This window comes from Paenibacillus sp. D51F, assembly GCF_053345695.1.
The window spans coordinates 1-56547 of record NZ_JBKFAO010000014.1; the positions used below are offsets into that span (position 1 = coordinate 1).

Consider the following 56547-nt stretch of genomic DNA (forward strand, 5'->3'; position numbering starts at 1 on the left):
GGCGGCGGCAAGCGCCAAGGCTCCGGCGGCGAGCGCCGCGGACCGCGCCGCGATGCCGCCGCGCCGGCTGCGCCAAGCGAGCGCCGCGAGCAGGCTTCGAGCGGCGATCGGCGTCCGCCGCGCCGCGAGCCCGCCGCTGAAGGCGGAGGCGAACGCCGCGAGCAGAGCGGCGGAGAGAGCCGGCGGGAGCGGCGCGGCCAAGCTGCGGCGGAACGCCCGCGCGAAGCTGCCGCCGCTCCTGAAGCTCGCAGCGAACGGCGCGAGCATCAGTCGGGGGGCAAGCGGCGCTCCGGCAGGAGCGGCGGTTATCCCCGCCGCGACGGCGACTCGGCGAGTGCAGGTCAAGGAGCGGGCGCAGAGCAGAAGTCCGGCGCAAGCAAGAAGCGTCCGTCTCAGCCTCCGATTCCGCCTCCGACCAGCTAAGCGTCAAAAAAAGGATGTTCCCTGCAAGCCGGCTATGCCGTGCTTCGGGAACATCCTTTTTTATCGTTGCATGCTCGTCCGGTTTCAGTTGTCGCTGAAGTCGATGAACGCATCGCGCACGCGGTTCCAGAAAGGGAATGGACGGTAGCGGGCGAAGCTGATCTTGGCAGGAGCGACGCTGCAGCGGATGGAGCGGATATCGGCCCTCTCGATGCTCAGATGATCGATCGTAAGCAGCAGCCTTTGGTCCTTTTTGGAGACGATGTCGCAGTGGTGATGCTCGGGCAGGATGACCGAGGTGCCGAGCGTCCGGTAGACGCGGTTGTTGATCGATGCGATCTCCGCGAGCTGCAGGGAAGGAATGGAAGGGTGGATGACAGCTCCGTTGAGGCTCTTGTTGTAAGCGGTGCTGCCCGACGGCGTCGAGATGACCATGCCGTCGCCGCGGAAGGTCTCGAAGGGCTCGTCGTTGATGTTGACCTGCACGACGAGAGTGCCGTCGACGCCCTTGAGCGTGAATTCGTTCAAGGCCAAATATCCGGTTGCTCCCTCCGGGGTATCCAGTTCGATCTGGGCAATGGGATAACGGACGATGCGCGGCTTCTGCTCGGCCATCATCTCGACCAGCTGCTCGATCTCATCGGCCTTCCAGTCGGCATAGAAGCCGAGATGGCCGGTATGGACGCCGACGAAGGCAATGTCGTCGATCCGGTCCAAATAAGTATGGAAAGCATGGAGCAGGGTGCCATCCCCGCCAATGGAAACGACGGTATCCGGCTTCTTGTCGTTGCGAACGAAGCCTCGTGACGCAGCCAGCAGATGGAAACGCTCCGTCAATTCATTGGAATACCGGTCGCCTCTGCTGAGTACCACATAATTGATCAAGAAATGGCGCTCCTTCCGAAACAAACAGGATAACCTGATGATAGCGGAAAACCGGCGTGAAAACAATGTCGAACGCACTTCAGCCCGGTCCGAGCCAGCCCCATAGCAGATAGACCAGCGCCGCCGCGATAAGGCTGTGTGAGAGCCTTGCGAGCAGGAAGGGACGGTAGCGCAAGCCGGTATGGCTGAGCAGGCTGGCGATTTGGGCATGGACGGACAATCCGGCCCAGCTCAGCACCCATGCGGCGGCCGCTGCCTGATGAATGAGCGGCACTCCGGCTTCGGCAGAAGACTTGGCGCCGAGAGTGACCTCGAACAGCCCGCTTACGAAAGGAGCGGCCATATCGCCGGACAAGCCGAATAAAACAAACAATGCCGCGACGGAATGCTCCAGTTCCCCAAGCACCGAGGCTTGGCGCAGCAGCTCCATCAACACGGAGAACACGACGACGAGGCCTCCGACGACGATCATGAGCCTGAGGCCGGAAGCGATGGAATCCTTGAGCAGAACGCTGAAAGAGCGTCCGTCGAGCAGCCTTGCTTCGTGCATCGCCTTCAAGGCCGCGCTTAGGCCGCGCTGCGGCTTTCCCTTACCGGTATGTCCAGCGCGGGGGGCTATCTCCGGTTCCCTGGTACCGTGGAAACGCATGAGCACGCCGACGATGAGGCTGCCGCCATAATGGGCGGCTGCAAGAATGGGGGCAAGGGCCGACTGGTGGAAGAAGCCGACCGACACGGCTCCGAGCAGGAAAATGGGATCCGAGGTCGTCGTGATGGCGACGAGCCGTTCTCCTTCCACTCGAGTAAGGAGCTGTTGGTCCCGCAGCTGGGAGGTGAGCCTGGCTCCGACCGGATACCCCGACAAATAGCCCATCGCGAGCACGAAGCCGCCGCTGCCGGGAATCCGAAAAAGCGGGCGCATGAACGGATCCATCAGCTTGCCCATGAAATGGACGATTCCTATGCCGAGCATCAGCTCCGAGATGACGAAAAAAGGAAAGAGCGCAGGAAAAAGAACTTCCCACCAGATGGCTAGTCCTCTCAAAGAAGAATGGAGGACCGGTCCGGGAAAAACGGCCATCAGCGCTGCGAGCAGCGCCGCGCAGAAGGCGGTCACGGTACTGGGATGAAGCAGCATTCTTGCCATGTAACGATCCGCTCCTCCTTGTAAAGCCAGGTTAACCTTAAGATATGAGCAGCGATGGACAAACAGAAGCCGAATCGCGGGCAGCTCGAAGGGACCGGGTAGAAGTCAGAAAAATCAAAATGATGAAAAAAATCAATAGAAAACGCTTGCAAAAAGGGGTGGCATTTACGGGGCGATATGGTACAATAGCATTACCTTTACGATGCTTGGAGTGATGGACATGAGTATTGTCGCCGGCATTCTGGTCTGTGCTTTTGTGTATGTGATTCGCGAGTCCCTTATGGCTCCCGGTGAAGAAGAATACGATAGCTGAAGAATCCTACTTATAACCACATTCCAAATGCCCGCGGAAGCGGGCGTTTTTTTGTATGTAAAGGCTTTCGTAGTGAAGGAAGAAATCAAGACTAAAGAACTAATAAGGGAGGCAATCATTGCCGATGAATAGATATAACAGCCTATACGAAATGATGGGCGGTCATGAGACCGTAGTAAGAATGGTGGAGGCCTTTTATCCCAGGGTTCAAAAGGACGAGCTGCTGTCTCCGCTGTTTCAGCGGGACATCGAGCCGGTTATGGAAAAGCAAATCCAATTTCTAACCCAGTTTTTCGGCGGACCTTCCTTGTTCTCCGACCAGCACGGCCATCCGATGATGCGCGCCCGCCATCTTCCTTTCGCGATTACGAAGGAACATGCCGCTGCTTGGCTTGCCTGCATGAGCGGGGCTCTGGAGGAGATCGGAATGCCTGAGGATTTGAAGTCCCATGTGCTTGAACGGTTGTCAGGACCTGCCCATCATTTCGTCAATACCGCTTCGGACGGAGGCGACGAAAGCTAAGGAGATGATCCCCACATGGAGCCGCTATATCAGACCGCCGCACTGTGCCCTTGCTGCGGCAACGGATTCGAGACACCCCGAGTCCGCCCGAGCTTCAAGCGGGCCGTAGCTGTCGACACCGATTTCTGTTCTCATTTCAAGGGAATTCACGCCGATTATTATGTCGTCCGGGTTTGCCCGCAATGCGGCTTTTCGACGACGGAGAACAGCTTGAGCATCCTTAACGATGAACAGAAGGAGAATTATTATTTCCTCTATGGACGGATGTGGCAGCCCCGCAGCTACAGCGGAACGCGCACGCATGCCCAGGCTCTGGACTGCTACAAGCTGGCCCTGCTCAGTGCCGTAGCTGTGCAGGACAAGGACCGTCTGATCGCCGGGCTCCTTCATCATATCGCCTGGCTGTACCGGGATGATGGCGACAGCGGCGAGGAGCTGCGGTTTCTCCGGCATGCGATGGATTGTTACCGGCGGGTGTACGAAACCGAGAAAGTAGACAATGACGCCAAGCTCATGTACCTGATCGGAGAGCTGCACAGGCGTCTCGGCGAACGGAAGGAAGCGGTGTGGTGGTTCTCGAGAGTGGTGAACGACAAGCGGATTGTGGACGCCGCCATGATCAAGGCATGCCGCAGCCAGTGGCAGCTGGTGCGCGAAGGAAACGAGGATGCGCCTGAATGGATGATGGGGGGCATTCCGGAAGTCAGCGGAGGGTATGAGGCGCAGGCTATCAGCTGAGCTTTGAATCATGGTTCCATAGCATCAGGGCGTTCGCCCGTCATCATGACGGATGCGCCCTTTTTTCATTGCAAGCGGAAAATGCCTTCCGACTCTTTTGCTTGACGATAGGAGCAGGGCTTGAATAGCAAAAAGATGTCCCTCCAGCAGCAAGGCTGATAGGGACATCCAGATCATGATTATTGAAGGCGGCGAAGATCGGTGTCGGTGAGCAAGTAATCCTTGTCGGCATCGACCAGCGTGACCCGGCTATGGCAGCATGGAAAAACGAGCAGCCTTTTGGCTCCGGAAGACACGCTTTTCAGATCGGCAGGCTTCAAGGGAAGCAGGACATGATCTGTCCCGCAGAAGGGACAGGAAACATAGACGTCCTTCATAATTACGTCGTAAGGCAAAGCCTTTTCAAACGGGATCATGGGTATCGCCTTGCTGCGGATCGGGTGCAGACTCCGCCTCGTTCGCGGTATCCGGCGTGTTTTTGGCAAGCTCGGCCATCTTCTGAAGCAGAATATGGCGGGGCATATGCATGAGATGCTCAAGCGGGATATTAAGCTCTTTGGCCAGCCGAACCGCGGTTTCGGCTGACAGCTGCAGGGGTCTGGACATGGCGGTGCCTCCTCAGGCCGGTTCCGTCTCCGCAGAACAGGGTAGCGCGTCGGAGCGGATTGGCGATATAATTCAGTTATACAACGGGAACGCCGGCGGCGCAAACCGATCGTTTCTGCCGGATAGCCCATGGCGGGCAGCTGCCTGCCGAAAGGAGACCGTCCATGGAAACCAATACATACCCGCTGACATGGGATTTGGATGTCTTTTTCAAAGGGGGAGCTGCTTCCCCGGAGCTGGAGGAAGTTCTCAAGGGCGTGAAGGCCGACATTGCGCGCATCAGCCAGACGATGCTGGCGTCTTCCGGTTCGGAAGGAGTTCCGGGAGCCAGGCCGGAACAGCTGGAAGAATGGACGGAGACCCTTCAATCCATCCAAGTCCGCTTGCATGAAGCCGCTTCCTTCGTCGGGTGCCTGATGGCGGAAAACGTGAGCAATACAGCGGCGACAGCGCTTAACGGCCGTATTCAATCCCTGGAAGCGGAATACTCCATCGCTCTTACCCGCTTCGATGATCTCATCAGTCGCACGCCCGACTCCATCTGGGACGGCTGGGTGCATAATTCCCCGGTCCGCTTCTATCTCAACGAGCGGCGCCAGAACGCCAAGGAAAAGCTGAGTCCGGAGCTGGAAGCGCTGGCGGCCGACCTTGCCGTTGACGGCTATCATGGCTGGGGCAATCTGTACAGCCGCATCGTCTCCCGTGCGAAGTTCCGCGCCAAGGAAAAGGATGGTCAAGAGAAGGAGCTGTCCGCAGGCCAGATGTTCAACCGCCTGTTCGAGGCGGACCGCGCTGTGCGGGCCGAGTCCTTCGCCGAGTGGGAGCGCGAATGGGCGGAGCATGCACAGCTTTGCGCCGATGCGCTGAACCATATTTCCGGATTCAGGCTGAAGCTGTATGACCGCCGCGGCTGGAGCGACGTCCTCAAGGAGCCGCTCAAGGTCAACCGGATGACGCAGTCGACGCTGGATGCCATGTGGGGAGCGATCAATGAAGGCAAGCAGGATCTGGTGCGCTACTTCGAGCGCAAGGCCAAGCTGCTCGGACTTGAGAAGCTGGCCTGGCATGACATCACGGCGCCGATCGGCGGGGCTTCCAAGCATATTCCGTACGAGGAAGGCTGCGACCTGATCCGCGAGCAGTTCGCCAAGTTCGACCCGGCTCTGGCCGAGTTCGCCGACAAGGCGTTCCGCGAAGGCTGGATCGAGGCGGAAGACCGCCCCGGCAAGCGTCCTGGCGGCTTCTGCACCTCGTTCCCCGCGACGGGACAGACCCGTATTTTCATGACCTACTCCGGGACGGAGGACAATGTGTCTACGCTTGCCCATGAGCTCGGACACGCCTACCATCAATACGTGATGGAGGGGCTGCCGGCGTTTTCTCAGAACTATGCGATGAACGTGGCCGAGACGGCTTCGACCTTCGCCGAGATGATCGTGGCGGAATCCCAGCTCGAGCAAGCGAAGACCAAGGAAGAAAAGCTGTCGCTGCTGGAGCTGAAAATCCAGAACGGCGTGTCGTTCTACATGAACATCCATGCCCGGCTGCTGTTCGAGGTCCGCTTCTATGAAGAGCGCCGCAACGGCGAAGTATCCGTCGAGCGCCTGAACGAGCTGATGGTCGAAGCCCAGCGAGAAGCGTTCAGCGGCGTGCTTGACGAGGCGCATCCTCATTTTTGGGCAGCGAAGCTTCATTTCTACATCACGGATGTTCCTTTCTACAATTTCCCGTACACCTTCGGCTATCTGTTCAGCGCGGGCCTGTACGCCAAAGCCAGGGAGGAAGGCCCGTCCTTCGCTTCCCGCTACGTCGACCTTCTCCGCGATACGGGCAGCATGACCGTAGAGGAGCTGGCGCTCAAGCATCTGGGAGTGAACCTGCAGCAGGCCGGATTCTGGCAAAGCGCGGTCGCGCTGACCCGTGAAGACATCCGCCAGTTCATGGAACTGACGGAAGAATAATTCGAACCCCTTTCCTCCATTCCCGTCGGGATGGAGGAAAGGGGTTTTCGTTTCAACGCCGCAGCTGCTTTTTGCGTTGTATCTGCTGATGAGCAAGCAATCCGCTCTCCATGAAGATTCCATAAAGCCCCTTGAATCGCCGCAGGCGCCGGGAGTATGCTTGACCCGGGCGAAAGCTTTCCGGGCTTCAAGCGGATGTTGGAAGAATCCCTGAAAAATGTTGAACCCGACGGCTCAGATCTTGGAATAAGCTGCCGGTGTCGGCGAGCATGTTAAAGGTCAGGGCTTTGAACATTCCGGCTGCGCTTGCCGGCGGCAAAGCCGTTGGATTCCTGGTTTGTCTTTTAGGCCGAACGGGTAAAAAAACGGATGGACATCTGAACAGGAGGCAGGAGAAGCATGAAATTCTTTTTGGATACCGCCAATGTCGAGGAAATCAAACGGATCGCCAAGCTGGGTCTTGTAGACGGAGTGACCACGAATCCGACTCTGGTTGCCAAGGAAGGCCGCATATTCAAGGAAGTCGTGCAGGAAATCTGCAGCATCGTATCCGGTCCGGTCAGCGCCGAGGTCACGGGCTCCACGAGCGATGAAATGCTTAAGGAAGCGCTGGAAATCGCCGAATGGGCGCCGAACGTCGTCATCAAGGTCCCTCTGACGGAAGACGGCCTGTTCACGACCCATGCACTTTCCCAAAAGGGAATCAAAACCAACGTGACGCTCGTATTCTCTGCCGCTCAAGGGCTCATGGCTGCCAAGGCGGGAGCGACGTTCATCAGTCCGTTCGTCGGCAGGCTGGATGATATCGGCATGACCGGCATGGATCTTGTAAGGGATTTGACGACGATCATCAACAATTACAACTTCCAGACCGAGATCATCGTGGCCAGCGTGCGCAATCTGGAGCATGTGAAGCAGGCTGCGGTCGCTGGAGCGCATATTGCTACGATTCCGGGTTCCCTGCTGCCATCGCTGTGGAAGCATCCATTGACGGATATCGGCATCGAGAGATTTACGGCTGACTGGAACAAGATGCAGGCCAGCCTCACCGCCAAAGGCTGACGAGAAAGAAGATTGACGGGATTTTCATCGCCGTGATATAGTGAATTCAACTAAATTTTGGTCATGCGGAAGCACCGCGAACGATCAGGGTATCCCCTGTTGCGTTTGCGGTGCTTTTTTGCGTCTCCATGAAGGAGGACTCCATGGGAAAGCTTGATCTTATTCTGGCTGCCGACGGCGAATACGCCAGGCGCCTAAGCGAATTTATGCGGGATATGCCCGGCGGCGGCAGATGGCGCGTGACGGCTTGCACGACGCCGGATAGTCTTCGCGGTTATTTGAAGGGAGGGTATCCGGTTGATTTGGTTCTTGTCGAGCCCGGATTCGTCAGCGAAGCCGAGAAAGCATGCCCGGCATCCAAGCTGGCCGTTCTTGTCAGAAGGCAGGGCGAGGGAGGCGGACATCCGGAGCTGCTTCAGTTCAGGCCGCTTCCGGAGCTGATCGCGTCTATGGAAGCGATGCATGCGGGGACAGACGCGCTCAGCGCATCGGCAGACGGAAGAGCGTTTGTAGCAGCCGTCTACGACCCGGCAGGAGGGCAGGGCAAGACCGTGCTGTCCGTAGAGCTGGCCAGGCAAGCGGCGGAACAGGGCAAGCGAGTGCTGTACCTCAACTTCGAGGTATGGGACGCTTCGGAGGTTTTTCTGGGCGCGGGCTCCAGCGCCCCCGAAATGGAAGGAGGAGTCGGCAGGCTGCTTTACTGCCTCAAGGCGGGCAAGCAGGATGCGGCCCGGCAGCTTGCGCAAATCCGAACGTTCAGCAGCGCGATGAAATGCGACTATTTCCCGCCGTCTCCGGGACCGGAGGAACGGCTGGCCATGACCGGCGAGGACGCTGTCCTGCTGCTCGATTTCCTTGCCGGCGGCGGGTTCTATGATTTCATCGTGGCGGATATGGACAGCCGCCTGGACGAGGCAGCTGCTTCGATCTGGCAGCGCAGCGGCCGCATCGCATGGCTTGTCCGCTCATCGGAATCCTCGATGGCGAAAACTCGCGCGGCGCTGGACTATGCAGCGAGGACGTACCCGGAACGGCTCAGGATGGAAGAGCGGAAATTATTGTTCGTGCAATCCATGGCAAGGCAAGAGCCGCCGGGAGAGGCGGAGCTGACGAGCGTCCGAGAGCCCGCCGCCAGGAAACCGCAGCTTGAATATGCAGCTTCTATTCCCGTCATGGCTCACTACCGCGAGGGCGGGTCTGTAAGTCCCGCGTATGCCAAGACGGTGCGACAGCTTCTGCAGCGGATGCTTCCGGAGCTTGTTGGATGAACCGCTCCGAGGCTGGCGCACGATACTGGACAGACAGCACTGGTATTGTCCGGGAAGAAGACTTGCAGCAGGAAATCGCCTCGCTGCGCTCCAAGGTCCGCTCCCTGGTCGATATGAGCGGAGAGATCAGCGACTCGGGATTGACGGCAGCCGTAGAGGCGACTGTGGCCGAATGGCCGGGAAGCGCCAGACTGACTTCTTCCGACAGGCTGGTGCTGGTCAAGCGGCTCTATTATTCCTTCCGGGGATTGGATGTGCTTCAGCCGCTGCTGGATGACGACTCGGTTACGGAGATCATGATCAACGGGCATGAGTCTATTTTTGCGGAGCGGTCCGGCAAGCTGGAATGCCTGCCTCTCTCCTTCGAGAGCCGCGAGCGGCTGGAGGATCTCATCCAATCCATCGTGGCCGCTGTGAACCGTGTCGTCAACGAATCCTCCCCGATCGTAGATGCGCGCCTGCCCGATGGATCGAGAGTTCATATCGTGCTGCCGCCGATAGCCTTGCAGGGGCCGGTTCTGACGATACGGAAGTTTCCCAAGAAGCCTTTGCTCATGGACGATTTGATCGCGGCCGGTTGTCTGGACGAGGAAACGGCAGCATTTCTGGCGCAGCTGGTCCGAGCGGGCTTCAACCTGTTCATCAGCGGCGGTACCGGTACGGGCAAAACGACATTTCTGAACGCCTTGTCCAGGTTCATCCCGCCCGATGAGCGGCTCATCACGATCGAGGATTCGGCGGAGCTTCAATTGAAGGCGCCGAACCTGGTGTCGCTGGAGACGCGGAATGCCAATACCGAGGGGAAGGGGGAGATTCCGATGAGACAGCTGATCCGAGCTTCCCTGCGAATGCGTCCGGATCGTATCATCGTCGGGGAAGTGAGAGGAGCCGAAGCGCTCGACATGCTCGCTGCCATGAATACCGGGCACTCGGGAAGCATGGGTACCGGCCATAGCAACAGCGCCAAGGATATGCTCAGCCGGCTCGAGACGATGGTATTGAGCGGTGCGGCAGAGCTGCCGCTCGCGGCTATCCGGCAGCAGCTCGCTTCCGCGCTGGATATCATCGTTCATTTGTCCCGGATGCGCGATCATTCCCGCAAAGTGCAGGAAGTCGTACAGGTGACCGGGATGAAGGACGGAGACATACAGCTGGAAACCTTGTTCCGGTATGAGGATGGAGCAGGGGGAGGGCTCCGACGGCTCCCCACACCGCTGGCCCGCATGGACAAATGGGTTCGTTACGGTCTCGATCCAACAGAAGCGAGGGGAGTCAGGAGTTGAGCAGCCGCTTGAAAATAATTGATCCCGTCAAGGCGGGGCTGCTGGCAGCGAGGCTCGGCTGGGAGCCGGCAAGATCCGGATCTGCCTACCGCATCCGGCTGCCGGATTATTCGGTCTTTTCCTTGACCCGCAAGCAATTCGCCGCTTCCGCGGTAGCGGGCGCCGCGGCTGCATTCGCCGCCATTTATTTGTTCTATCTGTCCATGCCGGCAGCAGCCGCCTTTTCGATCGCTGGGCTTCTGGTCCCGCGGAAATACAGGGACTATTTGCGGCGCAGACGCCAAGCCAAGCTTAGGCTGCAGTTCAAGGAGATGCTTTTTTCGCTGTCATCCTCTCTAGCGGCGGGAAGGTCGGTAGAGAACGCTTTTTTCGCCTCGCTTGACGATCTGCGTCTCATGTACCCGGAGTCGCGCTCCGATCTCATGCTCGAGCTGGAAGCGATCCGGCATCGCTGCGTCAATGGCGACCCGCTGGAGGCGGGGCTTGCCGAGTTTGCCTCGCGGTCGGGAGTGGAGGAAATACAGCAGTTCGCCGACGTTTTCATTACATGCAAGAGGACAGGCGGCAACCTGATCGAGATCATCCGGCGCACCTCCCAAACGATCGGGGAGAAGATCGAAATCAATCAGGAGATTGATGTCATGATTTCCCGCAAGCGCTTCGAAGCCAAGATCATGACAGGCGTTCCCTTCGCTTTCATGGCTTTTCTGCACGGTTCGGCGCCGGACTATATGGCTCCCCTTTACGCGGCACCTGCAGGGTATGTCGTCATTACAGCCGCTTTGCTGATGCTGGCGGCATGCGGGTGGCTGATGATGAGGATCATGGCTATCCGACTGTAAAGGGGGGAAGAGATTTCATGTGGACATTATGGATAGCTGGATTGATGGCCTCCGCATGGCTGACCGCCGCATGGCGGCATGCGGCTGCCAGCGGCATGCCGTTGCTTGCTGTCCTGCTCCGATGGGACAAGCAGGCACTCGCCGCTTGCTTCGGAGCTCCGGCCTTGATCCAGGCCGTGGAAGAGGCCAGACTGATGCCGCGCATCGAGGAGCATGTAGCCGGCTTGCATGCGTCCATGATCATCCTGAAAGGAGAAGCATGGACTCCGGACCATACCCGGCAATATCTGGCTCTGGCATGCGTACATGGATGCGGGGCCGCTCTGGCCGGCTTGCTGCTCGCTGCTGCCGCCGGAGAGCAGGCTGTCGCCTGGCTGGGGTTCGCATGCGGAGTGCTGATCCCGGCCTCGAAGGTCAGGGAAATCCGGGAATCCATCAACAAGCGAAAACAAGCATTGCTGCTTGCCTTGCCTGACCTGCTGGTCAAGCTCATGCTGCTCGTCGGAGCCGGAGAAACGATGCAGAAAGCATTGGCAAGATGCGCAGCCTTCGAGTCAGGAGGAGGCCTGGAGAGGCTGCTGCATGCAGAGCTTGGACGCGCCGTTCATGCCATGGGCAACGGGTTGTCCTTCGCTGCCGCCATGGAAGCGTTCAGCCGCCGCTGCGCCGTTCAGGAAGTGTCGGTGTTCACGACGGTGCTTCTGCTCAACTATCGTCGCGGCGGCGAACAGCTCGCTCTATCCTTGCGCGAGATCTCCCATCCATTGTGGGAGAAACGCAAGAGCCTGGCCCGCACTCGCGGAGAGGAAGCTTCTTCCAAGCTGGTTTTTCCGCTGACAGGGATCTTCTTTCTGCTCATGGTTCTTGTCGGAGCTCCCGCGATGCTGCTGATGAACTAACATTTAGGCAAAGAATCTTTGATGGTCATCATTACATTAATTGGAGGCGGTTTGGATGAGCACAGCAGCATTATGGTACAGCTGCAAAAAGGCGGCAAGAAAATTCGGGAAGTCGGAAGAGGGTCTCGGTACTTTGGAGGTCATTCTGATCATCGCTGTCGTCATTATTATCGCGCTTTTATTCAAGGACTGGATCATCAACCTCATAAAAGATCTGATGGGAAAAGCAGATGATCAGGCCAACACGATCTTTGAATAACCCTATTCGAAAGTTCGGCATCTCCACCGGAGGAAGCTTTACGCTGGAGGCGAGCACTGTCTTCCCGCTGCTCTTCGGCGTTTTGTTCCTATACTTCATCGTTGCTTTGTACATTTTTCAGCAAGGCGTCTTCTACTCCGGGGCGGTCATGGCATCCGAAGCGGCAGCTTTCCGCTGGGACAACAGCAAGCGCGATGCGGCTTCGGGCTTGCCGCCTGCAGGCGAAGACGACGGGCTGTATTGGAGGCTGACGGAGGATGGGCTTTTACGCGGCATGATGAATATGGGCCAGCCGGCGGAGTCGATATCGGCCTACTCGTTGGACAGCCGAGGCTCCGTACCGGATGACCTGCCTGCCGCCAAGCTCGCCAAGGCAGGAGAGAGGCTGAACGAATCATGGACTGGAGAGATGCGTTACAGGCGCGGCGTGCTCGGCATGATCGAGACAAGACTTTATCCTTCCGTTCCGATCGCTTTATCGGGCGGCAGGAAGATCGGCGCGACCGCCAAGGCTCAGCCTGCCGATCCGGTCGAATTTATCCGTTCGATCGATCTTGTCCGATACTACACGGCGAAATTCCGAACGTCGGAGGATATATCCCCGGACAAGGCTGGAAAGGTGCTGCGGAATTATGGAGGAGCTCAATAAGAACGAGGAAGCATGCCGGAAAAAAAGTCTGCCGGAAGACGGCACTCAAGGCGCTGTTACGATCTGGGCATGCGCAGCTTCGGCAGGTCTGCTTTTGCTGATGGCGGTATTGATTGATTATTCGAGAATTACTTCCTTCCGCCACAAGCTTGAAGGCTTGGCGCAGACCGGGGTCCGCTCCGTATTGTCCGCTTACGATGAAACGCTCTACGAGCAATACGGATTGTTCGGTCGAGGAGGCACTGACGGCGGAGCGCTGCTGGCCGAAGCGGTTCAACTTGGTCTCGAAACCGGATCGGGGCGGAATGTTCCCGGCGATTCCATCCGCTTGCAATGGCTTGATATGGAGGTTTTCGGAAGCTCGGTGCAGCCTGCGGCTTTTCTGGGAGACCGCCGCATCTTCGGTCGTCAGATCATGCAGGAGATGAAATACAAAGCCCCTATCGATCTGACGCTGGAGCTGATTGATAAATTCCGTCCGCTCTCCGAAGCGATGGGGCAAACGGCTGCTGCCGTGGATAAGCTGGGGAGTCTCGAGCAAGCATTCGACCAGAGGCAGCAAGCGCTTGAGAACATGCTGAAGCTGCAGATAACGGCAGCGGATCACGCAAGCCAAAGCGGCCATGGCACTCTGATCGGGACCGGAGGCACGAATGGAGCGGAAGGATCCGAGCTCCGATCCATTCGTGCCGAATATCCTCTTTATTTGGAATGGATTTCTCTGGATGAAGCGGCAGCCAGAGCATGGCAGGAGGCGGTGGCTGCCCTTCCGTCGCCGAGTCCGGGCGCAACGCCGATTCCTAGTGCAACGCCGATCCCTTTGCCGCCGCCATCGTCCCATGCGTCCGAAATCGCGAGCTACGAAAACAGAGCCATGGCAGTGTCCGCCAAGCTTCAACAAGCTGCCGATGCAACAGGAAGCCATGATTCCGTTCTGGATGAGGCTTTGGAACAGCTTGAAGCAGCCAGAAGGGCGGAGCTTGAGATGAAAGCCGTGCTGGATGGGCGCAATGTGGCTGGAGATTCATCCTATCTGCTGCCCGCCGGCAGCTCTGCTGCCGCCGACTCCAATCCCGGAACGGTGTCCGTGCTTGATGAAGCATCGGACATGCAGCTTGGAGAGGACTGGTTTTCCCATGCGGAAAAAAACGTCCTGGAGCAGCGCGATGATTTCCGCAGCCTTTCTTCATCTGCTCAAGCTGCGGCAATCGGACTTCATCGGGCACTGGAAGAGCGTTCTGTGTCATGGGCAAGCCGATTGTCCATCCATGAACAAGAGCTGTCCCGCCAATGGAGCTCTTATGATGAGAAATGGATCGCGCCAGGAGCTTTGCTGGCCGAGCAGGCTAGCAGCATCGGCAATGCGGACAGCAGAAAAGAGGAACGGAAAGCTGAAAAGAAGAAAGCCGCTTCTCTCTGGAGGGAAGCGAAGCAGCTGCTGAATGCGATTGAAGGGTTGAAGGGAACCGAGGAGGACATGGCAGCTTTCCGCCAAGCAGAGAGCTTGTTCAAGGCCAGCATGGACTTCAATCGGCTGCAGGAAGAGGGAGGGGGCTCCGATGAAGTCGGCAATGGCAAGGCGAGCGGGGACAGATCATCGTTTGAAGGAGTCTCCGGCAGCGGCGGAGCCGATGAAGCCGTGAAAGGTTCGCAGAAGCTGGCAGGAGGAGCATTCTCCGGCATGGGAGCTCTGCTGTCCCAAGGCGGGGAGCGGCTGTTCACGGCGCAGTATGCGGCCCAGCGGTTCAGCTTTGCGGACCCGCGCATGCTCTGCAGCCTGATTCCCGGCTTGGGCGGAACCTCCGGAGAACCACATCGGCCAGATGGGGAAGGAGCCCGGCAAGATCCGGCTATGACATCGTTGGAAAACCAGGAAATGGAGTACATCCTGTATGGCTTCGTCCATCCATCGGCAAATCTAGGCGCGGCATACGGCGAGCTGTTTGCTTTCCGTCTGGCGGTCCGGACCATGGAGGGACTGATCGAGAGCCGCGGAGCCGGACATCCGCTGCTGGTGCTGGCGATGGCTGCAGTCTATGGATTGAGAGAAGCGATCGGGGATTTGAGAGCGATTATTGCAACCGGCCAGGCTCCTATATCCAAATATGTTCCGGCAGAGCTGACCTATTTGGATTATTTGAGGCTGTTTTACTTGCTGCATGGTTCCGAAGATTCCCGTCTCAGCCGGATGATAGCAATCATCGAGCTCGACACGGGGACGAATCTGGCTTCCGTGCCGACAGGTGCGACGGTGGAGGTGCATGCTTCCTTGCGGCTGTGGTTCCTGACGGGAGCGGCGAGGCTTCTTGGCAGAAGCGGCCCTGATCATGGAGCGGGAGGACGGTATGAATGGTCTACGCGAGCAGGCTGGTCCTACTGAGGGCCGGCAGGAGATTTCGTTTTTCGGCTCCTCGAGTGCAGCTCGCTTCTCCTCGCTTTTCCTTGGAAAGGGTGAGCAAGTCTCCTCGACCGGATGGAGCCGCGCGTGCTGAAGAAGGATCCATCCTTTTGGAAGCTGCGCTTGTCATGCCTGTCCTTCTGCTGTTTCTGGTCTTGCTGGCCTCATTCGTTCAATTTTCGGCAGCTGAGACTTCGCTTCAGGCAGCCGCAGATCGGGCAGCTCGACAGACGGCGGCGCATATCCGACCGGCGATGCTGCTGCTTCAGCAGGACGGAAGCAAGCTCCCGGAATCGGCTTCAATAGACTCCATGGATCCGGGCCATGAATCTCCGTTCGAGACGTTACAGAAGGTGGACTCTTCCCCATCGCCGCAGCAGCTTCCGGACTGGAGGCAAGCGGCTGCCGAGGCAGCGGCTTATTTGCCGGATCCGGCAGGACAGATTGCCGCAGCCGTGCTTCAGGGAGACTGGAAAGCGCTCGCCGATATGGCCGCTGAACCCGTCGGCATCGCGGTGTTCGAGCCTTTTTTGCGCAAGGCCGCGGAGGATACGCCGCTGGAGCCTTCAAGAATCACGCTTGCAAGCCTCTCCCTTCCGGATCTTGAAGGGGGAGAGAGCGGCTTTCTGAAGCTGGAGGCCGAGTATGAGTTTCCGTTGAGGGTTCCTTTTTTGGGCAAAAAAATCATCCTGCATCGAACGGCGGCCGAGCGGGTATGGATACCGGACCCGCTTCCATCCCAAGGCAGAGCCGGTGCTCCTGATTCCTCCTCGAAAGTCAAAATAACGCAGCTTTATCCGATTCCGGCTAGGCCCGGACGCAAAGCCACTCTTGAAGCGGTCGCCACTCCCGGGATTCAGGTCACCCTGGAAGTCCGCTACAAAAGCGGCAACAGCGTATCCAAGCACGTAGGCACCCAAACTGCGGATGCCTCGGGACATGTGGAATGGACCTGGCTCGTATCCGGCAATACGACTCCCGGACAATGGGAAGTCGTGGTCACGACTTCGGACGGCGCCTCGGCATCAATGCCCTTCATTGTCCAGAAAAAGGCGTGAAAAAGGCCTGGCCCTATATGGCTTTCACGATTTAGATGAGGGGGGATTCAAATGGAAGCATGGAACCTATGGGGATGTTTCCTGCTGGTGAGCATCGCTTTCGGCACGGATATCCGGAACATGAGAATTCCGAACTGGCTGCCGCTGACATTCGCTCCGGCAGGCTTGCTCCTGCATGCGCTTGATTCCGGGATGGACGGTTTGCTGCATGCGGCTATGGGAATGGCAGCGGGATTTCTTCCCCTCCTAGCCCTATACGCATGTGGAGGGATCGGTGCAGGCGACGTCAAGCTTTTCGGCGCGGCAGGCGCTTGGCTGGGCTGGCTGGCGGTTACGGAGCTGATGCTGTATTCCTTTTTGTACGGAGGAATCGGAGGGGCAGCGTACCTGATTGCCAGGAGAATCTCAAGGATTCGAAAAGCAGCGACCGGTACGCAGGCACTGTCCGGCGAAGCCGCTGTCCTTGCGTGGAAGGCAGACCAGTCGACCCATTCTCGACCAGGTCAAGCGCCGGCGGACATCACTGACAGCGACGAGCTGCCGAGTCCAGGACATGATGCAGCCGAACCACCCGACGGAGGAGAAGGAACGTCGGTCCGCTTTCCCTTCATGCTGGCCGTCCTCCCCGGCATGATGACATTATGGCTTTCTTGAATCGAAGGAGGACTTGAGCATGGGACCACTTCAGGCTGATTTTGAATGGAACCGGGAACATGAATTGATTTTTTCCGCGGAAGGAGGCATTCTGCGGGAAGAGTTGGATGAAGTTGAGCTGGCCATGCTGGAGAGCAGCATTCCGGCGGGCCTGCTTCCTGTCGAATGGCAAATGTGGAATGGACAAGTCCGCTTCCGCTACAAGCTCGGCGGCAAAAAAATGCTGAAACACAAGCTCGCTGAAGGGGCTGGGGATGCCGCCCAATTCTACAGCCTGATGCTGGCGGTCGCTTCCATTTGCGAAGAGTGCCGCCCTTATATGCTCAAGCCGGCAAACCTGATGCTGGATGAGAGCTATATCTTCGTGGGCGACAACTGGGGCGATATCGGACTGGTCTATCTTCCGCTCGTTTCGCTCCCGCAAGCGGCGCCTCCTCTTCGCATTCGCTTTCTGGCGCTGGCAGCCCGCGCCTCGGCGGCCGTCCAACCCGATGGACGGCTGGCCTCGCTGATGCAGGCGATAGGAGATGAGAATGTGCCGATGCATGATCTCAGATCCCTGCTGCTGGATGCAGCCTCCTTTGATGAAGGAGCTTGCGCATCAAGCATGGGCGAGGCTTCCTCACGCAGCGGGGCGGAGGAGGAAGTCCGCTTTCCGATTAGGCTGGAGCAAAGAGAACGGCAAGGTTTTTCCAGATGGAGCGGCACAGCGGTCAGGGAGTCGCTGAGCAAGGGGGAAGAGAAAGACTCGGATCTGCGGCAAAAATCAGATCGGAATGATTTATTTGCCGGGCAGCTTGACGGACGTGAAGCAGCTTTCGTTCATGGTCCCGATGCGCGGGGAAGCAAGCTTAAAGACTCTGTAGAGGCTGATGAAGCCTACAGCTTGTCAAAAGCGGATTCGGCGGGGTTCAAAGGAAAAAGCAAACCGAATAAAGGGATTGTCACTCTCGCTGTTATCGCAGCTGCGGCTCTGCCCTGGAAGTTCATTTACATGCCGGATCCGGGCAATCGTTCTCTCTTCCTCTGCTGCGGAGCGGCTGCTGTCGCAGCTGGCGTTCTAATCTGGTTCTGGGGCAGGAGCGCGGGCATAGGCGTCGAACGGTTGGAGGAAGAGGAAGCAGGAGCCGGCCTGCTATTCGTGCCGGACTCAGGGAAGCTGGGCTCGGGCCAGCGCTGGCTGTCCCCTATGTCCGACATTCCATCCAACAAGCCAACCAACAAGCCATCCGACAAGTCGATTGCAAATCCATCCAAGCCATCCGACATTCCATCCAAGCCGAAATCTCGCGAGCAGGCTGTCGGCAACGGGCAGGAATCATCTTTTCCTGCACATGTCATCCGAGCAGAGAGGTTCTCTTCCAATGCGGTTGATGGCGGCGATTGGACAAGCCTTTCCCATGATGAGGTTTCGGCTGCTGTGTTGCCTGCGGACAAAACCGTATGGCTGGGCGCCGGCGGCGGAACGATTGCGGATGAGGGGAAATCAGCTCCTCATGTGCTTCTCCGATCCAAGAATGGAAGCATCGAAAAGCTGGAGCTCAGCGAGCCGCGGAATCAGATCGGGCGTGCGGAAGGAAGCGCAGCCTTAGTGGATCGTTCTCCAGGGGTCTCAAGAATCCATTTGGAGCTGGAGACCGGTCCATCCGGATGCTTGGCCAAGGATCTCGGCTCCCGCAACGGATCTCTTCTCAACGGCAGGCCGATGGTCCCCTATAAAAGCTACAAGCTGGAGAACGGGGATGTTCTCCAGCTTGCGGGGATCGATGGCTATTCCTATGAATATGCGGCTCCTCGTTAAAGGAGTTCATCCATGGCGGCTTCTAAGGTCGGATAACGGAACGAGAAGCCGGCTTCGAGAGCTTTGGAAGGAATGACGCGCTGTCCTTCGAGAAGCAGCGCCGACTGCTCCCCGAGAGCCAGCTTGAGCAGAGGAGCCGGGACCGGGAACCAGTAAGGCCGTCTCATAGCGGCAGCGGCGATCTTAAAGAAGGCTTCGTTGTGTACCGGCTCCGGGGCCGATGCGTTGACGGGGCCTTCAATCGTTGCCGTATCCAGAATGAACAGGATCATTCGGACGATGTCCTCGAGATGGATCCAGGAGACCCATTGCTTGCCGCTGCCGAGAGGGCCTCCTGCGAACAATCGGACCGGCAGGAGCATTTTGGGGAGGATGCCGCCGTCTCGATCCAGGACGATGCCCGTACGGAGATACACAGTTCGACCCGCAGGAATGGAAGCTGCCGCATGCTCCCATTCCTGCACGACGGAAGATAGGAAATCCATGGAGCAGGCACGGCTTTGCTCGGTGAACGTCTCCTCGCTGGAGTTCCCGTAAGCGTTGACGCCGGATGAGTTGACGAGCACGGCGGGCTTGGCGGAGAGGCTGCCGAGTATGCGCGCCAGCCTGCTTGCGGTTTCCAGTCTGGAGTTCAATATCCGCTGCTTCCCCGCTGCTGACCAGCGCTGGCTGATGGATGCGCCGGCCAAATTCACGACGGCATCGACGCCTTCCAGAAGGGAGGGATCGCTATCCGCTTCATCCCAAGCAACAGAAGAAAAGCTTCCTGCCGGAATGGTTCCGGTGGAAGCCTTCCCCTTGCGGGATCGGGTCAATATCCATCCTGAATGGCCTTCTTCGGTCAACGCCTTCGTCAAGGCCTGTCCGATAAATCCGCTTCCTCCCGCAATAGCAATCTTCATCGCGCGCACCAGGCCGCCTCTCCGTCAAGAAGATTTTTGAATGGATGTGATCCAGCGCTGCTGGACTTTGCCGCTGCTGTCCGTATCGAGTTCTTTCACAATATAAGTGAAGTCGACTTTCTCGCCGGTCTCGATATCCTGAAGCGTCTTGATCTGATCCGTGGCTGCCTGGAAGACGACCGTATCCGTATTTGTCGTGATCTCGACGGAGTGTCCGTCGGCCAGGCCGTTATAAGTTCCGGAACCTTTCTGCTCCTGGGACTGGGTCGTCGGTTCTTCCTTGGCAGCAGTTCCTTCCTTGTCCGGCGAAGGGGCAGCCTGGGCAACGGGATCGCCGACGGAATCAGCCGAAACTCCTTGCGAGGAGTCCACCACTCCGCCATTGTTGGCGGCGCTCGCATTGGCCGGAGCGTCGTTTTTGGCGCCGCAGCCCGAAGCGAGCATGAGCATCGACATCAAGGCCAGGCTTGCCGGGGCAAGGCTGAGCGAGCGGGCGCCATTTTGGCGTTTTCGGGTCAGGTTCATGATGAAGCACCTCCGTTGGGGTTCGTTCAAGTATCTCCCATTACCCCGGAGCCGTCGGCTCCAATCGGTTACCGATTGAGCAGATGCGTGTAGGCCGAATAGTCGATGCCCTGCTTGTTCAGGAACGTAACCAGACTCCGGTAATCCCGCTTGGGAGTGGCGCGGATATAACCTTCGATGCAGTGGTTTCGGGTTACTTCGCTGGCTCCGCTCTCTACCGCGACCTGGCCGATCTGGGCGGCTATGGAGTGTTTCGCTATATCGCGGAAAGGTCCCGGCACCGGAGCGACGAGCTCGTCCAGCAGCGCTTTGGAATCGTCCGTCCACAGGCTGCGGCTGCGGTCGACCCAGTAGTTCTGCCAGTCCAGCTTCGACTTTCCGTCTTTTTTGGGAAGAACCTTGAGGAACTTGCGGAACATGAAGAAGCCGCCGATCGACATGGCTCCAATCATGACGAATGCCCAAAACACAATCATGTACATAAACCAATCCGGAGCATTTCTCATCGTAGTGATGTCACCTCATCCAAATTATAGCCTATTCCTAGATTTATTTCGACGCACCCTGTAAAATAAGACTGGTTATCCAAGTTGAACGGTTTCTCCTGCGGTTGGAGAGGCGGACGTTCGGCGAAGGAATCATTGCTGCAGGAATCATTTCACGCTAAATTTCACGCAAGACAAATGCTTATAAAGGGGAGCTCAGGCATGTTGAAAATCGGATCCCATGTGTCGTTCAGCGACAAGGGGCTCGTCACGGCTGCACAGGAAGCCATCTCTTACGGCTCCAGCTCGTTCATGATCTATACCGGCGCGCCTCAGAACACCCGGCGCAAGCCGATCGATTCGCTATATATCGAAGAGGGCAGGGCTCTCATGGAGAGCGCCGGCATCGGCGAGATCGTCGTGCACGCTCCATACATCATCAACCTCGGCTCCTACAAGCCGGATACCTTCGAGCTGGCGGTCCGCTTCCTCCAGGAAGAAATCCGCCGCACGCATGCCATCGGGGTCAGCAACATCGTCCTGCACCCCGGCGCCTACACGGACAAGGATGCCGAGTTCGGCATCAACCGGATCGCGGAAGGGCTGAACGAGGTTCTCTCCGGAGTCGAGGAGACCGACGTGAACATCGCTCTCGAAACGATGGCGGGCAAAGGCACGGAAATCGGCCGCTCCTTCGAGGAGATCGCCCAGATCATGGACAAGGTATCGGCCAACAACCGCCTTACCGTATGCATGGATACCTGCCATATGAATGACGCCGGCTACGATCTTGCCGGCGATCTGGACGGCGTACTGGAGCAGTTCGACCGGATCGTCGGCCTGGACAAGGTTGCCGTCGTCCATGTCAACGATACGAAGAACCCGGCCGGTTCCGGCAAGGACCGCCATACACCGATCGGCTCGGGCTGGCTCGGCTACGACGCGATCCATTCCATCGTCCACCACGAGGCGCTTGCGGGAAGGCCATTCATTCTCGAGACGCCGTGGATCGGCAAGGATGCCAAGAAACAGCGCCCGATGTACGACGCCGAGATCGCCCTGCTGCGCGGAGACGGCATGGAACGCTTCGGAGAGCGTTTCTTCGATCAGCTGGAGCGCCTGCATCATTTCCTCGGCAAGCAGGAGATCGACCGCCGCATGTACGTGCTCTCGGTCTGGGAGACGCTCAAGGGCGACGCCAAGGCACGCAAGGCGGATCCTCGCGAGCCGCTGGAGCGCCTCTATGATCTGGCCCGCGAAGGCGGAGAGTTCGCGGATCTGTCTGAAGAAGAGCTGAACAAGCTGATTACGTTCTGGTTCGCCGGCAAACAGATTCTCGTCAACGCCTAAACGTATCGGCGGTAATCATCGCCAGCATCCGTTATCAACCAAAAAGAAGATGAAAGCCGGGCACCCGCAAGCTTCAAAGGACAAAATTTCCATCAGGCAGGAGAGCAGCCTTTCCTGCCTGATTTTGCAGCCGGCTGCTTTAGTGCTGGAGTGCATCAGCGGATGTGCGCTGAAGCCGGCCGTGCTTAGTCAGCATCATACAAACGGAAGGAAGACTTCTCTCATGCCATTGCCTGCCAGCTCTTCAGTCGATGCCCCGTCCAAATCCGGTCGCGCGCGCATGCTTATTTCCTGCCCGGACCGGCCGGGTATCGTCTCCGCAGTATCGCAGTTCCTGTACGAGCACGGAGCGAACATCGTTCAATCCGACCAATATACGATGAACCCGGAGGGAGGAATGTTCTTCATCCGCTTCGAGTTCGACCTGAGCGACATGGACGCTCAGCTTCCGGTTCTGCAGGAGGATTTCACCCGGGTGGCCGACCGCTTCGAAATGAAGTGGCATACCTTCAGGGCGAGCCGCAAGAAAAGGCTGGCGGTATTTGTCTCGAAGGAAGACCATTGCCTGCTTGAGCTGCTCTGGCAGTGGCAGGCGGGCGATCTCGACGTCGATATCGCCATGGTCATCAGCAATCATCCCGACATGCAGCCGCTCGTGGAATCCTTCGGCATCCCGTACCATCATGTTCCGGTCACTGCGGAGACGAAAGCCGAGGCGGAGCGCAAGCAGCTGGAGATCATCGGCAGCAACGCGGATCTCATCGTGCTGGCCCGCTATATGCAAATCGTTTCGCCCAAAGTGATCGAGCAGTTCCCGAACCGGATCATCAACATCCACCATTCGTTCCTGCCCGCCTTCGTCGGAGGCAAGCCTTATGCGCAAGCTTACGACCGGGGCGTCAAAATCATCGGGGCGACAGCCCACTACGTGACCGAAGAGCTGGACGGAGGGCCGATCATCGAGCAGGACGTGCAGCGCGTCAGCCATCGGGACGACGTGCCGAGCCTGAAGCGGATCGGCCGCACGATCGAGCGGGTCGTGCTCGCGCGGGCCGTGAAGTGGCATGCCGAGGACAGGATCCTCGTCCATCAGAACAAAACCGTCGTATTTCACGGTTGATTCCATCTGCTGTTCATGAAACCTTCATCCGGCTAAAAGCATGCAGCAGATGGAAATGCTACAAGCTGAGTGGTACAATATTTCACAACCGCGGGGCTGGAGCTCCGATATGATGTTCAACCGGCAAGAGCAAGAGAAACGCACCGTCCGATATCTAGGAGGAGAAAAAATATGGCTACAACCCAACAAACCATCGACCATCTTTCCGTTACGACGATCCGCACGCTCTCGATCGATGCGGTCGAGAAAGCCAACTCCGGCCATCCCGGCATGCCGATGGGCGCCGCACCGATGGGCTACCAGCTGTTCGCCAAAGCGATGAACCATAACCCTGCCAATCCGACCTGGATCAACCGGGACCGCTTTGTCCTGTCCGCAGGCCACGGTTCGATGCTGCTGTACAGCCTTCTTCACCTGTCTGGCTACGATCTGTCGATCGACGACCTGAAGAGCTTCCGCCAATGGGGCTCCAAAACGCCAGGCCATCCGGAATACGGCCATACAGCAGGCGTCGACGCCACGACCGGACCTCTCGGCCAAGGCATCGGCATGGCTGTCGGCATGGCGATGGCGGAAGCGCAGCTCGGCGCCACTTACAACAAGGACGGCCTTGACATCGTCAACCACTTCACGTATGCGATCTGCGGCGACGGCGACCTCTCCGAGGGCATCTCCAACGAAGCGGCGTCCATGGCTGGCCATCTGCAGCTCGGCAAGCTGATCATGCTGTACGATTCCAACAACATCTCGCTGGACGGCGAGCTGAGCCTTTCCTTCTCCGAAAACGTCCAGCAGCGCTTCGAGGGCTACGGCTGGCAGGTGCTGCGCGTCGAAGACGGCAACGATCTCGATGCGCTGGCCGAGGCCATCGCGAAGGGACAAGCCGAGCTGCGCAAGCCTACCCTGATCGAGGTCAAGACGATGATCGGCTACGGCAGCCCGAACAAAGGCGGCAAAGGCGGCCATGGCGGAACCCACGGTTCCCCGCTCGGAGCGGAAGAAACCGTTCTGACCAAGAAATTCTACGAGTGGGCGTCGGCAGAGCCGTTCTTCGTACCGGACGAAGTCCGCGCCCATTTCGCCGAAGTGAAGCAAAAAGGCGAGCAGGCCAACGCAGCTTGGAACGAGCTGTTCTCCACATACAAAGCGGCTCATCCGGATCTCGCCGCTCAATTCGAGCGCGCCATCGCAGGCGAGCTGCCTGAGGGCTGGGACAAGGATCTTCCGGCCTACTCCACCTCGGACAAAGCCGTATCGACACGCGTCGCTTCCGGCAACGCGCTGAACGGCCTGGCCAAAAACGTGCCTAACCTGCTGGGCGGCTCGGCCGACCTGGAAAGCTCCACGATGACGCATTTGAAGGACCTGCCGGTCTTCCATGCCGACAACTACGCAGGCCGCAACATCTATTACGGCATCCGCGAGTTCGGCATGGCTGCGGCAATGAACGGAATGGCGCTGCATCACGGCCTCAAAGTATACGGCGGCACGTTCTTCGTCTTCACCGATTACCTGCGCCCGGCTGTTCGCCTCGCTGCCATCATGAGCCTGCCGGTCACGTACGTGCTCACGCATGACAGCATCGCGGTAGGCGAAGACGGCCCTACCCATGAGCCGATCGAGCAGCTTGCTTCCATCCGCGTCATTCCAAACCTGACGGTGCTTCGCCCAGCGGACGGCAACGAGACTTCCGCAGCATGGGCATACACGGTCGAGAATACGAAGAACCCTGTCGCTCTCGTCCTGACCCGCCAGAACCTGCCGATCCTGGAAGGCTCTGCGGAAAAAGCCCGCGAAGGAATCAAAAAAGGCGCGTACGTCATCTCCGACGCGGCCGACGGCAAGCCTCAGGTGCAGCTCATCGCAACCGGCTCCGAAGTTCAGCTCGCCGTAGCTGCGCAGAAGGCGCTTGCCGAAGAGGGTATCCAAGCCCGCGTCGTCAGCATGCCGAGCTGGGATCTGTTCGACAAGCAGGACAAGTCTTACCGCGATTCGGTCATTCTGCCGGAAGTCAAAGCCCGCCTGGCCATCGAGATGGCTCATCCGTTCGGCTGGGAGCGCTATGTCGGCGACGGCGGCGCGGTGCTCGGAATCAACACCTTCGGCGCATCCGCCCCTGGCGACCGCGTCATCAAGGAGTACGGCTTCACGGTCGAGAACGTCGTGAGCAAGGTCAAGGAACTTCTGTAATCCGATCCACGCTTCCTGCCGGCGAGCCGGCCGGAATACGCTCAGCCGCGGAGGCATTTTGCCTTCCGCGGCTTTTTGTTTCTCACTCGATGTGATATGCTAAAGCGGTGAAGGATAAACGGACTCAAGAAGCTTGACGAAGCTGTTATCCTAACCTTTATTTTCTATTATTTTTAATGAAGGAGCTCATACCGTCATGTCCCAATTCGAGAACGTAACCGCCGTCAAAAGAGCGAATGTCTACTTCGAAGGAAAAGTAACCAGCCGTACCGTGCTGCTTCCGGACGGTTCGAAAGTGACGCTCGGCATCATGCTGCCGGGAGAATACGAGTTCGGCACCGACAGCAAGGAAATCATGGAGATTCTCGCCGGCAATCTGAAGGTGCAGCTTCCGGGCTCCGATGAATGGATTCATATCCAAGGCGAAGGCGAATTCACGGTGCCTGCCGACAGCCGCTTCAAGCTCGAGGTGCTCGGCGTGACGGATTACTGCTGCAGCTATATCAGCGAGTAAGCGGATAGCTTCTCCGCTGCGCGGTCGGCAGAGCCTGGTCAAGAACAGGGCCTGCTGCGCGGGCGGACCCTTCCTCCGATCGCGGTTGAAGCCGGATTCCCTGAACAAGCAAGACAGGGATGGAATCCGTCTTCAAAGGCGAACGCTGGCGCTTCTGCGAAAGGGTTCCGCCAGCTTCGCCGGTCGGCTGCGCCTGGTCAAGAACAGGGCCTGCTGCGCGGGCGGACCCTTCCTCTGATCGCGGTTGAAGCCGGATTCCCTGAACAAGCAAGACAGGGATGGAATCCGTCTTCAAAGGCGAACGCTGGCGCTTCTGCGGAAGGGTTCCGCCAGCTTCGCCGGTCGGCTGCGCTTCGCGCAGGCCATCAGGCCTTCTGCGCTTTGAAACACAAACAGGCTCCAGGGCGGCATCGCCGCTCTGGAGCCTGTTTGGTTACGTTTTATTTGCCGCCGTCGAGCCCGCGGCCGATCCATTGCTCGTACACACGTGATACAGCAATCAGGTCTTCCTCGCCGTATCCGGCCGCGTTCGCGGCTTGGAACAGGCTTTTGGCTGCTTCCAGCATCGGGGTGGGCACGCTGAGCCCGTCAGACAAAGCGGAAGCAAGCTTGAGGTCCTTGAGCATGAGAGCCAGCGAGAACTGCACGCTGTAGTCGCGCTCCAGCAGCTTGGGCGACTTGAGCTCCGCTGCCTTGCTGCCCGCCGCTCCGGCCTTGACGATATCCAGGAACTTGGCTGGATCCAGGCCGCCGCTGACGGCGATGGAGAGGCCTTCGGAAAGGGCCAGATTGTTGATGCCGACAATGGTGTTGTGGCCGAGCTTGGCGACCGAGCCGCTGCCGGAAGGACCGAGATGGACGATTTTCTGGCCCATCGCCTCCAGAACGGGACGGACACGCTCCAGCAGCTCGGCTTCGCCGCCGACCATGAACACGAGCGTGCCGCCTACGGCAGCGGGCTTGCTGCCCGTAACCGGGCAGTCGAGGAAGCCGCATCCGGCTTCGCTCGCCGCATCCGCCAGCTCCCGGGCAAGAGCGGGGGAGATGGTGCTGTTGTCCACCAGCGCCGTACCGGGACGGACGGAGGCGAGAATGCCGCCTTCTCCGCGGTACAGCTCCCGTACGACATCGTCGTTGCTCAGCATCGTGATGACGACATCCGCTTCGGCGACTGCGTCGGCGGGCGAAGCCGCGGCGCGCGCGCCTTCGGCGGCAAGCTCCTCCGATTTGGAGGGAGTCCGGTTCCATACGGAGACCGGGAATCCTTTTTTCAGCAGGTTGGATGCCATCGGGGCACCCATCGTTCCGAGGCCGATAAAGGCGATCGAAGGTTTTGTCATGGCGATTCACCGACTTTCATCGTACTGATCCGCGCCTGCGCGGCGGCAGAGGCGGAAATCACATTCATCATACCACAAGCCTGCCTCCAGCGGACTACTCCGGGCTTCGTGAATCTTGCATGAAGGAGTCTCCGGCAACTTGTCTTCGATACCGTAATCCAGTATTCTTAGGACATGCCTGAGGGCTTATGGGTCCGGCGCGCACGCCGCTGCCGGAAGACGACATAAAGACCCGAACGAGATGAGGAGGCTGTACCAGTCATGAGCAAAACCATTCAGTTCGACTACAGCAAAGCGCTTGGATTCCTTGGCCAGAACGAGATCGACAATCTCGAGGGCCCGATCCGCCTCGCGCACGAGCAGCTGCACAACGGAACCGGAGCAGGTTCCGACTACCTGGGCTGGATCGACCTGCCGAACGCTTACGATAAAGAAGAATTCGCCCGCATCAAGGCGGCCGCCGAAAAGATCAAATCCGACTCCGAGGCGCTCGTCGTCATCGGCATCGGAGGCTCGTACCTGGGCGCGCGCGCTGCGATCGAGATGCTGTCGCATTCCTTCTACAACATCCTGCCGGACGGACAGCGCAAGGGCCCGCAGATCTTCTTCGCCGGCAACAACATCAGCTCCACCTATGTGACTCACCTGCTGCAGGCGCTCGAGGGCAAGAACTGGTCGATCAACGTCATCTCCAAATCCGGCACGACGACCGAGCCTGCTCTCGCCTTCCGCGTCTTCCGCGGCGAGCTGGAGAAGAAATACGGCAAGGAAGAAGCTCGCAAGCGCATCTACGCCACGACGGATACCGCGCGCGGCGCGCTCAAGAAGCTGGCGACCGAGGAAGGCTATGAATCCTTCATCATTCCGGATGACGTAGGCGGCCGCTATTCTGTGCTGACGGCTGTAGGCCTGCTGCCGATCGCCGCTGCCGGCATCGACATCGACGCCATCATGCAAGGCGCAGCCGATGCTTCCAAGGAATACAGCAATCCGAACGTGCATGAGAACGAGGCCTACCAATATGCCGCGGCCCGCAATTCCCTGTATCGCAAAGGAAAAGCGACCGAAATCCTCGTCAACTACGAGCCTTCCCTCCACTTCGTGTCGGAATGGTGGAAGCAGCTGTACGGCGAGAGCGAAGGCAAGGACCATAAGGGCATCTTCCCTGCTGCCGTCGACTTCTCCACCGACCTGCATTCCATGGGCCAGTTCATCCAGGAAGGCAACCGCAACCTGTTCGAGACCGTCATCCAAGTCGGCGAGCCGACCGAGCAGATCACGATCGAAGCCGACGCGGACGATCTGGACGGCCTTAATTTCCTTGCCGGCAAGACGATGGACTTCGTCAACAAAAAAGCATTCGAGGGAACGCTGCTGGCGCACACGGACGGCCAGGTGCCGAACCTTGTCGTGGGCATCAAGGATCTGTCGCCGTACACCTTCGGCTACCTGGTGTACTTCTTCGAAAAAGCCTGCGGCATCAGCGGCTACCTGCTCGGCGTGAACCCGTTCGACCAGCCGGGTGTCGAAGCGTACAAGAAGAACATGTTCGCGCTGCTCGGCAAACCGGGCTACGAGAAGGAAAAAGCGGAGCTCGAAGCGCGCCTGTAAGGGCCGCCTTAGCCGCATCAGCCGCATGCTTGACCGGTACAAGACGCTGAGGGAGCCCGGCGTCAAGGAAATCGTCATCAAGAAATCCCGCTTCATCGGCCATGGCAGGCCCGTCGCGAGCGAAGCCGAAGCGGTCGCTTTCATCGAGGAGATCAAGAAGCAGCACTGGAATGCCACGCACAACTGCTCCGCCTACATCGTCGGCGAGCGGGACGAGTTCCAGAAGCAGTCGGATGACGGGGAGCCGAGCGGCACCGCCGGCAAGCCGATCCTCGAGGTGATCAAGCATCAAGGGCTGAAGAACGTCGCGATCGTGGTGACCCGCTATTTCGGAGGCATCATGCTCGGCGCGGGCGGCCTTATCCGGGCTTATACGGACGGAGCCGTCGCGGCGATCGAGGCAGCCGGCCCGATCACGAACGTCCTTCACCGCGAGGTTTTCGTCGACGTGGACTACACTTGGTACGGCAAGCTCGAGAACGAGCTGCATGCCAGAGCCATCCTCGTGGACGGCGTCGAGTTCACCGACCGCGTGCGGGTCCGCTGCCTGCCTGCCGCTCCGGAGGCGGAGGACTTCGCGGCGTGGATGACGGATCTGACCCAGGGTCAGAGCATCATCATGAGCGGCGAAGAGCTTTACGTGACCGAGAAGACGGAATGAAGCCGCAGATGTATCGTTTTATCCGAGAAGCGCCTGTCCATGGGGACAGGCGTTTTTTTTAACTCTGCCAAAAATGCTGCACTTTGCAGCTCTGCATGATTGGAACCATGCTCTCCCGACCTCGCCTATTTTGCCGTTCGATCTGACATATCCATTGACGGGAAAGGAAGGCTTCTGCTACATTAGCATTAATACCAAGTAACCTAATAGGAATATTCTATCGATAAGCAGTTCGAACGGAACCCGGCTAGCGAAGGGAAGTGCATGATCATGCATATTGAGGTAAAGGGTTTAACCAAGTCCTTTGGAGACTTTCGGGCGGTGCAGGATGTCAGCTTCGGCATCCAGAAGGGGCAGCTGATCGGCTTGCTCGGACCGAGCGGAGGGGGCAAGACGTCGATTCTGCGCATGCTGGCCGGCCTGGAGTCGCCGACCTCCGGAGATATCATCATTCACGGGAAAAGGGTCAACGAACAGCCGCCCCAGGAGAGAGGCATCGGCTTCGTGTTCCAAAACTACGCGCTGTTCAAGCATATGACCGTCTTCGACAACGTCGCCTTTGGCCTGAAGGTCAAGAAGCAGTCGAAGAGCGCGATTCGAGAGCGGGTCATGAGCTTGATCGAGCTGACCGGCCTCAAGGGCTTCGAGCATCGCTATCCGTCCCAGCTGTCCGGCGGACAGCGGCAGCGCGTCGCCTTCGCAAGGGCGCTCGCGCCGGAGCCGCAGCTGCTGCTGCTCGACGAGCCGTTCGCGGCGATCGACGCCAAGATCCGCACGGAGCTGCGCACCTGGCTCAAGGAAATGATCGAGCGCGTCGGCATCACCTCGATCTTCGTCACGCATGACCAGGACGAGGCGATCGAGGTCGCGGACGAGATCATGATCATCAACAAGGGGCGGCTGGAGCAAAAGGGTTCCCCTTGGGATATTTACAAGAAGCCCGAAACGCAGTTCGTCGCGGAGTTCATCGGCGAATCGACGACGATCGAAGACGTGGCGTCCCTCAGGGGCTTCGAGGAAGCGGCGAGCTGGGCCGGAGTCAAGGGCTTGATCCGTCCGGAGTATATCGAGTTCGGCAAGCCGGGAGAAATCACGCTCGCTTCCGCGACGATGAGAGCCCAGGTCCGCCATATCCACTTCCGCGGCAGCGAATGGATGGTGGAGCTGGACATCGGAGGCCGCAAGCTGATCACGTACCGATCGCTGGAGAAGGAAGTGCTGAAGCCTGGCGACGAGGTCGATGTGCTCGTGCACCGGGCCTACCTGTTCAATGCGGATGACAGCTGGATCATGGAGAACAAGCTCAAGACCGATCCGATGCCGGTCATGATCTAGCCGCGCCGGCAGCATCGCAAAAAGAGCGTACCGCAGCTGCGGTACGCTCTTTTTCATCTCCTGCTCCGTCAAGCAGGGTTCAAGATAAATTTGTCGACGACATGCGCGACCCCGTCCTCGTTGTTGGACAGCGTCACATAGTCCGCGAGCTCCTTGAGAGCCGGCTGCGCATTCGCCATCGCGACGCCGAGGCCGGCCGCCTGCAGCATCTCGCGGTCGTTCCAGGCGTCTCCCATGGCGATTGTCTCCTCCATGGAGCAGCCGATATGCTCCGCCATGAACTTCAGGGCATGTCCCTTGGTTCCTTCCTTGTGCATGAATTCCAGATAATGCGGCTTGGATTTCGTGATATGGACCGTGCCGCCGATGAGAGGCTGCAGGTCTGACGCGACCTCGTCGAGATAGGCCGGCTCGTCGATGATGAGCATTTTGAGCAAGGGCTGCTTCAGCAGGGAGCTGAAGTCGGGCTCGACGATATACGGTATTTTGGATTGGCGGGCGTAGTCCTTGACCTTTTCGTTCTCCTCGCGGACGTAGAGCTTGTCGTCCACGTACAGCTGCAGATGCAGCCCTTTGTCGACACAGTACCGGTCAAGTTCGGCAGCAGCGTCCGAGGGCACATAACGCTCGTATAGCACCTGTCCGTCGAGCAGCGTCTTGACGAGGGAGCCTTGGTAGGTGATGATCGGCACATTGAGCCGCAGCCCCTCGGCGACCTGGCGGGCGGAAGCGAACATCCTCCCGGTAGCGAGCGTTACGGTCACTCCGCGATCCAGCGCGGCCGTCAGAGCGGCGCGTGTGGCGGGAGTCACTTCAAGGTTGTCGTTCAGCAGCGTATCATCCACATCGATGGCAATCAGCTTGTACATCGGCTATCTCTCCGTTTCCTGTCGCTTCTCTTTATCTGGTTCGGCAAGCTATCCCTCATTGTAACGGAGTCGCCCCGATGCCTTCAAGGGGATGGAAATTGAAATGCTCCGCCCAAATAGGATAAAGTAGGTAGCACAAGCAAGCGGCTCTCTCCGTCTGACGGACGGGACGCGCATGCGAGGGAAAAACGTGGATCCACCGGTCGGGATACCGATTCGGGCAGGAGAACAACAGCCCAGGCGGGCGGAGCGGAGAGATCAGACATGAAGCAAATGCGCAGCGAGGCTGCCAGGCAGCGCTTTGTCACCTGGTGCGTCGCAGGGGCGATCGCGGCCTTGGCGATCGGATTCGGAGCGGGAAGGCTGTCGATGGTCATCCAGTATCCGGTGATCAAGGAAAAGGTATTCGGCAATTTCAACGCCTCTTATAAAGAAATCAAGAAGGATTTTCTGTTCGGGACGAAGCCCGACGAGCTGCTGAACGGGGCGGCGAAGGGAATGGTGGCGGCTCTGGGCGACCCTTACTCCACCTATATGCCGGGAAGCGAAGGCGAGGATTATATCCAGAGCTACCAGCCGGAGTTTGTCGGCATCGGGGTGCAGGTGCGCCAAGAGGAGGACCGCTACCTGATTGACAGCGTCATGAAGGGAACTCCGGCCGAGAAGGGCGGCGTGCTGGCTGGCGACGAGATTACGGCTGTCGACGGCACGCCGGTCAAGGGCGTCACGATGGAAAAGCTCGTCAGCCTGCTGCGCGGCGAGAAGGGGAGCAAGGTCAAGGTGACGCTGTCCCGGACCGGCAGCCAGCCGCTTACGGTGGAGCTCACGCGCGCGCCGATTCCGGTTACGACCGTTACCTCTGCGATGCTGGAGGGAGGCGTTGGAGAGATCGTCATCAGCCGGTTCGCCGAGTCGACGGCCAAGGAATTCAACAAATCGTTCGAGGAGCTGCAGAAGAAGGGGATGAAAAAACTCGTCCTCGATCTCCGCTCCAATCCGGGTGGCCTGCTCGTGCCGACAATCGACATCTCGAACAAGCTGATTCCGAAGGGCAAGATGATTCTGGAGGTCGACTACAAGGACGACAAGAAAGTCCAGAAATACTACTCCAAGCAGAAGACAGCCTTGGATCTTCCCATCGTCGTTCTCGTCAACGGGCAGACGGCCAGCGCGGCCGAGGTCCTCTCGGCCGCTCTCAAGGAATCGGCAGGCGCCAAGGTCATCGGCACGACGACGTTCGGCAAGGGCATCGTGCAGAGCTTCGGGCAGTACAAGGACAATTCCGTGCTCAAGCTGACCGAGGCCCAGTGGAAAACGCCGAACGGAGAGTGGATCCACAAGAAGGGCGTGAAGCCGGATGAATCGGTGGATCTTCCTGCGTATGCATCCCTGCCGGCTCTTCCATCCGGGGAGGAGCTGAAGAAAGGCGACTACGGCGATCATGTCAAGACGCTCCAGTCCATGCTGGAGGCGCTCGGCTACGGCGCGGCGGCTCAGCCTGGCGTGTTCGGGGAGAAGACCGACGCGGACGTCAGGAGCTTCCAGACCCGCAGCAAGATCGACGCTACCGGCGTCGTCACAGACCGGACGGCTTATATGCTGATGGATCAGCTGCGGACCAAGCTGCAGCAGGAGGATCCGCAGAAGAAGGCCGCTCTCAAGGCCATATCCGACGCGGGCTGATCTATGTTTTCCTGCCAGGGGGAAGAGGGTTATGCGGCTCCAGGCAGATCCTCTATCCGCTTGCACCTAAAAAAGCCCGTTGTCCGGCTCTTCCGGACAACGGGCTTTTGCTCGCTGGATGGGGCATGCGCATAGGCTACTGCTGCGTCAGAATAAGCGGTCCGCCTTCCTGGATGACGAGCGTATGCTCGTATTGGGCGGAGCGCTTGCCGTCCATCGTGCGGCAGGTCCAGCCGTCGGAGTCGATGAACATCTGCCAGGTGCCTTCATTGATCATCGGCTCGATCGTGAGCACCATGCCTTCCTTCAGGCGGAAGCCTTTGCCGGGCTTGCCGACATGGGCGAAGTTCGGCTCTTCATGAAGCTCCCGTCCGACGCCGTGGCCGAGCAGATCCCTTACGACCGAGAAGCCGTTCTCCTCGGCATGCTTCTGCACCGCGTGCATGACATCGCCGATCTTCTTGCCGGGCTGCGCTTCGCGGATGCCGATATCGAGGCATTCCTTGGTCACTTCCATCAGCCGGCGGGCGTTGTCAGGCAGCTCGCCTACCGCATAGGTCCATGCCGAATCGCCGATCCAGCCGTCTGCCTGAACAACGATATCGATCGTGCACAGATCGCCTTCGGCAAGCGGCGCATCGCTCGGGAAGCCATGGGCGATCACGTCGTTGACGGAAGCGCAAGTGGCGTATTTGTATCCTTTATATCCGATCGTATAAGGAATCGCATCCTGGCTTCGGATATAAGCCTCGACATGGCGCTCGATATCCATAGTCGTGATCCCTGGTGCGATCATGGCCGCAATCTGCCTGTGGCATTCCGCCACGATGGCGCCGGCACGCCTCATCTGAGAAATTTCTTCGGGTGTTCTTAGCTTAATTGACATTGCTTGCTCAGCCTCTCTTTCCTGGCGCTCGTTGCTCATTCCTTGCCCTTCCCTTTACGTTACTCCCGCCGGGGATGTCCGGTCAACTGCGCCAACGGCGGAGAAGGACGAAAAAAACCGCCGGAGCGTTCCGGCAGTTCTTCGTACGGCTTCAGGCTGGCAGATCATTCCTGGCGAGCCCGATCGCTCTGCTGCTGAGTGCGGCTCTCCGCTTCCCGGACTTGCTCGGAATGGTCGGACAAATAGCTGCCGTGACGCCGATCCCCCCGGCGGCGAGCCCACAGCACCAGGATCACGACAATCGCGATCGTCAGCAGAATGGCCACTTTCAGGAAGCCGCCCAGAAACAGAAAGGCATTTTTCAAGAATTCCAATCTCATTCACCTCTTGCTCCTACCTTTCCCTTGTTCAACTCCGCCTACTCTCGGCTTCCCCGTGCATATAGGGCTGATTAGTGCCGAAATCCACAGGTCACTCCCGCCTTTGGTATGGTACAATGGCAGACGAGAGGTCAACCGCAGAAGAGAACCGGAGGTAATGTAACGATGGATACGCTTCCCTACAAGCATCGCTGGCTCAAAATAAAAGAGGCGCTGAATGCGTCCGGAATGGATCTGGCCATTCTGACCTCGCCGGCCAGCATATTTTACCTGACCGGCTTCTATAGCGATCCGCATGAGCGCTTCATGGCGCTCGTGATCGAGCCCGGCAAGGACGGTTATACGCTTCTGGTGCCTGCCCTCGACGAGGAGAGCGCCCGCGGGGCGGCCCAGGTCGGCAAGCTGGTAGGGATCGGCGATACGGATGATGCCTACGTTCTGCTGGAGAGGGAGACGGGGTCGCAGGCGTCGGTCGTCGGTGTAGAGAGCGCGCATCTGCGCTACTCGGGGTACTTGCAGCTGGCGCGGCTGTACGGCCAAGCGGCCTTCCGCGATGCAGAGCCGCTCGTCATGGGGCTTCGTCTGGTCAAGTCGGAAGGAGAAATCGAGCTCGTCAAGAAAGCCGTCGCCCTCGCGGAGCAAGTGCTTGCGGAGACGGTAGCCAAAGCCGCTCCCGGAGTGACCGAGCTGGAGCTCAATGCCGAGATCGAGTACCGGCTGCGCGTGCTCGGCGGCGACAAGCCGGCCTTCGAGACGAGCGTTCTCGGAGGCGTCAGGACCGCTCTGCCGCATGGCCGGTCCAGCTCCTACAAGCTGCAGGAGAACGACTTGCTTCTGATCGACATGGGCGTCTACAAGGACGGGTACTGCTCCGATATTACCCGCACGTTCCTGATCGGGGAAGGTACGGACTCGCAGCATCGCATCTATGAATCGGTGCTCAAGGCCAACCGCAGCGCCTTGGCCGCCGTGAAGGCGGGAAGACCGCTCGCAGAGGTGGACCGGGCGGCGCGCGGCGTGATCGGAGGGGACGGATACGGCTTCTACTTTACGCATCGTACCGGCCATGGCATGGGGATCGACGTCCATGAGCAGCCGTCCGTGCATGGAGAGAACATGACGCTCATGCAGGCGGGCCTGCTCTTCACCATCGAGCCCGGCATTTACATTCCGGCGATCGGCGGAGTCCGCATCGAGGATGACGTCTATATCGGGCTTGACGGGCAGCCTGTCGTCCTGACGTCGTATCCGCGGGAGCTCACCCGCCTGTAGAGTCTGCCCGCACGTCCTTCCGGATGCATCTTCACGGGGCAGCATGGCAGCCACCGCGCGTCTGCCGGCGGGTTCTTATCCACGAAAAAAGCTGTTCCCGGGGCCTCGATGCCGAGGCTTGGCGGGAACAGCTTTTTTTTCGTTGCTCCTACTCTTCGCCGGGAGCGTCGATCATCGAGAAATCATCGTAGTGGAATGCCGGCGCCACGATGCAGGTGACGAGCACAGGCTCGTCTCCGGCCGGCCGGGCCGTCTGCCAGGCACCCGCGGGGACAAGCGCCTGCGGAGTCTGTCCGGCTGCGATGTCCAGGCCGAGGATGAACGTCTCCGAGGCTTCGGGCTTGTCTCCATGCCCGCCGATCGTGAGCTCGAGCGGCCCGCCTGCGTGGAACAGCCAGAGCTCGTCGGAGAGCACCTTGTGCCACGCGGATTCCTCGCCCGGATGCAGCAGGAAGTAGACGGAGCTGGCGGCAGCCCTCGCGCCGGAATAGCGGTCTCCAAGCACTTCATGGGGAATCTGATAGGAAGCTTTCCAAATTTCCTTGAACCAGCCGCCTTCGATGTGGCGGTCCATGTCAAGAAGCTCCACAAAGGGAGACGGGGATGTCGGGACGGTCATGGTCATTCATTCTCCTTATCGTGTTGGAATGCGTGTTTTTCTACTATAGCATGCGCGCGGCGGCGATTCCAAACAACGGCGGATTCGATAGATTCATGTACACATTCTCATAGACAACCTCGGACCGGCGGTGGTAAGATACGGGAAGTTTACTAATCGCCGGTTGTGGAGAGAGGTTGAATCCAGACATGAAACTATTCGGAGAACTTCTCCGTCCAGCCGCCGCCTTGCTGACAGCGCCCGTGCTGGCCGCCGCCTTGCTTGCGCTTCCTGCCGCTCCGGCGGCAGCGGCAGCTGGACAAGCGGTGACCGCGCAGGCTCAGCCGATCGTTATTATGCTCGACGGCAAGAAGCTTGCCGTGCGGATGAGTCCGGTGATCCTGAAGGGATCGATCCTGGTTCCGATGAAGGATATTTTCAAGGCGCTCGGAAGCGAGCTGAGCTGGGATCCCAAGACGAGGACGCTGCTTGCGAGCAGCGGAGGCTACTTCAGCATGTCCCTCAAGGTTGGAGCTTCCCATGCCGTCGTGAACGGCAAATCCGTGAAGCTGGATAGCCCGGCCGTAATTCTGAACGGGACTACATTCGTCCCGATCCGCTTCGTCAGCGAGACGATGGGAGCCGAGGTGAAGTGGGATGCCAAATCCCGCATCGTCCGCATCTCTTCGGAGGAAGCCCAGCTTGAGGCCGCTGTCGCAAAAGCCGAGAAGGAACGCGCGTCGCGGCGTCTCACGACGGCGCAGATTGTCGCCAAGAACGACGACAGCGTCGTTCTGATCCAGACCGATTACGGACAAGGAAGCGGCGTTGTCGCCGGTCCGCGCCTCATCCTGACGAATCTGCATGTCATGAAGGACGCCAAGTCCGGCAAGATCATGACGAACGACGGCCGCTCGATCGACATCCAGGGAGTCGCCGCCACGGATGAGAAGAACGATCTTGCGCTCGTTTTGACCAAGCAGGATATGGATCTGGTTCCGATTGTATTCGGAAGCTTCGACGACGTGCAGAAGGGCGATACCGTCGTAGCGATCGGCAGCCCTCTCGGACTGCAGAACACCGTGTCGGAAGGCTTGATCAGCAACATCGGCTATGACGATGGAAGCTTCTATTACCAAGTGAGCACGCCGATCGACCATGGCAGCTCGGGCGGAGGCTTGTTCAACCAGTACGGGGAGCTCATCGGCCTGACGACTTCAGGCTATGACGACACGACGGCAGACCTCAACTTCGCGACTTCCTCCGAGGACGCCGAAAATCTGCTGCGCACCGCGAAGTTCGACGCAGCCAAGGTCGGGTTCCTCAAGCCGTCGCTGCCGGACAGTATGGAAGGGGCTTCGCTGGACGAGATCGCGGCACTGATGAAGAAGGAATTCGGCAGCATTCAGGGCAGCGACGGCAACCTGGCGCTGACCGGCTGGAAGGCGGAGCGGGATGCGGCAGGCTGGCTGGTCATCCAGGCGGACGTCAATCCGGATTTCTATGATTACTACGGCTCCAAGATGCAGAAGGATCTCCGCATGTGGGGAACGAACACTTCCTATGAGCTGCACAGCATGCTGCCCAAGGAGAAGATCCAGCTCGTCCTGATGTACGGCAAGCAAGTGGATTTCGAGCCGCGCGGTTATGCAGCCGGCGAAGCGACGGCTGCCGCGGACGGCAAGTGGAGCATCCGGTATGCCGTTCTGGATGTCCAGTTCAAGGAAGACATGCTCATCAAGCTTCGCGGCTGATCATCGGACTCATACCGCCTCCGGACCCCAGGTCCGGAGGTTTTTTATCGGCGGAAAACCGGCTTGAAGGCGGACGCCGGCGCTCCTCCGGAACATTCCAGCTGCTCGGCTGCTTCGGAGGGATCATAGGCTCCTCGTCTATAGCTCGCTGATTTTGACGCGGGAGAGACGGTTTCCAGGGCTCCCTCTCTTCTTTTTCGCTCCGAAGTTGGGTAGAATGGGAGAATGACGATTGCAAAGAGGGATTCCATGAAAGTAGTATTAACGACACTCAACGCCAAATTCATCCACACCTCGCTCGCGCTCCGCAGCCTGAAGGCCTATGCGGAGAAGGACTTCCCGATCGAGATTGCCGAATATACGATCAAGGATCCGGTGATGAACATCGTTTCCGATCTGTACAGCAAAAATCCGGATGTCATCGGCTTCTCCGTCTACATCTGGAACATCGAGGAGACGATCAAGGTCATCCGGATTCTGCGCAAGATCGCACCGGACGTGCGGATCGTGATGGGTGGACCCGAAGTCAGCTACGATACGGCCGAATGGATGGAGAAGCTGCCTGAGGTCGATTTCATCATCTTCGGAGAAGGGGAGGAGACGTTCCACCATCTCCTGCAGGAGATCGACGGCGATGGCAAATACCATCTCGTCTTCGGACTTGCTTATCGCAAGCTGCGGGAGAACGGGCCGGAGGTGCTGGTCAACATAGGCCGTCCCAAGCTGAATCTGGCCGAGCTGCCGAGCCCGCACCGATTCCCGGAAGACCGCGAATCGCTCGCGAACCGGGTCGTCTACTTCGAGACGAGCCGCGGCTGCCCGTTCAGCTGCTCGTTCTGCCTGTCCAGCATCGAGGTCGGCGTCCGGTATTTCGATATCGAGAGGACCAAGGCCGACCTGCTCTACCTCATCGAGGCGGGAGCCAAGACGATCAAGTTCGTCGACCGTACGTTCAATATCAAGCGCGACTACGCGCTGGAGATGTTCAAGTTCCTGATCGAGAATCACGGCGGCTGCGTATTCCAGTTCGAGATTACGGCCGACATCATGCGTCCCGAGGTGCTGGATTATCTCGCCGAGCATGCGCCGCCGGGCATCTTCCGCTTCGAGATCGGGGTCCAATCGACCAACGACGTGACCAACGAGGCGGTTCAGCGCCGCCAGAACTGGAACAAGCTCGTGCGCACGGTGACCAAGGTCAAGGAATCGGGCAAGATCGACCAGCATCTCGATCTCATCGCCGGCCTGCCGCATGAAGATTACGATACGTTCCGCAAGACGTTCAACGACGTCTTCGACCTGCGGCCGGAGGAGCTCCAGCTGGGCTTCCTTAAAATGCTGCGCGGCACCGGACTGCGGCTCGACGCCGACAAATACGGTTATGTATACGCGGATCAGGCGCCTTACGAGATTCTCGGCAACAACCTGATGCCGTTCTCCGACCTGATCCGGATCAAGCGGGTGGAGGACGTGCTGGAGAAGTACTGGAACGCCCATCGCATGGACCGCACGCTGCTGTACCTGATCGAGCGGGTATTCCCTTCGGCCTTCGATTTCTTCCAGCAGTATGGGGACTACTGGGAGCGCAGAGGCTGGGAGCGGATCGGCCATCAGCTGGAGGATCTGTTCTCCCGCCTGAAGGGCTTCCTGAACTCCGGAGAAGCTCCGGCCGGCTTTGACCGCGACGTCGTGGAAGGCCTGATGAAGTACGACTACTTCCTGGGCCATAACCACAAGCCCCGCAAGGTATGGTGGGACTTCACGATGGACAAGCAGGAGATGGGCGGCTGGATGCGCCTGCTCGGGGAGCATCCGGAGGATGTATCGCCGGCATTCGCCGCTCTCGGTCTCGGGGAGAAGGAGCTCCAGAAGCATGCGGTGCTGGAGAAGCTGCCGTTCGATCTGGAGCGGTTCCTGGCGACGGGAGAGATCGACCGCAGTTCCGGCACGCTGCTGGTCGTCCTGTATGGAGTGTCCGGCAAGCGAGGCGGCTCGGCTTACTGCCTGCGCTTGAGCGAGGGAGCGGTAGCGGCCGGGTAAGCGGCTGACGGATAACGGCTTGGCAAGGGAACAACAATCCTGCTGAGCGGAGTGAATAGGAGAACCATTCGGATTGCCGCCGTTGCGGGAGCCGGATGGTTTTTTTCTATCCATCGGTTTTTCCTGGCATGAAAAAAAGGAGCTGTACGGAGCAGGATTGCCTGCTCTCGTACAGCTCCTTTGATAATAAGGCGGCTTGACCCTGTATCAGGGAACGAGGCTGCGGATGACGGTCATCTCGCCGTCCAGCTCGCAGCTGCCGAGAGTGGCCGGGAGCAGGAAGCATTCGCCGGCTTTGACAGCTTGCGATTGTCCTTCGCCCCAGGCAATGCTTCCTTGGCCTTCGGCAATGACGAGGATGACGAAGCTGTCGGCCGAGACAGCCAGCTGCCAGGATCCGCGGACGACGCCTTTGTCCACCAGGAAATAAGGGGATTCCGCGATCGTCAGCCAGCTGCCCGGCTGCGCGTCCTCCGTGCTCATGCGGGTCGCTCCGGCTCCTTCATAGGCGATGACGTTGAGGGAATCCTCGACATGCAGCTCGCGAAGCTGGCCGTCAAGCCCGGGGCGCTTGTAGTCGTAGAGGCGGTAGGTCGTATCCGAGTTCTGCTGGATCTCGGCGACGACGACGCCGGCGCACAGGGCGTGAACGGTTCCTGCCGGTATGTAAAAGGCGTCGCCCGCCTTGACCGTCACTTCCTGAAGAGCGTCCATGACGCGGTCCTCGTCGATGGCCTGCTGCAGTCCGGCACGGTCGATGCCTTCTTTGAGGCCGTAGATGATTTTGGCGCCCGGCTTGGCGTCGAGAATGTACCACATCTCGGTCTTGCCGAGCTCGCCGGCCGGGAGACGGTCGTAGCTGTCAGTTGGATGGACCTGCACGGACAGATCGTCATTGCAGTCGAGCAGCTTGATCAGCAGCGGGAAACGGCCGTTTTTCTCGGAGAAGCCCTTGCTGCCGAACCATTCCCGTCCGTACTGCTCGCGGATCTCGTCCAGGCCGAGCCCGTCCAGCGGCCCGCCGAGCACTTTGGTCGTGCCGTTCGGATGGTCGCCGATCATCCAGCCTTCGCCGATAGGGCCTTCCGGAAGTTCCAGGCCGAATTGCTCCAGCGCCCGTCCGCCCCATACGCGTTCTTTCATTTCCGGCTTGAATTGCAAAGGATAAGGGTTGACAGTCATCGTTCATCCGCTCCTGTTCTCTATCTGTTAAGTAGGATTCCTTGGGATCTATGAATGGACCGGGTTACTCGGGACGAGCTCCCGGCTGGAACAGCTCCAGAAGCTCACCGTCGGGACCGTAAAAGAAGAAGTATCGGGCTCCGTTCGGAAGCGTCGTCAGCTCGGTGTCCCGCAGCGGAATGCCCATCCGCTTGATGCGGGCGAATTCGGCTTCCACGTCATCGACGGTGAACGCGATGTGGTGGGTTTTGCCTTCTGCTGGAAGGCTGTCGTCATAGCCCTCGATCAGCTCCAGCTCCGTTTCCTCCGAGCCGGGGAATCTCAGGAAAGCCAGGCGGATCTTGCCGTCGCTGTGGGGAAGAGTGTACGTATGCTCCATTCCCAGCACTTGCTTGTAGAAGTCGATCGATGCTTCGAGCGATGCGGTCATGACGCCGACATGCTCCAGTTTGCGGATTGCCATCTTGTTCATCAGCCTCCTTAAGTTAGTTGCCGTTTCTCGATGCCGAGCGCATAAGGCGCCGAGTGCTTCTGCGCCATCCGGTACAGGACGGTTTGCGCGCGGGCGGACGGAAGAGCGGAAGCCCAGGCCAGGACGGCATCGGCTTCCGCCTCGCCGCCGGGATGGCCCGGATACAGCACGCAGGCGAGAATGCCTCCCGGACGAAGCAGCTCCATCGCCGCCTCCATGGCGGCAAGGGTGGAAGCGGGCTGCGTCGCGATGCTGCGGTCGGAGCCCTCGCCGGGCAGGTAGCCGAGATTGAACAGAACGGCGGCGATCCGGCCGCGATCCTCATCCGGTACTGCCATGCCCATCTCGGCATGGCTGCGCAGATGCAGGCTTGCCGCCGGCAGCTTGCCGCTGTCGCCGAGCGGAGCCAGCCGCTCCTCGGTCCGGCGGATGGCATCACCCTGAACATCGAAGCCGATGAGCTTGCCGCGAGGTCCGACCAGCTCCGCCAGGAAGCGGGCGTCCACTCCGCCGCCGAGCGTCGCGTCGATGACGGCGTCGCCAGGCTGCACTCTTTCCCGTACCCAGCCGTGGGCCGCGCTGATGACGGACAGGAAGCCCATCAGCTATTCGCCTCTTCGTGAAGCTGCGTGGAGAGAACTGGCGCCGAGCATGGCTCTGCGGCTTGCGCGGCAGCTTGCATCAGCTTCGCATAACGCGCCGAGTTCATCTTGCGGGCCGGCTTCGTGAGCGCCGGACCAACGGCTGCGGCCGCTGAGAGCGGCACCGCCGCTTCCGGCTGCCAAAGGCGGCCCTGCCAGGTGTCCCGGCGCTTCAGCTCGTCGTCGAAAGCGTTGAGCACCTCCCATTTCTTGAGGCTCCAGGTCGGCCCGATCAGCAGGTCGCGCGGAGCGTCTCCGGTCAGCCGGTGAACGATCATCTCCGGAGGGAGGAATTCCAGCGTGTCGACGACAAGATTGACGTACTCGTCCATCTCCAGGAACCGGAGAAGTCCGGCCTCGTGCTGCTTCACCATCGGCGTCTTGCGCATCAGGTGAAGGAGATGGATCTTGATTCCCTGCACGTCCATAGCGGCGACCGCGCGTCCGGTGGCGAGCATCATTTCATGGGTTTCCTGCGGAAGCCCGTAGATGATATGGGCGCATACACGGATTCCGCGCGCTCGCAGCCTCGCCACCGCATCGAGGTAGCAGGCCGTGTCGTGGGCGCGGTTGATGAGGTCGGAGGTCGATTCGTGGATCGTCTGCAGCCCCATCTCGACCCACAGGTAGGTACGCTCGTTCAGCTCGGCGAGGTAATCGACGACGTCATCCGGCAGGCAGTCCGGCCGGGTGGCGATCGATAGTCCGACAACGCCGGGCTGGGCGAGAATCGTCTCGTAATAGTCCCGCAGCTCCTCGACAGGCGCGTACGTGTTCGTATAGGCCTGGAAGTAGCCGATATAGCGGGCGTCCGGCCATTTCTTGTGCTGGCGGTCGCGGATGGCGGCGAACTGCACCTCCAGGTCGTCGCGGCGCTTGCCTGCGAAGTCGCCCGAGCCCCGCGCGCTGCAGAACGTGCAGCCGCCGGTGGCGATCGTGCCGTCGCGGTTCGGGCATGTGAAGCCGGCGTCGAGCATGACCTTGAAGATCTTGCCGCCGAAATGGTCTCTCATCTCGTAATTCCATGTATGGAACCGCTTGTCTCCCCATATCATCGGGGAAGGGGATTGCGGCGTCGAATGCAGTGGATCCATGCTTGCTCCTTCCTTGCTGTGCGCCGGAATCAGGCGGCTGAATAACACCGCCTTGCGCATACGTTCTATTTTAGATGAAATCTCTCGTGAAAGCCATGGTCCGGAAGTAATCCGGGCGCAAGGAAGAAGCTGGCAGAAAAGATTTTGAAAGCGTTTAATTTAGGCTTGCAATACCTTACATGATGTGTTAAATTGGAAAAGAAAGAAGCCAGTTAAATCAAGGGTTTTTCGGCTCTCCAATCCTACTTTAGCCCTGGTTTTCATAAGCGTCGGCCAATTAGGGAACGCTGTAAAAAAATCCATGAGGTGATGGAAATGAGCACAGTCAAAATTCCCCACGGGGACGACAAGGTCACGGTTGAGCTGACGGTCAAGGAACTGATGGCGCTGGCTGGAATCCGGTTCCACGGAGACCGCAGGCTCGGGATAGACGCGCGCAGGAAGCTGAATTCCGTTTTGTCCGAGACGTACGGGCTGGAGCAGCCGATTCCGTACCAATTGCTTAATTAAGCCGGCCTGTCCGGCAGATTGCAGAGCGGCACCAAGCCGGGTTTCCGGCACGGGAGCCGCTTTTATTTTTTGGAGCCGCCGTCTTTACAACGCTCGCCGGATTGGGCACAATAAGATAGTTCATAGAAGAGACAGTGGAGGATGGCATCGATCAATGCGTTTACGTGGAAGAAAAGGAATCCGGGAGGAGCTTGAGGCGCTCCCGCAGCTGGTCGTGCTGGACGCGTCCGGCCTCAAGGGCAAGTGGAAAGAGTTTTTCGGCAACGACAAGCCGATCCATATCGAGCTGGGAATGGGCAAGGGACGCTTCATCAGCCAGCACAGCGTGCTGAATCCCGAGGTCAACTATATCGGCGTCGACATGTATGACGAGCTGATCCGCAGAGCGGCGGAGAAGGCTCTGGAAGCCCGCGCCGAAGCGGGACAGGAAGGTTATCCGCCGAACCTGGCCTTGCTCCGGGCGAACATCGAAGGAATCGGAGAGATGTTCGCGCCCGGCGAAATCGAACGGATCTATCTGAATTTCAGCGATCCTTGGCCGAAAGCGAAGCATGCGCGCCGCCGCCTCACGCATCCGCGCTTCCTGGAGCAATACTCGAACATTCTGAACGAGTACGGGGAGATCCATCAGAAGACCGATTCGCGCCTTCTGTTCGAATTCTCGCTCAACAGCTATGCGGAGACCGAGCTGCAGCTGCGGAACATCTCCCTGGATCTCCATCGCGAAGAGGTCCGCGAAGACCTTGTTCTGACGGAGTACGAGGGCAAGTTCATCAAGCAGGGAATGCCGATCCACCGCTGCGAGGCCGTAGTCGGGGCCAAGGCGCTGGCCGCCTACCGCGAGGAGAAGCAGGCGAGGCGCAGCCGCGAAGCCGCCAAGGAACGCGAGGATGCCGAGAAAGCCAGGCAGAAGGCCGGCGTTCCGCTCGGAACCGGCAGCGAATAGCGATAGGGATCAGGGCAGGAAGTCCTGACCCAGGAGAAAAGGCTGTCCCTCCGGAATGCGTTCCGGAGGGACAGCCTTTGTTCGTTTGCTTGATCCGGCGCTCAGACGGAGCTGCCTATGAATACGACCGCCAGCATAGCGGTGAACGTGCCGAGCAGCGCGCCTGCCCCGACATCCGATGGATAATGGAGCCCGAGATACATTCTCGACCAGCCGACCGAGCAGGCGATGACAAGGCCGGCGAACAGGGCAAGCGGGAAGGCGGTTCCCGACGCTGCGGCATATAGCAAAGGGACCGTCCAGGCGAATATGGCTGTCGTATGTCCCGAAGGGAAGGATGAATCCTCCAGGGGGCTCTTGCCGGTACGGACCCCCTCGAGCGCCTGATAAGGCCGCAGCCTCTTCATCGTGCGCTTGACGAGCGCGACGGGCAGATGGCTCGCGATGACGGCGATCAGGCTCTGCACGCCGGCGAGCCTCCAAGAGCCCGAGCCCAGCAGAACGAGCAGGACGGAGGAGGCCAGCGTGAACGTGGCTCCGCCCAAATGGGTGACGGTCGACAGCCAGCGGCTGATGGCCGCATGCAGCCTGGCATCGGCAGGTCCGCGGTTGAGCCACAACAGCAGCCTCCGCTCCTTGGTCCGGAGCCATCCGATAATTTCGCCCATGCATTCGTCCTCCCCGAAAATGGCGTTATCCTATGATAACCTACACCGGCGCAAATGGAACAACCTCTGGTGTTATTTATCCTTTGCCTGGGCTTATTTTATCCTTCAATTGTTAGAAGAGGATTAAGAATTCTTAATGGAAGACGCTTTTGTGTCCCGGTCAAGGTTTTATTCTATTGTTGGGATGGTAATGATGGAGGAAGGTCCGGGCCGCGCAGGACTTGGGATCCCCGTTGTTTCCATGTTGTTCACAGCTTCGACAAGACCTGCGTCGCTTGTCCGGAACTTTTCCCGCATGACAGTCGTAGTTAAGGACGAAAGCATCAAAACGCCAGCAAACGCACGAGAATGGCGGTTAAGGCACGCAATTAAGGGTATCCTACCCGTTAGCGGCTGATGCAAGCGTTTTTCTTGTTTGTTTGGGGCGTTGGGAACGATTTTCTGCTTTTGACAAAGAGCAGGGAACCGTGGAAAATCAGAATGGTCATTTTACAAAAAGCAGACACAGACAAAAAAACTAAAAAGAGAAAATGAGCCCGAACGTACAGAGAGAATATTAAAATTGGGGTCTCAAGGGGGCAACACTCGTATGATCGCTAATTCCGTTATGATCGCTTTGCAGATTTTCCTTGCTTTTATCGGCGTGTACCAGTTCGTTCTGGCGCTGTTCGGCATCCGCAGGAAAAAGAACCGCGTCCAGCACAAGCCGCAAAAATCGTTTGCCGTCCTGGTTGCCGCGCACAACGAAGAGAAAGTCGTCGGCGCATTGATCGACAACTTGAAAAACCTGGAATACCCGGAAGAGCTTTACGATGTGTTCGTCATTTGCGACAACTGCACGGACGGCACCGCGGACATCGCCCGGAGCATGGGCGTCAATGCCTGCGAGCGCCGCAACAATCAGCTCAAGGGCAAAGGCTACGCCATCGAGTGGATGCTCAAGGAACTGTGGGCGATGCCGCGCCAGTATGATGCTGTCGTCATGTTCGATGCCGACAACCTGGTCAAAACGGACTTCCTGACGCATATGAACAACGATCTCGTCGAAGGCCATCAGGTCATCCAGGGCTATCTGGATACGAAAAACCCGGACGATTCGTGGGTTACAGCCTCGTACGGCATCACGTATTGGTATTGCAACCGCCTCTGGCAGCTGTCCCGTAAAAACCTCGGCATGGCCAACTTCCTCGGCGGAACAGGCATGACGTTCGACACCGCGCTGCTCAAAGAAATGGGATGGGGCGCCACCAGCCTCGTCGAGGACCTTGAGTTCTCCATGCGCTGCGTTCAGCGGGGCGTCCATCCGGTGCTCAACTACGATGCCAAGGTTTACGACGAAAAGCCGGTCAGCTTCAAGGCTTCGGCCCGCCAGCGCCTCCGCTGGATGCAGGGGCACTTCACGGTTGCCCGCCATTATTTCTTCCCGCTGCTCTGGGCGAGCATCAAGGAACGCAATTTCGTCAAGTTCGATGCGGCGCTCTATTCCATCTCTGCCTACACGACGTTCCTTGGTTTCGTCGGCACGGCGATGATCTGGATCGACAACATCATTCCGGCTGACAATGTCTTTACTTCGATTTACGCGTATCTGCCTGTCTGGGCGGCTGGAGCCGCATTCCTCGCGGCTGCGGTGATGTTCCCGCTCGTCATGGCTCTGGAAGGCATCAAATCCGGCAAGATGTATGCCCATCTCGTCTCCATGATCTTCTTCCAGCTGAGCTGGCTGCCGATTACGTTCTATGCGTTCTTCACGCAGAACAACAAGCAGTGGAGCCATACGCAGCATACGCGCGTCATCCGTCTGGAAGAAGTGCAGAGCAAGCAGGCTTCCTGATTGTCCGGCGCTGCCTTTCATGCAATGGGAATGATGGTTGACATGCATTGTCGGGCATGATATAGTAGTCAAAGTTGTTTTCCAATATCTTTCGCATAAGCAGAAGCACCCGCTTCTCACCTGACCGATTGCTGTCGGCTGGTCGGCGATACCTGTAGCCGGATGGCTCTCCTTGCGAGAAGCGCATCCGCCCATACGGAGTGTCAAGCGGGTCCGATCTGTCGGATCCGCTTTTTATTATGGTTGAAGGCATCATTGGAACCAATCCCATTCGGAGGTGGACGATTATTAGCAGAGATCATCAAATTAATGACGATATCCGGGCACGTGAAGTACGCCTGGTCGGTCCCGAGAGCGAGCAGCTCGGCATCAAGCCGCTCCGCGAAGCCCTGCAGATGGCCATCGACGCCAACATGGACCTCGTCAACGTAGCCCCGCAGGCCAAGCCTCCGGTATGCCGGATCATGGACTATGGCAAGTTCCGTTACGAGCAGCAGAAGAAGGACAAGGAAGCCCGCAAAAACCAGAAGACGGTTGATCTGAAGGAAGTGTGGTTCCGCTCCAATATCGACGAGCACGATTATCAGACCAAGCTGCGCAACGTCATCAAATTCCTCGGCGAAGGCGACAAGGTCAAAGCCTCGGTCCGCTTCCGCGGCCGCGAGATCGCGCATGCCGACGTCGGTCAGCGCATCCTGGAGCGTCTGCTCAAGGAAGTCAACGACATCGTCAACGTCGAACGTGTGCCGAAACTGGAAGGACGCAGCATGATCATGATTTTGGCACCTAAGAACACCAACTAAGCTAGATTAATTCAAGGAGGATATCGACATGCCAAAGATGAAGACTCACAGCAGTCTGAAAGACCGCTTCAAAATTACGGGAACCGGCAAAGTTAAACGCTACAAAGCGTACCGCAACCACCTTCTTTCCCACAAATCCGGCCGTGCGAAGCGCGTTCTGGCTACCCAGCCGAACATGGCGGCGGGCGACATTCGTCGTCTGGCTCAAGGCCTCGCTCAACTGAAATAGTCCAATTTTCCCGTATTATTGATATTAGAACTTACAGGAGGGTTTCATCATGGCAAGAGTAAAAGGTGGATTCGTTCGCGCCCGTCGCCGCAAACGGATTCTGAAGCTCGCAAAAGGTTACTTCGGTTCCAAGCACCGTCTATTTAAAACAGCAAAGGAGCAGGTCGGCAAATCCCTGCTTTACGCTTACCGCGACCGTCGCCAAGTAAAACGCGACTTCCGCAAGCTGTGGATCGTGCGCATCAACGCTGCTGCGCGTCTTAACGGCCTTTCCTACAGCAAATTCATGTTCGGCCTGAAGCAAGCCGGCGTCGAAGTGAACCGCAAGGTTCTTGCCGATCTGGCCGTGAACGACATCGGTTCGTTCAACAGCCTGGCTGACGTTGCCAAGCAAAAGCTGAACGCTTAATATAAAGAGCCGGTTGTCCGGGATGCGAATCCCAGGCGGCCGGCTCTTTTTTGTTTCATCCTCCTGCTGTCATCCAGGCTTTGTTGTCCCGGCTCCGAGCAGAGAAAGGAGAAGCCGGGCGCATGGCCGGCAGCAGGACGTTCCACGAATTTGCCTGGGACATAGACATCTGTACAGGCGTCGGGCCCCTTTCCTGAATAAGCTGAAAGGAACGGGAAAGGAGGAATAGCGTTGTCTGCGATTTCCAAGGAACAAGTACGCGCCCTGGTGGGCAAAGAAGTATATGTCATGCGCAAGGACGGAACCGTCGCCAGCGGAAAGCTGGAAAAATTCGCGAATGATCGGCTGTACATCCGCCCCGTAGAGTCTGAACAGAAAGCAGCTACGAGGGCGTTCATTCTCCCTCTCGTCCTGTTCGACCTGCTCGCGATTGGAACCATTCCCTTCGCGGGGGGAGGGTTCGGAGGCGGATTCGGTCCCGGTCCGTACGGTCCGTACGGTCCCGGCGGTCCTGGTCCGTACGGTCCTTATGGCCCCGGCCCGGGGCCATACGGTCCTTACGGCCCCGGGCCGGGGCCGTACGGCGGCAAAGGATTCTTCTAAGCGCTGTGCTGCCTCGGCCTGCCGGTGCAAGGACTATAGCGGCTTAAGCAGCTCGGTCACCTTGTAGCTCTCATAATGGCGCACCGGTTCGTACCCCATGCGTTCGTAGAACCGGCGCGCCTTATCATTGGCGTCGTCCACGAAGAGGAGGGCGAGGACACATCCCTCGGCAGCTCCCGCGGCCTCGGCTTGCTTCATCAGGCTGCCGCCGATTCCGGCATTCCGGCAGTCTCGATGGACAGCCAGCATGTCGATATGGACAATGCCCTGAAGGAACTCGTAGTGGACGAATCCCGCAGGCCCGCCTCTCTTGCCGGCGGCGGCGACGATGGTCTTCCCATCGCGGAATCGTCCGGGCAAGGAACGGATGACGGTCGGATCGTCTGTCTCGGTACTGTAGGATAGGGGCAGCAATTCCATGCGGATCAGGCGGACAAGCCCATCGAGATCTTTGCGCTCGTTCATCGGGCGGTAGTGGATGGAGGTTTTCACGCAAGCCGTCTTCCCTTCTGGCTGGACGAGGCTGGATGGCGCAGGTGGTCGAAACCCGGCTTCCGCAACCTTATTCTATGCAGAGGCCTCTGCGGTTGCGAAACAGCTTCCGGAGGAGCCTTGTACATAACTTTTCTTGTTCGTGCGTACACTTGGTATTGACGGATGGTAATGACAGACCTATAATAAGTCTCAAGCTTATACCCGATCGGCTATGATGAGGACGAAGTGTTAAGGGCCCTACTGTACAGAGAGCGACGGATCCCGCTGCAACCGCCGCCAGCATCCCTTTCCAACGAGCTCACCTCGGAGCTGTTTTCCTGAAAAGACACCGGTCTTAGTAGGGAGAATCGCATGGCATGCGTTAAAATGCCGAAGTAGAATCGTCAGGCGTGCACGCCCTTTTCTACTTCATGAGGCTCCGCATTGCGAAATGCGGCAGCAAACCTGGGTGGTACCACGGAAGATACAGTCTTTCGTCCCTATGCTTCGGCATAGCGGGCGAAAGACTTTTTTGTTTTCCGCGAGGCGTTCACCGTCAAAACGGGCGGCGCAACGCATATGCTTGCGTCATTGGACTTGAAAGGAGACGAAGGCGGATCGTCGACACCGCCGCCGTCATTCACGAAGGGAGGAACACATGATGGCTATGCAGGGCGAGGCTCTGAAATCCAAGGAAGAAATCATGGAAAAAATGAGGAAGCCGGAAGTGATCAGCGGCTCCGAAATTCTCCTCCGCAGCCTGGTGCTCGAAGGCGTGGAATGTGTATTCGGTTATCCCGGCGGCGCGGTATTGTATATCTACGACGCCATGCACGGGTTCTCGGATTTCCACCATGTGCTTACTCGGCACGAGCAGGGAGCGATCCATGCTGCCGACGGTTATGCGAGGGCATCCGGCAAGGTCGGGGTGTGCATCGCGACTTCGGGACCGGGGGCGACGAACCTCGTCACCGGCATCGCGACAGCTTACATGGACAGCGTGCCGCTCGTCGTCATCACGGGCAACGTAGCGACCAATCTCATCGGCACGGACGCTTTCCAGGAAGCGGACATCACGGGAATCACGATGCCGATCACGAAGCACAGCTTCCTGGTACGGACGGCCGAAGAGCTGCCGCGTGTCATTCACGAAGCGTTCCACATCGCGAACACGGGCCGCAAAGGGCCGGTGCTGATCGATATCCCGAAGGATGTGTCAGCAGCGATGACCATGTTCGAGCCGGCGAGCGGCGAGGTCAGCCTGAGAGGCTACAACCCCAATACGACGCCTCGCAAGCCTCAGCTCGACAAGCTCGCGAAGGCGATCGGCGAAGCGGAGCGTCCGCTCATCCTGGCAGGCGGCGGAGTGGTCTATTCCGGAGGGCATGAAGAGCTGCTGGAGTTCGTCACGAAGACCGGCATCCCGGTCACGACGACGCTCCTGGGCCTCGGCGGATTCCCGAGCGGGAACGACCTGTGGGTCGGCATGCCGGGCATGCACGGAGCCTATGCTTCGAACAAGGCCATTCAGGAAAGCGATCTGCTGATCAATATCGGCGCGCGCTTCGATGACCGGGTGACGATGAAGCTGGACGGCTTTGCGCCGAAGGCCAAAATCGTCCACATCGACATCGACCCGGCCGAGATCGGCAAAAACGTGCCGACCGACATTCCGATTGTCGGCGATGTGAAAATCACGCTTGGCCTGCTCAACGATGAAGTCGGCTATGCCGCCAAGGCGGATGCATGGAGGGCTCAGATCCAGGCTTGGAAAACGGAGCAGCCGCTCCGCTACCAGGATTCCGACATCGAGCTCAAGCCGCAATGGGTCATCAGCATGATCCACGATACGACGAACGGCGACGCGATCGTGACGACCGACGTCGGCCAACATCAAATGTGGGCAGCGCAGTATTACCGTTTCAACAAGCCTCGTTCCTGGGTCACCTCGGGAGGTCTCGGCACGATGGGCTTCGGATTCCCTTCCGCGATCGGCGCCCAGATGGCCAATCCCGACCGTGTGGTCGTCAGCATCAACGGAGACGGCGGCATGCAGATGTGCGCTCAGGAGCTCGCGATCTGCGCCATCAACAACATTCCGGTCAAGGTTGCCATCATCAACAATCAGGTGCTTGGAATGGTCCGCCAGTGGCAAGAGATTCTCTACGACAACCGGTACAGCCATATCGACCTTGCCGGCAGCCCGGACTTTGTCAAGCTGGCCGATGCATACGGAGTCAAAGGCTTCAGGGCTTCCAACAAGGAAGAAGCCGAAGCGGCCTGGAAAGAAGCGCTCGCGCATCCCGGTCCTGCAGTCGTGGAATTCGTTGTCCGCAAGCATGAGAATGTATTCCCGATGGTAACCCAGGGCAACACCATTGACGTCATGCTCATGGGGGATGAAGAATGAACCGCAAATACACCATCGCCGTACTCGTCAACAACCAGCCTGGAGTCCTGCAGCGCGTATCCGGATTGTTCGGACGCCGCGGCTTCAATATCGAAAGCATTACGGTAGGCGCAAGCGAAGAGCCGGGACTGTCCCGCATGGTCATCGTCACCGGCGGAGACGACAAGCTGCTCGAGCAGGTATCCAAGCAGCTCTACAAGCTGATCGACGTCATCAAGGTCGTCGATGTGAGCTCCAATCCGATGGTTGAGCGGGAGCTGGCCTTGATCAAGGTCACCGCCGAGCCGTCCGCGAGACCGGAAATTCTCGGAGTGGTCGAGACATTCCGCGCTGCGGTCGTGGATATCGGACCGAGCACTCTCATCGTTCAAGCCGTCGGGGGACCCGACAAGATCGACGCGATGATCGAGCTGCTGCGCCCCTACGGCATCCGCGAGCTCAGCCGCACCGGCGTAACCGCAATGAATCGCGGAGCTGTCAGATCATAGTTTGAATTTTTTGATAAGTTCGACAATGAACCTATAATGCTATAACTTTTACCTATAAAGCCCGCTTTGAGCGGGAGTTTAGGGAGATCGACGACAAAGCATGTTCTGGCCCCTGCAACAGAGAGAACCTAAGACACAGCATGAACTAGCTTTAGCAAAAGCCAGCTTTAATGCGTCATCTCTTTAAACACCCGCTCAAAGGGGTTTCAATCCAAAGGAGGCATCATCTCATCATGGCGGTTAAATTATTCTACGAAAACGACGCGGACCTCAGTGTTCTGCAAGGAAAAACGGTAGCAGTAATCGGATACGGCAGCCAAGGTCACGCTCAGGCCCAGAACCTGCGCGACAGCGGCGTCAAGGTCGTAATCGGCCTGCGCGAAGGCAAATCCGCCGACAAAGCCCGCAATGACGGCTTCGAAGTCGTACCCGTGGCTGACGCGACCCGCAAGGCGGACGTTGTCCAAATCCTGATGCCGGACGAAACGCAAGCCCAGGTTTACAACGACGAGATCGCTCCCAACCTCAAAAAAGGCGCGGCTCTGATGTTCTCCCACGGCTTCAACGTCCACTTCGGCCAAATCGTGCCGAGCAAGGACACCGACGTGCTGCTCGTCGCTCCTAAATCCCCGGGCCACATGGTTCGCCGGACGTACGTGGAAGGCTTCGGCGTTCCCGGACTCATCGCCGTCGAGCAAGACGCTACGGGCAACGCTCAAGCCATCGGCCTCGCTTACGCGAAGGGCATCGGCTGCACGCGCGCCGGAGTATTCGAGACTTCCTTCCGCGAAGAGACCGAGACCGACCTGTTCGGCGAGCAGGCCGTTCTCTGCGGCGGTACTTCCGCCCTGGTCAAAGCCGGATTCGAAACGCTGGTTGAAGCCGGCTACGCACCCGAGATGGCTTACTTCGAGTGTCTCCACGAGCTGAAGCTGATCGTCGACCTGATGTATGAAGGCGGCCTTGCGTCCATGCGCGATTCCATCTCCAACACGGCCGAATACGGCGACTACGTCACCGGACCCCGCATCGTGACCGACGAGACGAAAAAAGCGATGAAGGAAGTTCTTTCCGACATCCAGCAAGGCAAATTCGCACGCGACTTCATCCTTGAGAACAAATCCGGGCGCGCGATGCTGACGGCTACCCGCCGCAACGAATCGGAGCATGCGATCGAGAAGACAGGCGCGCAGCTCCGCGAGCTGATGCACTGGATCAAGAAGTAAGGAACGAGTATCAGAAGCGCCTCGCCCAGCGCAGGCGCATCCATAGAATCGGACTTGTCCGCTTCGCACAGGCCGCGCGCTTCTTCCCCAAGGAAAGAGGCGCGTTCGCCTCTTAAAAGGAATAAGTCCGCATATACTCAAGAAACGGAGGTGCCGGCGTGCGCAAAATCTATATTTTCGATACGACGCTTCGCGATGGCGAGCAGTCGCCTGGAGTCAACCTGAATACCAAGGAAAAGGTGGAAATCGCCCTTCAGCTCGAAAAGCTGGGCGTGGACCGCATCGAGGCGGGTTTTCCGGCCGCGTCGCCAGGGGATCTGGCCGCCGTGCAGGCCGTGGCCGCAGCAGTCAGGCAGGCAACGGTCATCGGCCTTGCCCGCGCGGTGGAAAAGGATATCGACGCTGCCTGGGAAGCTCTCAAGGACGCGGCCGACCCTTGCATCCATATCTTCCTTGCGACCTCGCCGATCCACCGGAAGCATAAGCTGAAGATGGAGAAGGAGCAGGTGCTGGCAGCGGCGGACAAAGCGATCCGCTACGCGAAGCAGCGCTTCTCCAAGATTGAATTTTCGCCGGAGGATGCGGGCCGCACGGAGCTGGACTTCCTGTGCGAAGTGACCGAGATGGCGATCAAGGCGGGCGCTACCGTCGTGAACATTCCCGATACGGTCGGGTATATGACTCCTGCCGAGTTTGGCAATATCTTCAAGACGCTGAAGGAAACCGTACCTGGCATCGACGGCATCCAGCTCAGCGCCCACTGCCATGACGATCTCGGCATGGCGACGGCGAACGCTCTGGCTGCCATCCTGAATGGAGCCGACCAGATCGAGGGCACGATCAACGGCATCGGCGAGCGCGCCGGCAACACGGCGATCGAAGAGGTCGCGCTGGCGCTGGAGACGAGAGCGGCGCTGTTCGGCGCCAAGACCGGGCTGCAGCTCAAGGAAATCGCGCGCACCAGCCGTCTGGTCAGCAAGCTGACCGGCATGGTCGTTCCGGGCAACAAGGCGATCGTCGGAGCGAATGCTTTCGCGCATGAGTCGGGCATCCATCAGGACGGCATGCTGAAGGAGAAGACGACGTACGAGATTATTTCTCCGGATACGATCGGCGTGAAGGAATCGAAGCTCGTCATGGGCAAGCACTCCGGCCGCCATGCGTTCCGGGAGAAGCTGATCGATCTCGGCTACGAGCTGGAGGACGAAGCCTTGAATGCGGCCTTCGCCAAGTTCAAGGACCTCGCCGACCGCAAGAAGAACGTGACGGACGAGGATCTGCTGGCGATGCTCGAGGAGAAGCTGGTCGATACGCCGGAGATCTATGCCCTGGAGACGGTGGAGGTCCACTACGGCAACCGCTCTACGCCGAAGGGCACGGTCTCGATCAAGGTCGAGGAGCAGGGCGTGCAGACGCGCACGGCGGAGGGCAACGGCTCCGTCGACGCGCTGTTCAACGCGATCGACCTCTTGACCGGAGAATCGGTCGAGCTGGAGGACTACTCCATCAAGTCGGTTACCCATGGCAAGGACGCGCTCGGTGAAGTTCATGTCGTGCTGCTGCAGGATGGCGTGTCTGCCCAAGGGCGCGGAGTAAGCACGGATATTCTTGAAGCGAGCGCGCGCGCTTACGTGGATGCGCTGAACCGCCTTATCGAGAAACGCAAGGCGCCGGGCCGCCGCGACCGGATGAGCCTGATCTGACGTTTGCTGAACGGCAATTAGGCAATTAGGCAAATAGCGCCTGCCCATCGGGGCAGGCGCTATTTTTGCTCGTGGCTTCAGAAGCTTTTTTGAAAAGAAGCCGTCAGCTGCTTTTGAAAATAAGCTCTCAGCTGCTTTTGTCCGCTTTCACCTTCGCGTAGACGCACATATCCCGCCATTCGCTCCTGTCCGCCGACAGCACGCTTTGCTGCAGGATGCCTTCGAGGCGGAAGCCGAGCTTCTTCGGAACCGCCCGGCTCCGCGCATTGAGTCTGTCGCAGCGGATCTCGAGGCGCCGGGCTTCCAGGTGGAGGAAGGCGAAGCCGCATATGGCGGCTACCGCTTCGGTCACGAACCCATTGCCGGCGCGGCGGCTGGCCGATCCTATAGGTTATGCCTATCAAGCCGATAGCTATCATATCTTGGAGCCTAATAGCGCGATGTGGTACAACTGTTGATAGTGATTATCAATCGTTGATAAGAAGACGGGAGCGTGCCCACTATGGCAGAAGTAAAAAAAATCGCGGTGATCGCGGGCGACGGAATCGGACCGGAAGTCGTCGGCGAAGCC

Annotated in this window: 56 protein-coding genes and 1 pseudogene (1 of these 57 only partly in view); 38 read left to right on the forward strand and 19 right to left on the reverse strand. The window is 58.7% G+C overall.

Annotated elements, in window-relative coordinates; translation table 11 throughout:
* Positions 1–423, forward strand: a pseudogene (locus tag ACLBWT_RS19875) (hypothetical protein); the annotation flags it as partial.
* An 84-nt stretch (positions 424–507) separates the two neighbouring features.
* Here ACLBWT_RS19875 and ACLBWT_RS19880 read toward each other — a convergent pair.
* Positions 508–1305 (reverse strand): NAD kinase, encoded by a 798-nt coding sequence (locus ACLBWT_RS19880; RefSeq protein WP_447664947.1) that lies wholly within the window; start codon positions 1303–1305, stop codon positions 508–510.
* A gap of 82 nt (positions 1306–1387) precedes the next feature.
* On the reverse strand, positions 1388–2455 hold the full coding sequence (ylbJ, locus tag ACLBWT_RS19885) for a sporulation integral membrane protein YlbJ (RefSeq protein ID WP_447664859.1): 1068 nt from the start codon (positions 2453–2455) through the stop codon (positions 1388–1390).
* Between the two features lie 437 nt (positions 2456–2892).
* Between ylbJ and ACLBWT_RS19890 the strand changes: the two genes are divergently transcribed.
* Together ACLBWT_RS19890 and ACLBWT_RS19895 are read left to right on the forward strand one after the other, a co-directional pair.
* Positions 2893–3291 carry a globin domain-containing protein gene (locus tag ACLBWT_RS19890; RefSeq protein ID WP_447664860.1) on the forward strand — a complete coding sequence of 133 codons (399 nt, stop codon included), beginning with the start codon at positions 2893–2895 and terminating at the stop codon, positions 3289–3291.
* 15 nt (positions 3292–3306) lie between these two features.
* On the forward strand, positions 3307–4029 hold the full coding sequence (locus ACLBWT_RS19895) for a DUF2225 domain-containing protein (RefSeq protein WP_447664863.1): 723 nt from the start codon (positions 3307–3309) through the stop codon (positions 4027–4029).
* 179 nt (positions 4030–4208) lie between these two features.
* Here ACLBWT_RS19895 and ACLBWT_RS19900 read toward each other — a convergent pair whose 3' ends face one another.
* Together ACLBWT_RS19900 and ACLBWT_RS19905 are read right to left on the reverse strand one after the other, a co-directional pair.
* On the reverse strand, positions 4209–4445 hold the full coding sequence (locus ACLBWT_RS19900; protein WP_447664865.1) for a hypothetical protein: 237 nt from the start codon (positions 4443–4445) through the stop codon (positions 4209–4211).
* Complete coding sequence (locus tag ACLBWT_RS19905; protein WP_021880809.1) at positions 4432–4635, reverse strand: YycC family protein; 204 nt, start codon at positions 4633–4635, stop codon at positions 4432–4434. The genes ACLBWT_RS19900 and ACLBWT_RS19905 overlap by 14 nt, the downstream gene beginning before the upstream one ends.
* A gap of 164 nt (positions 4636–4799) precedes the next feature.
* Between ACLBWT_RS19905 and ACLBWT_RS19910 the strand changes: the two genes are divergently transcribed.
* The 12 genes from ACLBWT_RS19910 to ACLBWT_RS19965 all read left to right on the forward strand — a co-directional run bounded on the left by ACLBWT_RS19910 (position 4800) and on the right by ACLBWT_RS19965 (position 18769).
* Complete coding sequence (locus ACLBWT_RS19910) at positions 4800–6596, forward strand: M3 family oligoendopeptidase (protein ID WP_447664866.1); 1797 nt, start codon at positions 4800–4802, stop codon at positions 6594–6596.
* Between the two features lie 399 nt (positions 6597–6995).
* Positions 6996–7658 carry a fructose-6-phosphate aldolase gene (fsa, locus tag ACLBWT_RS19915; protein WP_447664867.1) on the forward strand — a complete coding sequence of 221 codons (663 nt, stop codon included), beginning with the start codon at positions 6996–6998 and terminating at the stop codon, positions 7656–7658.
* Positions 7659–7801: 143 nt separating this feature from the next.
* Positions 7802–8926: a hypothetical protein gene (locus ACLBWT_RS19920; protein ID WP_447664869.1), complete on the forward strand. Its 1125-nt coding sequence runs from the start codon at positions 7802–7804 to the stop codon at positions 8924–8926.
* Between the two features lie 113 nt (positions 8927–9039).
* Positions 9040–10209 carry a CpaF family protein gene (locus ACLBWT_RS19925; protein WP_447664948.1) on the forward strand — a complete coding sequence of 390 codons (1170 nt, stop codon included), beginning with the start codon at positions 9040–9042 and terminating at the stop codon, positions 10207–10209.
* An 8-nt stretch (positions 10210–10217) separates the two neighbouring features.
* Positions 10218–11051 (forward strand): type II secretion system F family protein, encoded by an 834-nt coding sequence (locus ACLBWT_RS19930; protein ID WP_447664870.1) that lies wholly within the window; start codon positions 10218–10220, stop codon positions 11049–11051.
* Between the two features lie 17 nt (positions 11052–11068).
* The gene (locus tag ACLBWT_RS19935) at positions 11069–11950 is read left to right on the forward strand and encodes a type II secretion system F family protein (RefSeq protein WP_447664872.1); all 882 of its coding nucleotides are present in this window, start codon (positions 11069–11071) and stop codon (positions 11948–11950) included.
* 55 nt (positions 11951–12005) lie between these two features.
* Positions 12006–12209, forward strand: a complete 204-nt coding sequence (locus ACLBWT_RS19940) for a Flp1 family type IVb pilin (RefSeq protein WP_447664873.1) — start codon at positions 12006–12008, stop codon at positions 12207–12209.
* Entirely contained in the window at positions 12202–12858 is a 657-nt protein-coding gene (locus ACLBWT_RS19945; RefSeq protein ID WP_447664874.1) for a hypothetical protein, read from the forward strand. Before ACLBWT_RS19940 ends, ACLBWT_RS19945 begins: the two co-directional genes overlap by 8 nt.
* Complete coding sequence (locus tag ACLBWT_RS19950; RefSeq protein WP_447664876.1) at positions 12842–15238, forward strand: hypothetical protein; 2397 nt, start codon at positions 12842–12844, stop codon at positions 15236–15238. The genes ACLBWT_RS19945 and ACLBWT_RS19950 overlap by 17 nt, the downstream gene beginning before the upstream one ends.
* A 128-nt stretch (positions 15239–15366) precedes the next feature.
* Positions 15367–16314 (forward strand): TadE/TadG family type IV pilus assembly protein, encoded by a 948-nt coding sequence (locus tag ACLBWT_RS19955; protein ID WP_447664877.1) that lies wholly within the window; start codon positions 15367–15369, stop codon positions 16312–16314.
* A gap of 51 nt (positions 16315–16365) precedes the next feature.
* Complete coding sequence (locus tag ACLBWT_RS19960; RefSeq protein WP_447664878.1) at positions 16366–16968, forward strand: A24 family peptidase; 603 nt, start codon at positions 16366–16368, stop codon at positions 16966–16968.
* A 19-nt stretch (positions 16969–16987) separates the two neighbouring features.
* Entirely contained in the window at positions 16988–18769 is a 1782-nt protein-coding gene (locus ACLBWT_RS19965; RefSeq protein WP_447664879.1) for a DUF6382 domain-containing protein, read from the forward strand.
* On the opposite strand, the gene ACLBWT_RS19970 is transcribed toward ACLBWT_RS19965, so the two are convergent.
* The 3 genes from ACLBWT_RS19970 to ACLBWT_RS19980 all read right to left on the reverse strand — a co-directional run bounded on the left by ACLBWT_RS19970 (position 18766) and on the right by ACLBWT_RS19980 (position 20702).
* Positions 18766–19671 (reverse strand): TIGR01777 family oxidoreductase, encoded by a 906-nt coding sequence (locus tag ACLBWT_RS19970; RefSeq protein WP_447664880.1) that lies wholly within the window; start codon positions 19669–19671, stop codon positions 18766–18768. The genes ACLBWT_RS19965 and ACLBWT_RS19970 overlap by 4 nt on opposite strands.
* A gap of 24 nt (positions 19672–19695) precedes the next feature.
* Positions 19696–20196 (reverse strand): hypothetical protein, encoded by a 501-nt coding sequence (locus ACLBWT_RS19975; protein WP_447664881.1) that lies wholly within the window; start codon positions 20194–20196, stop codon positions 19696–19698.
* A 68-nt stretch (positions 20197–20264) separates the two neighbouring features.
* Positions 20265–20702 carry a DUF2621 domain-containing protein gene (locus ACLBWT_RS19980; RefSeq protein ID WP_447664882.1) on the reverse strand — a complete coding sequence of 146 codons (438 nt, stop codon included), beginning with the start codon at positions 20700–20702 and terminating at the stop codon, positions 20265–20267.
* Positions 20703–20903: 201 nt separating this feature from the next.
* On the opposite strand from ACLBWT_RS19980, the gene ACLBWT_RS19985 reads away from it, so the two are divergent.
* The 4 genes from ACLBWT_RS19985 (at position 20904) to ppnP (ending at position 25855) form a co-directional block, all read left to right on the forward strand.
* Positions 20904–22031 (forward strand): deoxyribonuclease IV, encoded by a 1128-nt coding sequence (locus ACLBWT_RS19985; protein WP_447664883.1) that lies wholly within the window; start codon positions 20904–20906, stop codon positions 22029–22031.
* Between the two features lie 223 nt (positions 22032–22254).
* Entirely contained in the window at positions 22255–23151 is an 897-nt protein-coding gene (gene purU, locus ACLBWT_RS19990) for a formyltetrahydrofolate deformylase (protein ID WP_447664884.1), read from the forward strand.
* 171 nt (positions 23152–23322) lie between these two features.
* Positions 23323–25341: a transketolase gene (gene tkt / locus ACLBWT_RS19995; RefSeq protein ID WP_447664885.1), complete on the forward strand. Its 2019-nt coding sequence runs from the start codon at positions 23323–23325 to the stop codon at positions 25339–25341.
* 196 nt (positions 25342–25537) lie between these two features.
* Positions 25538–25855 (forward strand): pyrimidine/purine nucleoside phosphorylase, encoded by a 318-nt coding sequence (ppnP, locus tag ACLBWT_RS20000; protein WP_447664886.1) that lies wholly within the window; start codon positions 25538–25540, stop codon positions 25853–25855.
* Positions 25856–26295: 440 nt separating this feature from the next.
* Here the strand turns inward: ppnP and ACLBWT_RS20005 are convergent, their stop codons facing one another.
* Entirely contained in the window at positions 26296–27195 is a 900-nt protein-coding gene (locus ACLBWT_RS20005; protein WP_447664887.1) for an NAD(P)-dependent oxidoreductase, read from the reverse strand.
* 261 nt (positions 27196–27456) lie between these two features.
* On the opposite strand from ACLBWT_RS20005, the gene ACLBWT_RS20010 reads away from it, so the two are divergent.
* From ACLBWT_RS20010 to ACLBWT_RS20020, 3 genes are all read left to right on the forward strand, one after another.
* Positions 27457–28806 carry a glucose-6-phosphate isomerase gene (locus ACLBWT_RS20010; RefSeq protein WP_447664888.1) on the forward strand — a complete coding sequence of 450 codons (1350 nt, stop codon included), beginning with the start codon at positions 27457–27459 and terminating at the stop codon, positions 28804–28806.
* Positions 28807–28831: 25 nt separating this feature from the next.
* A complete protein-coding gene (locus ACLBWT_RS20015; protein ID WP_447664889.1) occupies positions 28832–29467 on the forward strand; it encodes a YigZ family protein in 636 nt (211 codons plus the stop codon).
* Between the two features lie 270 nt (positions 29468–29737).
* A complete protein-coding gene (locus ACLBWT_RS20020) occupies positions 29738–30802 on the forward strand; it encodes a sulfate/molybdate ABC transporter ATP-binding protein (RefSeq protein ID WP_447664890.1) in 1065 nt (354 codons plus the stop codon).
* 68 nt (positions 30803–30870) lie between these two features.
* On the opposite strand, the gene ACLBWT_RS20025 is transcribed toward ACLBWT_RS20020, so the two are convergent.
* The gene (locus ACLBWT_RS20025) at positions 30871–31671 is read right to left on the reverse strand and encodes a Cof-type HAD-IIB family hydrolase (protein WP_447664891.1); all 801 of its coding nucleotides are present in this window, start codon (positions 31669–31671) and stop codon (positions 30871–30873) included.
* Between the two features lie 264 nt (positions 31672–31935).
* Between ACLBWT_RS20025 and ACLBWT_RS20030 the strand changes: the two genes are divergently transcribed.
* Positions 31936–33354: a S41 family peptidase gene (locus ACLBWT_RS20030; RefSeq protein ID WP_447664893.1), complete on the forward strand. Its 1419-nt coding sequence runs from the start codon at positions 31936–31938 to the stop codon at positions 33352–33354.
* A 136-nt stretch (positions 33355–33490) separates the two neighbouring features.
* Here the strand turns inward: ACLBWT_RS20030 and map are convergent, their stop codons facing one another.
* Positions 33491–34240: a type I methionyl aminopeptidase gene (map, locus tag ACLBWT_RS20035; RefSeq protein WP_447664894.1), complete on the reverse strand. Its 750-nt coding sequence runs from the start codon at positions 34238–34240 to the stop codon at positions 33491–33493.
* A gap of 164 nt (positions 34241–34404) precedes the next feature.
* The gene (locus ACLBWT_RS20040; protein WP_447664895.1) at positions 34405–34620 is read right to left on the reverse strand and encodes a hypothetical protein; all 216 of its coding nucleotides are present in this window, start codon (positions 34618–34620) and stop codon (positions 34405–34407) included.
* Between the two features lie 165 nt (positions 34621–34785).
* Between ACLBWT_RS20040 and ACLBWT_RS20045 the strand changes: the two genes are divergently transcribed.
* Positions 34786–35892: a M24 family metallopeptidase gene (locus tag ACLBWT_RS20045; protein WP_447664897.1), complete on the forward strand. Its 1107-nt coding sequence runs from the start codon at positions 34786–34788 to the stop codon at positions 35890–35892.
* A gap of 148 nt (positions 35893–36040) precedes the next feature.
* Here the strand turns inward: ACLBWT_RS20045 and ACLBWT_RS20050 are convergent, their stop codons facing one another.
* Positions 36041–36517 (reverse strand): cupin domain-containing protein, encoded by a 477-nt coding sequence (locus ACLBWT_RS20050; RefSeq protein WP_447664898.1) that lies wholly within the window; start codon positions 36515–36517, stop codon positions 36041–36043.
* A 182-nt stretch (positions 36518–36699) separates the two neighbouring features.
* On the opposite strand from ACLBWT_RS20050, the gene ACLBWT_RS20055 reads away from it, so the two are divergent.
* Both ACLBWT_RS20055 and ACLBWT_RS20060 read left to right on the forward strand, forming a co-directional pair.
* The gene (locus tag ACLBWT_RS20055; protein WP_447664900.1) at positions 36700–38244 is read left to right on the forward strand and encodes a stalk domain-containing protein; all 1545 of its coding nucleotides are present in this window, start codon (positions 36700–36702) and stop codon (positions 38242–38244) included.
* A gap of 249 nt (positions 38245–38493) precedes the next feature.
* Positions 38494–40284: a B12-binding domain-containing radical SAM protein gene (locus tag ACLBWT_RS20060; RefSeq protein ID WP_447664902.1), complete on the forward strand. Its 1791-nt coding sequence runs from the start codon at positions 38494–38496 to the stop codon at positions 40282–40284.
* 207 nt (positions 40285–40491) lie between these two features.
* Here ACLBWT_RS20060 and ACLBWT_RS20065 read toward each other — a convergent pair whose 3' ends face one another.
* From ACLBWT_RS20065 to ACLBWT_RS20080, 4 genes are all read right to left on the reverse strand, one after another.
* Positions 40492–41466, reverse strand: coding sequence for a type I phosphomannose isomerase catalytic subunit (locus ACLBWT_RS20065; RefSeq protein WP_447664903.1), 975 nt, complete (start codon positions 41464–41466; stop codon positions 40492–40494).
* Positions 41467–41530: 64 nt separating this feature from the next.
* Positions 41531–41929, reverse strand: coding sequence for a VOC family protein (locus tag ACLBWT_RS20070; protein WP_447664904.1), 399 nt, complete (start codon positions 41927–41929; stop codon positions 41531–41533).
* 17 nt (positions 41930–41946) lie between these two features.
* A complete protein-coding gene (locus ACLBWT_RS20075) occupies positions 41947–42540 on the reverse strand; it encodes a class I SAM-dependent methyltransferase (RefSeq protein ID WP_447664905.1) in 594 nt (197 codons plus the stop codon).
* The gene (locus tag ACLBWT_RS20080; RefSeq protein ID WP_447664907.1) at positions 42540–43673 is read right to left on the reverse strand and encodes a TIGR01212 family radical SAM protein; all 1134 of its coding nucleotides are present in this window, start codon (positions 43671–43673) and stop codon (positions 42540–42542) included. The genes ACLBWT_RS20075 and ACLBWT_RS20080 overlap by 1 nt, the downstream gene beginning before the upstream one ends.
* A gap of 315 nt (positions 43674–43988) precedes the next feature.
* Between ACLBWT_RS20080 and ACLBWT_RS20085 the strand changes: the two genes are divergently transcribed.
* Together ACLBWT_RS20085 and trmB are read left to right on the forward strand one after the other, a co-directional pair.
* On the forward strand, positions 43989–44183 hold the full coding sequence (locus tag ACLBWT_RS20085) for a hypothetical protein (RefSeq protein WP_447664908.1): 195 nt from the start codon (positions 43989–43991) through the stop codon (positions 44181–44183).
* Positions 44184–44337: 154 nt separating this feature from the next.
* Positions 44338–45129: a tRNA (guanosine(46)-N7)-methyltransferase TrmB gene (gene trmB / locus ACLBWT_RS20090; protein WP_447664909.1), complete on the forward strand. Its 792-nt coding sequence runs from the start codon at positions 44338–44340 to the stop codon at positions 45127–45129.
* Between the two features lie 101 nt (positions 45130–45230).
* Here trmB and ACLBWT_RS20095 read toward each other — a convergent pair whose 3' ends face one another.
* Positions 45231–45797, reverse strand: coding sequence for a phosphatase PAP2 family protein (locus ACLBWT_RS20095; RefSeq protein ID WP_447664910.1), 567 nt, complete (start codon positions 45795–45797; stop codon positions 45231–45233).
* Between the two features lie 589 nt (positions 45798–46386).
* Between ACLBWT_RS20095 and ACLBWT_RS20100 the strand changes: the two genes are divergently transcribed.
* The 5 genes from ACLBWT_RS20100 (at position 46387) to ACLBWT_RS20120 (ending at position 49675) form a co-directional block, all read left to right on the forward strand.
* Positions 46387–47631: a glycosyltransferase family 2 protein gene (locus ACLBWT_RS20100; RefSeq protein WP_447664912.1), complete on the forward strand. Its 1245-nt coding sequence runs from the start codon at positions 46387–46389 to the stop codon at positions 47629–47631.
* Between the two features lie 239 nt (positions 47632–47870).
* Positions 47871–48434, forward strand: coding sequence for a translation initiation factor IF-3 (gene infC / locus ACLBWT_RS20105; RefSeq protein ID WP_083436217.1), 564 nt, complete (start codon positions 47871–47873; stop codon positions 48432–48434).
* 28 nt (positions 48435–48462) lie between these two features.
* Entirely contained in the window at positions 48463–48663 is a 201-nt protein-coding gene (gene rpmI / locus ACLBWT_RS20110; protein WP_021881591.1) for a 50S ribosomal protein L35, read from the forward strand.
* A 49-nt stretch (positions 48664–48712) separates the two neighbouring features.
* Positions 48713–49072, forward strand: coding sequence for a 50S ribosomal protein L20 (gene rplT, locus ACLBWT_RS20115; RefSeq protein WP_048744710.1), 360 nt, complete (start codon positions 48713–48715; stop codon positions 49070–49072).
* A gap of 288 nt (positions 49073–49360) precedes the next feature.
* Entirely contained in the window at positions 49361–49675 is a 315-nt protein-coding gene (locus ACLBWT_RS20120; protein WP_447664949.1) for a hypothetical protein, read from the forward strand.
* A gap of 33 nt (positions 49676–49708) precedes the next feature.
* Here ACLBWT_RS20120 and ACLBWT_RS20125 read toward each other — a convergent pair whose 3' ends face one another.
* Positions 49709–50167: a GNAT family N-acetyltransferase gene (locus ACLBWT_RS20125; RefSeq protein ID WP_447664913.1), complete on the reverse strand. Its 459-nt coding sequence runs from the start codon at positions 50165–50167 to the stop codon at positions 49709–49711.
* Positions 50168–50810: 643 nt separating this feature from the next.
* On the opposite strand from ACLBWT_RS20125, the gene ilvB reads away from it, so the two are divergent.
* The 4 genes from ilvB (at position 50811) to ACLBWT_RS20145 (ending at position 55976) form a co-directional block, all read left to right on the forward strand.
* On the forward strand, positions 50811–52559 hold the full coding sequence (gene ilvB, locus ACLBWT_RS20130; protein WP_447664950.1) for a biosynthetic-type acetolactate synthase large subunit: 1749 nt from the start codon (positions 50811–50813) through the stop codon (positions 52557–52559).
* Positions 52556–53047 (forward strand): acetolactate synthase small subunit, encoded by a 492-nt coding sequence (ilvN, locus tag ACLBWT_RS20135; protein WP_447664914.1) that lies wholly within the window; start codon positions 52556–52558, stop codon positions 53045–53047. Before ilvB ends, ilvN begins: the two co-directional genes overlap by 4 nt.
* Before the next feature lie 233 nt (positions 53048–53280).
* Entirely contained in the window at positions 53281–54273 is a 993-nt protein-coding gene (ilvC, locus tag ACLBWT_RS20140; protein WP_447664915.1) for a ketol-acid reductoisomerase, read from the forward strand.
* A gap of 158 nt (positions 54274–54431) precedes the next feature.
* Complete coding sequence (locus tag ACLBWT_RS20145; RefSeq protein WP_447664916.1) at positions 54432–55976, forward strand: 2-isopropylmalate synthase; 1545 nt, start codon at positions 54432–54434, stop codon at positions 55974–55976.
* Positions 55977–56103: 127 nt separating this feature from the next.
* On the opposite strand, the gene ACLBWT_RS20150 is transcribed toward ACLBWT_RS20145, so the two are convergent.
* Positions 56104–56364, reverse strand: a complete 261-nt coding sequence (locus ACLBWT_RS20150) for a GNAT family N-acetyltransferase (RefSeq protein WP_447664951.1) — start codon at positions 56362–56364, stop codon at positions 56104–56106.
* 114 nt (positions 56365–56478) lie between these two features.
* On the opposite strand from ACLBWT_RS20150, the gene leuB reads away from it, so the two are divergent.
* Positions 56479–56547, forward strand: the 5' end (the start) of a protein-coding gene (gene leuB / locus ACLBWT_RS20155; protein ID WP_447664917.1) for a 3-isopropylmalate dehydrogenase. 1008 nt of this gene lie beyond the right edge of the window; 69 of the gene's 1077 nt are visible here — the first part of the coding sequence; it begins with the start codon at positions 56479–56481; its stop codon lies off the right edge, out of view.

Coding starts and splice junctions, on each gene's coding strand:
- ylbJ (WP_447664859.1), bottom strand. CDS start 2,455: ATGGCAAGAATGCTGCTTCATCCCAGTACCGTGACCGCCTTCTGCGCG.
- ACLBWT_RS19890 (WP_447664860.1), top strand. CDS start 2,893: ATGAATAGATATAACAGCCTATACGAAATGATGGGCGGTCATGAGACC.
- ACLBWT_RS19895 (WP_447664863.1), top strand. CDS start 3,307: ATGGAGCCGCTATATCAGACCGCCGCACTGTGCCCTTGCTGCGGCAAC.
- ACLBWT_RS19900 (WP_447664865.1), bottom strand. CDS start 4,445: ATGATCCCGTTTGAAAAGGCTTTGCCTTACGACGTAATTATGAAGGAC.
- ACLBWT_RS19905 (WP_021880809.1), bottom strand. CDS start 4,635: ATGTCCAGACCCCTGCAGCTGTCAGCCGAAACCGCGGTTCGGCTGGCC.
- ACLBWT_RS19910 (WP_447664866.1), top strand. CDS start 4,800: ATGGAAACCAATACATACCCGCTGACATGGGATTTGGATGTCTTTTTC.
- fsa (WP_447664867.1), top strand. CDS start 6,996: ATGAAATTCTTTTTGGATACCGCCAATGTCGAGGAAATCAAACGGATC.
- ACLBWT_RS19920 (WP_447664869.1), top strand. CDS start 7,802: ATGGGAAAGCTTGATCTTATTCTGGCTGCCGACGGCGAATACGCCAGG.
- ACLBWT_RS19925 (WP_447664948.1), top strand. CDS start 9,040: ATGAGCGGAGAGATCAGCGACTCGGGATTGACGGCAGCCGTAGAGGCG.
- ACLBWT_RS19935 (WP_447664872.1), top strand. CDS start 11,069: ATGTGGACATTATGGATAGCTGGATTGATGGCCTCCGCATGGCTGACC.
- ACLBWT_RS19940 (WP_447664873.1), top strand. CDS start 12,006: ATGAGCACAGCAGCATTATGGTACAGCTGCAAAAAGGCGGCAAGAAAA.
- ACLBWT_RS19950 (WP_447664876.1), top strand. CDS start 12,842: ATGGAGGAGCTCAATAAGAACGAGGAAGCATGCCGGAAAAAAAGTCTG.
- ACLBWT_RS19960 (WP_447664878.1), top strand. CDS start 16,366: ATGGAAGCATGGAACCTATGGGGATGTTTCCTGCTGGTGAGCATCGCT.
- ACLBWT_RS19965 (WP_447664879.1), top strand. CDS start 16,988: ATGGGACCACTTCAGGCTGATTTTGAATGGAACCGGGAACATGAATTG.
- ACLBWT_RS19970 (WP_447664880.1), bottom strand. CDS start 19,671: ATGAAGATTGCTATTGCGGGAGGAAGCGGATTTATCGGACAGGCCTTG.
- ACLBWT_RS19975 (WP_447664881.1), bottom strand. CDS start 20,196: ATGAACCTGACCCGAAAACGCCAAAATGGCGCCCGCTCGCTCAGCCTT.
- ACLBWT_RS19980 (WP_447664882.1), bottom strand. CDS start 20,702: ATGAGAAATGCTCCGGATTGGTTTATGTACATGATTGTGTTTTGGGCA.
- ACLBWT_RS19985 (WP_447664883.1), top strand. CDS start 20,904: ATGTTGAAAATCGGATCCCATGTGTCGTTCAGCGACAAGGGGCTCGTC.
- purU (WP_447664884.1), top strand. CDS start 22,255: ATGCCATTGCCTGCCAGCTCTTCAGTCGATGCCCCGTCCAAATCCGGT.
- tkt (WP_447664885.1), top strand. CDS start 23,323: ATGGCTACAACCCAACAAACCATCGACCATCTTTCCGTTACGACGATC.
- ppnP (WP_447664886.1), top strand. CDS start 25,538: ATGTCCCAATTCGAGAACGTAACCGCCGTCAAAAGAGCGAATGTCTAC.
- ACLBWT_RS20005 (WP_447664887.1), bottom strand. CDS start 27,195: ATGACAAAACCTTCGATCGCCTTTATCGGCCTCGGAACGATGGGTGCC.
- ACLBWT_RS20010 (WP_447664888.1), top strand. CDS start 27,457: ATGAGCAAAACCATTCAGTTCGACTACAGCAAAGCGCTTGGATTCCTT.
- ACLBWT_RS20015 (WP_447664889.1), top strand. CDS start 28,832: ATGCTTGACCGGTACAAGACGCTGAGGGAGCCCGGCGTCAAGGAAATC.
- ACLBWT_RS20020 (WP_447664890.1), top strand. CDS start 29,738: ATGCATATTGAGGTAAAGGGTTTAACCAAGTCCTTTGGAGACTTTCGG.
- ACLBWT_RS20025 (WP_447664891.1), bottom strand. CDS start 31,671: ATGTACAAGCTGATTGCCATCGATGTGGATGATACGCTGCTGAACGAC.
- ACLBWT_RS20030 (WP_447664893.1), top strand. CDS start 31,936: ATGAAGCAAATGCGCAGCGAGGCTGCCAGGCAGCGCTTTGTCACCTGG.
- map (WP_447664894.1), bottom strand. CDS start 34,240: ATGTCAATTAAGCTAAGAACACCCGAAGAAATTTCTCAGATGAGGCGT.
- ACLBWT_RS20040 (WP_447664895.1), bottom strand. CDS start 34,620: ATGAGATTGGAATTCTTGAAAAATGCCTTTCTGTTTCTGGGCGGCTTC.
- ACLBWT_RS20045 (WP_447664897.1), top strand. CDS start 34,786: ATGGATACGCTTCCCTACAAGCATCGCTGGCTCAAAATAAAAGAGGCG.
- ACLBWT_RS20050 (WP_447664898.1), bottom strand. CDS start 36,517: ATGACCATGACCGTCCCGACATCCCCGTCTCCCTTTGTGGAGCTTCTT.
- ACLBWT_RS20055 (WP_447664900.1), top strand. CDS start 36,700: ATGAAACTATTCGGAGAACTTCTCCGTCCAGCCGCCGCCTTGCTGACA.
- ACLBWT_RS20060 (WP_447664902.1), top strand. CDS start 38,494: ATGAAAGTAGTATTAACGACACTCAACGCCAAATTCATCCACACCTCG.
- ACLBWT_RS20065 (WP_447664903.1), bottom strand. CDS start 41,466: ATGACTGTCAACCCTTATCCTTTGCAATTCAAGCCGGAAATGAAAGAA.
- ACLBWT_RS20070 (WP_447664904.1), bottom strand. CDS start 41,929: ATGGCAATCCGCAAACTGGAGCATGTCGGCGTCATGACCGCATCGCTC.
- ACLBWT_RS20075 (WP_447664905.1), bottom strand. CDS start 42,540: ATGGGCTTCCTGTCCGTCATCAGCGCGGCCCACGGCTGGGTACGGGAA.
- ACLBWT_RS20080 (WP_447664907.1), bottom strand. CDS start 43,673: ATGGATCCACTGCATTCGACGCCGCAATCCCCTTCCCCGATGATATGG.
- ACLBWT_RS20085 (WP_447664908.1), top strand. CDS start 43,989: ATGAGCACAGTCAAAATTCCCCACGGGGACGACAAGGTCACGGTTGAG.
- trmB (WP_447664909.1), top strand. CDS start 44,338: ATGCGTTTACGTGGAAGAAAAGGAATCCGGGAGGAGCTTGAGGCGCTC.
- ACLBWT_RS20095 (WP_447664910.1), bottom strand. CDS start 45,797: ATGGGCGAAATTATCGGATGGCTCCGGACCAAGGAGCGGAGGCTGCTG.
- ACLBWT_RS20100 (WP_447664912.1), top strand. CDS start 46,387: ATGATCGCTAATTCCGTTATGATCGCTTTGCAGATTTTCCTTGCTTTT.
- infC (WP_083436217.1), top strand. CDS start 47,871: ATGGTTGAAGGCATCATTGGAACCAATCCCATTCGGAGGTGGACGATT.
- rpmI (WP_021881591.1), top strand. CDS start 48,463: ATGCCAAAGATGAAGACTCACAGCAGTCTGAAAGACCGCTTCAAAATT.
- rplT (WP_048744710.1), top strand. CDS start 48,713: ATGGCAAGAGTAAAAGGTGGATTCGTTCGCGCCCGTCGCCGCAAACGG.
- ACLBWT_RS20120 (WP_447664949.1), top strand. CDS start 49,361: ATGCGCAAGGACGGAACCGTCGCCAGCGGAAAGCTGGAAAAATTCGCG.
- ilvB (WP_447664950.1), top strand. CDS start 50,811: ATGGCTATGCAGGGCGAGGCTCTGAAATCCAAGGAAGAAATCATGGAA.
- ilvN (WP_447664914.1), top strand. CDS start 52,556: ATGAACCGCAAATACACCATCGCCGTACTCGTCAACAACCAGCCTGGA.
- ilvC (WP_447664915.1), top strand. CDS start 53,281: ATGGCGGTTAAATTATTCTACGAAAACGACGCGGACCTCAGTGTTCTG.